This is a genomic window from Candidatus Lernaella stagnicola (assembly GCA_030765525.1).
GTDB classification, from domain to species: Bacteria; Lernaellota; Lernaellaia; order Lernaellales; family Lernaellaceae; genus Lernaella; species Lernaella stagnicola.
This window is the reverse complement of the sequence record JAVCCK010000015.1, coordinates 115,343-162,733: the sequence shown is the minus strand read 5'-3', so window position 1 is coordinate 162,733 and position 47,391 is coordinate 115,343. Positions and strand designations below refer to the sequence as shown.

Below are 47,391 nucleotides of genomic sequence, written 5' to 3'. Positions count from 1 at the left end.
TTTCCTGTCGCGAACCCCGTGGGTCGTCACTCTCAACGACGGGTGCCCCCAAAGGGGGGGTTTCCCCCCTTTGAGAAAGCTCCCGGGGTGAAAAAGGAATTCCACCGGGCCGCCCCCCCCCCCCCCCGTGGAAGTAGTGGAAAAGTAAAAAGGGACGGGGCCAATGAGAACGATTGGTTGTCTTTGCCTGACTGCGGGATTGCTTCTTATTGTCTCCTTTTGCCTGGATTTTGATGTGGGATTTGCTTTCGTTGAAACGCTGCAAGCGGAACTTGCGACGCTGGAGGCGGAAAACGCAGAATTGGCGACCGACTTAACCGGGGAGCCCTAGCTCACCCCGAAAGAAACCTAAAAATGGAACAACTATACACGGAAGCGGCAAGCACGATATCGACGTTTATTATAGCTTTGCTGTTTGCTTTGGTTGCATTTGTCGCATTGTACTTCTATTCAAATCGCAATAAAGCATCTAAGGCAAACGGGAAACCTGAAGGCAATATTGAGTACGTTTCATTGGTCCTCCCTAAAAATAAAATCATTATGGCGGTAGTGATCGTTGTGACGTTGTTTTTCGTTGCCGGTTTCTTACGCCTCTACTACGGAGGCGGCATCGGGCTGAAAGTGTTGCCAAAGCATAGTTTTGGTTTTACGGACACGGTTGTGAACCTGGACGACTTGCTTGGAATGCCGCGCATTGTTTTCGCCGCGACGCACCCTGCGGTTAAGCGCCAACTCGAAGAGATTGGCTTTTTGCAAACAGACGAGGAACTGAAGGAAGAAATCATGCGCGAGATGAATGAAACGATTCAACAGAACTTGCGAGATTTCGGCCTTTAGATTCAGATGATGCGTGTACCCTGGTGCCTGTGGGGCTGGAGGCCCCCTGTACTGCGTTATCCTAGCCCGTTACTCGCCTCATACGCAGCATTTTGAGGCGTCCATTTTTCGATGATTGCGAGGGCCACAAACGCAGGGCGGGCGGATACCGGCCCCGCGTGGCGTGCCGTCTTGAGTGCTTGAAGTTCCGAGACATAGGCCCGGCGCGTCTCGGAGGGTAGAAGATCGGCGGCGGTTTTTGTTCGGGCGTGGCTTGCGGCGCGCGAAAACCTCACGCCGCGCGAAGCAACGGCGACAGAAAAAAACATGGGAAAACGAGCCCGCTTGCTAACTTATTGCTAACTCAAAAGAAGAGGGCCTAGGCGACAAGTCGCCCGAGGAAGGGCCTCTTTTCGCGTCGCGTTGGTGACTCTATGGTGACTCAAAAGAAACGGGCCTAGGCGACGAATCGCCTAAGTCCTTGGAATCACAAGCTCCACAGGAGGGGTTCGAATAACGCCTCCGGCGGGACCGCTCTACCGTCGGATTTCTTGGTCAACCAGAAAACGCTGAATCCCTCGTTTTTTGATTTGTTTCTCTTTTGCCATCGCTTCACTTCGTGTCGGTAATTCCATAGACCAAACAAGACGCCAGGGGCCTGGGAATCGTTTGGTGGTTTGGGTGCCGGTGTAGTTTTGATCGTTGTGTCGCTTGAGGCGCTCTTCGAGGTCTGCCGTACTGCCACAATAAAAGCGCCCCGACGTTTCACTCTGCAGCACATAAACGAAAAACATAGAAAATCCAAATAAAAAGGCCCCGCCGTTTTCATGACGAGGCCTCCAAGATGAAGCTCCACAGGAGGGACTCGAACCCCCGACCAATCGGTTAACAGCCGACCGCTCTACCAACTGAGCTACTGTGGACCAAATTATCAAAACGCGACCAATCCCGCCACTGGCGGGACCGCTCTACCAACTGAGCTACTGTGGACCAAATTATCAAAACGCGACCAATCCCGCCACTGGCGGGACCGCTCTACCAACTGAGCTACTGTGGACCAAATTGTCAAACCGCGACCAATCCCGCCACTGGCGGGACCGCTCTACCAACTGAGCTACTGTGGACCAAATTATCAAACGGCAACCAATCCCGCCAGTGGCGGGACCGCTCTACCAACTGAGCTACTGTGGACCACAATCATAAAGAACAACGGCCGGTGTTCACCGGCGCGAGTTCGGGTTTTGCCAAAAAACGGTCTCCATGTCAAGCTGAATAAGAACTCAGTCGGCGCCTGCCTGCAAATTATCCGTGGCGATACCGAGACTCAATCCGCGCGCGCCGCCGTACGCATCCGGTTTGCCGGAGGAGTTTCCTCGTATCTGCTCATTTCATTCTAAACAATGAACGAATCCAAAAATCTGCCGGCGAAAGAACTAGCTCGTAAAGTTCGACGATCAACTATCCCCAGGGGCAACTTTTTCGAAAGCGGCATTTAGAATTCCCCCATCTCCCGGGCATTCCTTCGACCAACGGTAAATCCAGTTCGTTGGGCGTCTCGCATAGCTCCACACGCCCGACTTGCACGACGCCTCCGTCGTCACGACGCCGCTTGCGTGGCACTCAATCCCGCTCCTAGCGAAATCAATAGCCGACCGCCTTACACCACCGAAAGCCACGGCCTCGGACGTTACAACACCGTCTTCGATCTCGATGCCGGCACTATCGACCTGTGCCGCTCGGTCTCGCCCTGAAAGTTTTTCGCATGACCAAAGCCGCTTTCGAGCTTCACACCCAGGTGGCCCGGCGCCTTGGCACCTCCACCCTCATTCACTTCTTCGACGGCGAGCCGCACGACGCAACAGTTCTATAGCCTCTGCCCCCCAGCTCGTAGCTTTCTTAACGTTGCCGGTTAGTTTTTTGAAGCCGTAAACCGCAATCCGTCGAACCTATTTGGTTAACAATTACGACGACTCATCAGTATATCTTTTTTATTTTTATTATTCTTTTTACTTTTTTACTTGATACGCTATCCGTTTCATAATATCGATAGTATACATTATTATGTATTCTTCGTTCTGTTTTTCAATACGGTTTCATTTTTATTGTATAATGGTAATCGTTACCAATAACAAGTCGCCCAAACGTAAAAGGAGAGAGAAATGACTCCGAAAGACGCTTACGCGAAAATTTACGCCGACCCCAAACTACAGAAAGCATTCTCTGAAAATCCAATTGCTGTTCTTGCAGAACTAGGTGTCGAAAGCCCACTGATTGTCGTTAAAACTAACGTGCCGAAACCCGCCGGTGCATTACCAACTCCGGGATCACAGAATTGTGCTTGTGTCTCGATTGGATGCATAGTCTGTGGCGACGTCGGCGCCTAGCGACGTCGATAGACTCGATTCCAGTTCAGAGCGTACGCATACAATATATAAGATTTTTTGTTTCCTTCAATACACTCTTACGTGGGCTTTCATTCACTAGAGCCCACGCGACGCCTTGGGAGCCCAGTTACGCCCAGCGGCCGATAGGTCAAGGATGGTTATGTAAACAGAACCGTATTTTCCTATCGAACTGAATAGACCGGTGGCATAATTCGCAATAGCCGCTGGGCGTAGTTTTCATATGTCTTATCCAATTAGGGGATTGCATTAAACATGAGTTACCTTTCGTGCCACGATGGTGTCACCGTCCGGCAGGTTGGTGAGGTTTTTCTAGCATCGAAACCCGAAATTGGAGCATTCTCTGTTCTGAGAGAAGAAGAACTGCTTCCTTTCGCGATCTTCCAACAATGCAATAATAATTTTGATGAGCTTTCGTCTCATTATTTGCGCGCCGGGATGCCCGACAGTCACGAAATAGCGCAAGGATTCATGGACATGCTAGCCCAGGACGGATGGCTTCGCCGTTCCTATTCTTTAAACGATGGCAGTCCTCTGGAGACTGTGTACTTCACGATTACCAAGCGTTGTAACCTATTCTGCCCTTATTGCTATCTTGGCCGGAATCATAACGAGCAACAGTTCATGTCGTTAGCAGAGGCAGACAATTACTTGACGTTAATCCAGGCGGAAAATCCTAATAGCCACATAATAATTACCGGTGGTGAGCCGCTTATCCATCGCAATTTTTTATCAATAGTCACACTCATCGGCCAGAAAGACCTTCGATGTGCCGTATTGACCAATGGAACGTTGCTCACAAAGGAAATGGCCAGTCGCCTTAGCACATGTGAACATATTTCTTACATTCAAATCAGTTTGGACGGAATCACACAAGACGTACATAATCGAACGCGCGCGGGGTCGTTTGAGAGAACCATGCACGGCATCAATAATGCAATCGCTGCCGGGCTACCTTTCACGTTGGCTCCGACAATCCACAGTGGTAATTTGCATCAGCAAGTGGAAATCGCTCGCTTCGCTGTCAGGAACGGCGGATATTACACACCGAACAACTTTCGAGATTTTCCTCACGCAACACCGGCAGGATTGTCTCTGACTGGAGCGTCTCTCTATTCCACAATTCGCGATGTCAGCAACCACTTGAGAGAAGAGTTTGGCTTGGAGACGTTGATGCGAATTGAGAAGAATACCTCCTTGCGCCTAAACAACCCGGTACCAGACAGGGATAAATCAGTTTGCGGCATAGGTCACATGGTTATTGATATCAACTGGAATGGCGATGTCTATCCGTGCAACCTCCTCCGCGAAAGTAATTTTCTTTTAGGCAACCTGCGCGTGAATGCATTCTCCGATATTTGGGACAGGGTTAACGACCTCGGCATTCGAACTCGCGCTTTTGACATTCAAAAATGCAGTTCATGTGAAGTTATCTCTCAATGCGCCGGTGGTTGCCGAGCTGCTGCGTACTATGCTTACGGCTCGTTCAATCGAGAGGACGATCTATGTGACTCATTGCACGCATCACATGTCGACAAACAAATTAGATCAAGGCAGAGTAGCGATTGAATTCAACCTTACCGATAACTGATCGCGATCAAAAACCGGTTGAAAATGAAGGCCTGCCAGGATCCATGCAACAAGTCGTTCTAAGGGACATCGATATAGATTCGCAAAAAACAATTTCCTGTAATACTGCTCTTTACTTTTGTCCGTCGAGCTCATCCTTTGTCCATGGGCCCATTCTTCTCCGATACGTTATCACCGCTGCCGAACAAATTCTGGCCGACGGCGAAAGAATTGATACCGTATTAAACATCCGATATACGAAGCTTATGCATGAAAATATAAAAATCATTGTCGCCGACGAGACGCAGTCAGGCTTTTACTCTTCGACGGATTTTTCAGTCGTTGGAATGCTCAAGACCAATTATGGACGCCGTCTGGCATTCTATTGTGCTTCCTTGCCTGGCGACCGGATTGACCGCACTGCCGGCATCAACCGGATCGCTGTTGAACCACTGATTCCCTTACGATTGCGCGGTTCAAATGATGAATGCATGATTTTTTTGAATCCCAATGCCATGAAAAAGCACGCCAACTGCGATCTAGACGATAGAGCAATGTCCCTATATGTCTACTTTGATCTTGCTATGAACATTCTAATTAATTTCCAGAACGGCTTTCAAAAAACCAAAAGCTGGTTTCTTCTTGCAGGGGAAGTTAAAAACATTACAATATTCGTAGACTTAAGAGACATTTTAAGCAACGACGCCGTAATACAAGTACATAGGCTCAACGGTGTTAAGACAATATCCAGGAGCGGGCTAACGCGTATTACCTTCGCAGTAACCCTGGCTCACTCTGGAAGTGAGTTGTCGACTATGTTTGCAACTTTCTTTGGTACGCAATCGATCGACGTTATAACAAATCTAACGAAACAAAATACACAATGAAAACTATTGATATTTACGCGCCGCTGCCCGATCACTCCAAGCTGAATATTCAACAAGCGCGCGACATATGCGAGCAACTTAACCGAGAATTGATACCGTATCTATACTCAAGGCTCAAGGATATCTACGCGATGAAAGAAGTAGATACTAAGGCGTTTGTCCGGATTTATGAGCTCGAGTCCAGAATTTGTGAAATAAAACTATATCAGCGTTCATTAGCGGCCAAATTCGGTATGAATCACTTTTTTGTTCCCGCTCAGGAGAAGAAATTGGATATTACGGATATCGATTCCGATGGAGACTCGTATATTTCTTGCATTGGAAGTCTTTTTCATTGCCCGCTAAGTTCAGACCATATTCATGGACCGATCATTGCCTATCATGTCGCCGTTGCCGCAGAGACCCTGCTGAAAAGCGATGAACGTCTTGTAGAGATTGAACGAATTACTTGGCGAAAGGTGTGTAGAACCGAAGTGAGAATATTGGTCGTGGATGCCGGCAGGCGCTCCCTGGAGCAAGCAGAACGCTGTATAGTGCAGGGTGTGATTGTAACCAGTGGAAAAAGACGCTTTGAGTTTCAAGCGCTGGAGATTCCGGAGAACCCGGTTGTAGCTGAGGTGGCCGATTCAGAGCCAACGGCCAACGTGTTTGCAACCGGCAAATTTCGTATCGACCGTGAAAAAGATGTTTACGAAATGGATCTCGATACCTCATTCATAACTGACTTTATAACGAAAGAGCGAAAGACTGGCTCTTTCATGCTTTATTCGCTTCTTGACTTACTTTCGCGATTCGTTTCCAGTGTTTCACCTACTGACGAAACTGGACCATTACTCTTTTGCACGCTTGCAGAGTTTCCAATTCCGAAAAAACTTTCGAAAAAGGTTTCGCTAGATATCCGCATTCGCAGGAAAGACGCGATTCGGTCGCGTTCCGGATTCCTCTTAATTCCCGCCGACGTTCGGCTCCATCCCCACCAGAGTTCATACGGCGAGGGGTGGTTTGCCGAAGCGTGGGACCAGAAGAAAGCTACGAAACATCTACGAACTTAGTCGGACATCTGTCTCCATACTACTGTAGACCACAATCACAAAGGACAACGGCCGGTGGATAGGTGGGCCCTGCCCCGGTGTCCGGACACCAAGCCCGTTCAACCGACTTGAGGCCGCAAGCGCCGCCAATAGGGATAGGCCCACAGTAGGAAGACCGCCAGCCCCAGCACAATGAAGCTCCAGGAGAACAGATACACGTTCTCCAAGCTCGTCTGCTTGGCCCAGAAACCGGTGATGTAACTGCCCACGCCGATGCCCAGGTCGAAGCTGATAAAAAAGGTCGAGTTCGCGGCGCCGCGCTCGTTGGGCTTGGCCACGCTGTTGGCCATGGTTTGCAGAAGCGGCATGATGATACCGAAGCCGAAGCCGATCATGCCGCCCGCCATCGCGAACTGCCACGCGTTGCCCACGAAACTGAGCCAAAACAGCCCGGCCGCAAAAAGCGCCATCGCCCCGACAACCGGCCCGCGGATCTGACCGCGATCGAAGCCGCGTCCAAACAGCACGCGCGCCAAAATCAGGCAGACCGAAAAGACGACGAAAAACGGGCCGGACGAGCCCAGGTCTTTTTCGGCCGCATACAGACTGGCGAAAACCAGCGCGCCACCGTACGGGAAGGTGAGAAACAACATTGTGATCGACACGGGCAGCGCCTTTTTCAACAACAAGTCGGCGATGCGAAACGGCCGCGGTTTCTCCGGCGACGGCGCGCCCCGGGTCATCACACCGACGCCGAGCCCGACAAATGAAATCAGCGATAACGCCACAAACAAGACGGTCGATCCCCACTGCGCCATGATCGCCAGCCCGATCACCGGTCCGATCGCCGTGGCCAGCGGAAACGCCAAGGCAAAGATACCGATCCCCTCCCCCCGGCGCTGAACCGGAAGAATATCCACCACCATTGTCGAGGTCGCCGTGGTAACGGTCGCCCAGGTGCCGCCGTGCAACAGCCGCACACAAATCAGGCCGATCATGCCGCCGGCCAGCGCGTACGCACCATACAGAGCGGAAATTAGAACGAACGCCGTCATGAACACGGCGAAACGCGGTAGGGAGTCCAGCAAGTAACCGGCAAAGGGTCGCACCAACAATCCGGCGATCGAAAACACGGCGATCACCATGCCGATCTGGCTGTTGTCGAAGCCGAAAACATTGCGCATATACAGCGGCAATGTCGGCATCAAAGCGAAAAAGGACGAGGCGAGAAAGAGGTTGGAGAATGTCACCGCCAAAAAAAGCCGCGTGAAAAGGGGCGGTCGATCAGAGGCTGATGAATTTCGCGGGCGCATAAACCGTCCTACGTTTCGTTGGCAGTTACCGGAAACCGGCAATCCCGCCGCGTGTTGCGGCCTCGGAATCGCGGCCACCGAGCCGCACAAAGGTTAACCGGCCAACCCCGACAAAAAAAGGGGCAGCGGCGACCCGCTTCCATTTCTTCGCAAGCTGTTCGGATTAGGTCACGCAATGGTCAGGATTCGAGGAACCGACATGCCGGCCGTCAACCTGGTGATCACCCTATTTGAACACAAACTGCAGGCCCACGTTGACGTGGAACATCGCGTTACCGACTTGATTGATGCTCGCGCCGAATTCGGGGAAGACGTGAAACGGTCCGGCGACCTGGATGCGGCAACCCACGAACAGGTCGTTCTGAAGACCCCACCCCGGTGAGATCAAGAGCAGATCGTCGTCGTCACCATCGTCGTCGTCATCGTCATCTTCGAGTTTCATGCCGTAGAAATAGATCGCCTGCGGACGGTATGCAAAGACCGGTTCCCAGCGGCCGAAACGACGGCTTACCAACAAAGTCGTCATCAGGTTCGAATTGATCAGGCCAATGCTTACGCCCGGCATCAACGCCAGCGAGAGAGGTTTGTTCTCTTCGTCGAGCAGCCCGAATTTCAGGTCCGCGGTCGTCACCGTCGCGTACGGATTGTAGCCGCCGCCGGGCATGAAATTCGTTTCGATCTTGCCCCCGAGGTCAAGCCACGGGTTGAGGCCGGCGCGACCGCTCACCCCGGCGCCGTAAAAAGTGCTGTCCCCCACGAAGTGGCCGGATCCGATCACGCCGAGTTCGAATTCACCGCGTTCCAGCGTTTTGGCGGTCGTCAAATTGGAATAAGTCGTACACGACGCCAGCCCGAACAGGTTAAAGCCAAAGAATACGAAAACGGCAACCACATTTCGATAATCGAACATGACGTTTCCAAATCTTCATAAAAGAGTTGCGCTTTTTCTAAAAAAACCAAACGAATACAGAAATCTACAAAGCAGCCTCTCTCTTTGTCAAATCGATGAAATTCCGTCTCATGATGACCGCCCTGTTTTACCGAATCTTTACAAATAGGCCCTTTCGCGTGACAAAAGCTTTACGATGGTCGAGTAAATTGATTTGCAGTCGAATCGGGAACGGCAAGCTTTAGGAGATACACGCATGAAACGAACGGCATGGTTTTGGATGGCACTACTGTTGATTCCGGCGCTTTTGTTGGCCGGCGCCTGCGGCGACGACGATGACGACACCGCCGATGATGACGACAATAACGACAATGACGACGACACCGCCGGTGATGACGACAATAACGATAATGACGACGACGCCGCAGAATACGATTACCCCATTGTCGATACCAACCAGACAACGTGCTACGGCAATGCGAGCGCCATAGGTTGTCCATCGGCAAACGGCTCGTTCTTCGGCCAGGACGCGCAGGTCGACGGCCCTCAGCCCGCGTACGAGGATAACGGCGACGGCACCGTCACCGACCTGGTCACCGGCTTGATGTGGCAGCAGGACCCCGGCGACAAGATGTCGTTTGGTGAGGCCGCTGCGGGTGCGGAGAGTTTCTCACTCGCCGGTTACGACGATTGGCGCCTGCCGACGATCAAAGAACTGTATTCCCTGATTCTCTTCAGCGGCGTCGATCCCAGCGGGTACGAGGGAAGCGACACCTCCGGCCTGGTGCCCTTCATAGACGACGAGGCCTTCTCTTTCGCATACGGCGACACCGGCAGCGGGCAGCGGATCATCGACTCACAGTGGGTGACCAGCAGCACGTACGTCGCCACCGTGATGGGCGGCAACGAGTGCTTTTTCGGCGTCAACTTCGCCGACGGACGCATCAAGTGCTACCCCACCGCCAATTCGCCCAGCGGTTACTTCACGATTTACGTGCGTGATACCGGCGCGTATGGCGCCAACAGCTTCCATGACAACGGCAACGACACCGTGGCCGACGACGCGACCGGCCTCATATGGCAGCAAGACGACAGCCAACAGGGCATGGTGTGGGAAGACGCCCTCGCCTACTGCGAGGATCTCGAACTTGGCGATCGCGATGATTGGCGTTTGCCCAATGCCAAGGAACTGCAGAGCATCGTCGATTACGATCGCTCGCCGGATACTACCTCATCCGCGGCGACCGACCCGGTTTTCAATGTCTCAAGCATCACCAACGAGGCCGGGCAAACCGACTTTCCGTTCTTCTGGACCAGCACGACGCACGCGAATTTCACGACGGATCACGACGGTGCCAACGCCGTCTACGTCGCGTTCGGCAGAGCCCTCGGATACATGGATGGCAATTGGATTGACGTACACGGCGCGGGCGCCCAACGCAGCGATCCGAAAGAAGGCGATCCGGCCGACTACCCGGAGGGCCACGGTCCCCAGGGCGACGCGATACGCATCTTCAACTACGTCCGTTGCGTATGTGACGACCCGAACGCCGGTGTTGGTGACGACGATGATGACGATAACAACGACGATAACGACGACAACGACGATGACTCGACGCCGCCGGGTGAGCCGCCGCAAGAAGCCATCGACGCCTGCAACGACAAGGACGAAGGTGACGATTGCGAATTCGAGGCGCCGGAAGGCACGTTAACCGGCACGTGCGAAATCCGGGAGGAACTTCTGGTTTGCGTGCCCGAGGGCGCACCGCCTCCGCCCCTGCCCGCGTTCGAGAACTAGGTTGTTCAGTATTCCGGAGTTTCGCTGACCTCGAGGTCGAACCGACGCCAGCACATACTGTAGTAAGTGCCGTCGAACCAACTATCAGATAGTGAACTGATCAGCCAGCCACCGCGACTGTCGCCGTCCAGATACCGTGAGGCAAAGATCGCCGGATAACCGGGGTGGAAGGTTTCGGTCCAGCCGCCGGTCCAGGATTGCACGGTGATTTTCGTCCACGGCCCCCACGGTTGCGGCGCTTCGTAGAAGATCCACTCGTACACGGCGCGGGTGCTGTAAAGGTAGCGGTTCAGTTCCGGCAGAAAGATCACGGATCCCTGGCCGATGCCGCTGTAGTCGTGCGTGTACAGCGTGTCGTCTTCGATCACCGGCACTTTGTCTTCGATGTCGGCCGACCAAATCGGCGCGTCGCCATCGAAACCCGCGACAAACTCCCAATCTTCGCGGTTAAGAATGCTGTCGCTGGGCACGCGGGCCAAAAAGAGTTTGGTTTGGTCGAAATCCTCCGCGAAACGCCAGTTGTAATCCAAACCGTATACATACGTGTACTCGTCCACCGCGTGCTGCTGGCACTTGCCGTAATCGAGAAAAAAACCGGTCGTGAACACGTGGTCGGTGAACATCGGCTGCGAGCGATCCACGTACCACGTTTCGCCCAAATCCGGCGTGACGGAAATCGAACCGTGTGGCGCGTCGCCAAAAGGTTCTTCGGTCAGGAAATTAGCCAGGTTTTGGTAGAACATGTAGAGGTTGCCGTCGACACACACCAAACCGGTTGGCTTGCGGGAGTACTTCCAATGCTCCGGCCCCCATTTGGCGGCAACGTAGGCACCGTACGCTCCCGGAATAGCCTGTCCCTCCAAGTTCGGCGGCTCACCTTCGACCACGTTGAGAACCACTTCGCCGAATACGCGGCCGAATCCGAAGCCGTCGCCGTTGGCGGTGTAAAGCCGATCGTCAGGACCCCAGGCGTTGGCCCAGAGATCACCGGTGGATCCCGGGACCCAACGGTTGACTAGTTTGAATTCGGTGCCGTCGGCTGCGTCGACGTTCAAGATGGGATAAGAAGGCACGGGCGCCGTGTCGTCGTCGTCATTGTCGTTGTCGTCATTGTCGTTGTCGTCATTATCGTCGTTATTGTCATTATTGTCGTCATCGTCGTTGTCATCATCGTTGTTATCATCGTCGTCATCATCGGCACCGACGGAGGAATTGCCGTCGTCATCGCCGCCCGAACCGCAAGCGACAAAAGCCAAAAAAAGGCAGAGTGCGACCAAGACCTGTAGCGTTGAATAGGTTTTCATCTCAACTCCCAACCTAATGATTGTAGCTGCAAACTCGCCGAATTTCGAGTATGACATGTGAGCGAACGGACTGACCGACGGCGTACCCCCTCGAAATAAAGGAGCGCCCATGAATATTACGTACTCGTTCGATGTGAGCGATGTGTCCGCGCTGTCCAGACGAATCGCCGTCTCGTCGTCTCGATATCGTTGGGCGCGTCGCGCTGTGCTGCTGATTGGCGCCGCGGTCGTGTTTTCGGCCGCCTGGCCCGGCGAAGAATCCCAGGCACCATTTTGGGCCTATATGGTCGTGGGCGTGTTCGGGATTGCGATCTGGGCCGTGTTGCTTTGGCTACTAACACGGTTTTTGTCCCCCCTTCTGAATCGCTTTTTGTTTCGCAAAGCGGAAAACCCGATGTTCGGCCAACCGGTAACTCTCACCTTGGCCGGCGACTACTTTACGATCGAAAGCCCCCATTCGAGCGGAAAAACCAAATGGAGTTTGGTCCATCGATTCGACGTTACTTCGACGCATGCCTTTCTTTTCGTGGGCTCGTTTCAAGCGTACGTGATCCCGCGCGCGAAGGTCGTTTCGGGCGATTTCGACGCCTTTACGGCCGAAGCCACGCGCCTCTGGAAACTCTACACCAGCCGTAATTAGCCGCCGCTCGCGCGAGCGCCGCTCCGGCCCCGGCGTGCTAAACTAAAATTCGTCGAAAAACGCAACAACGATAGAAACAGAGTGTCTAAGTCGTTATGACCGATCACGAAGAACACGGCGCCTCCGCGAATACCGTGAGTCCCCCAAGCAGCCGCGCCATGCGCTTGGTATTTGTCGGTGGACCGCTGGTGGGTGTGGCGATTTTCGCCGCGCACATGCTTGCGCTTTTCCTTCTTCGTCCGTTGCTCGGCGACGGCATTGTAACCCCGCGGCTTAGCTGGCACGTGAAATTGCAGGTTGTCTGCGCCTTGCCGTTTTGCGTATTGTACGCGCCAATCATCGTAGCCCTTGTCGCGGTGATAGCCGAACGGAATAAGAAAAGCCTGAGTTCGCTACGCTGCGCCTTGGCCTCGCTTGGCGCTGGGTTCGTTTTCTTCCTCGCGGCCTACGCTCAAATGGGTAGCTGGGAAACGGTGCCGGGCGCGCTTAACCAATTTCCGTGGGTTTGGATCGGCGCGTTCGCGTTAGCCGCTGTGGCGATGTTTTTCACCGCGCGCCCCGACGAAACAACCACGTCTCTCTGGGCCTCGTTTCGCCAAAGCCTTACGGAACGACCGGTGTGGATTATCTCGATCGCCGCCGGATTGCTCGTGCTGGGCCTCGTCTTAGCCTGGAATCATCCGACACTCTTGACCCTCCTAATACTCCTCGGATTCTTCGCCGTGGTTATTTTCTGTCTGGCCTCGGTCGCCGTAGCAAATCTCAACGCCCGCATCAAAAGACGCTGGATCCCGACGTTGGCGACCTTGGCAATCTTCATCGCCGGCGCACTGGCCGTGTTTTTATCCGCCATGGTCGCGGGCGGGATCGGCAACGCCGATCTCTGGACCAACCTCGATGCGGCAATCGTGATGGCGCAAGACTTCGGTGGCCTCGCGTCGCTACCACCCTCGGCCCGCGCTTTGGACGGAACCGTTGTCGGCAGCATGTTTACACACCCGGTGTTTCTGCGGTTCATCGCGGACCCGGAGGATATTGACCGCTGGCTGGCATCCTCGCCGGGACTGGAAGAAAAACCGCCCGATCCGTTTCCGTCGCATTTGGACTACGGCGGACCGCTTTGGGCGCCCGAGGAATTCGGCACGCATTTCCGATTGTTTCACGCCGACGGAAACGGCAACGGTGGCTACGTGATCGTCAATGACGACACGCACACGGTATTCGTGGATGTTTCGTGGAGCTAGCGGATATATAATTTACGCTTATTAAACAATCAGATGTATATCACTTTACTCGATTTCGATCTCAAAACGCCGCATGCCGTAGCGGTAGTAGCGGTTTTCGTAGAGGTCCAGAAGCGAGGACACCAGCCAACCGCCGCGCCCGTCGGCATCCAAATAGCGTGACGGAATGACCGTGGCGTAGCCCCCCATCCAATCTTCCGATCCGGGCTGTTCGTGCCAAGGCTTGATGCCGCAGCGAGTCCACGGCCCCCACGGGAACTCGGCCTCGTGGAAAATCCAGGCCGAATCCGACCACGTCGAATACAAATATCGGTTCAACGCCGGAATGTAGACGATCGAGCCCTGGGACACGCCGGTCAAACCGGCATACTCGGTTTCATCCTGCAGCACCGGTGCCTTCTGCTCGATGTCGTAGGACCACGTCGGCTGCCCGCCGTCCAGGCCGGTGAAGAACTCCCATTGGTCGCGTTCGGGGATGCGGTCGGCGAGCACGCGCGCCAGGTACATCTTCGTCGAGCGATACCCTTCCGAGTAGCGCCAGTTGTAGTCGAGTCCGTACACATAAACGTACTCATCCATGGCGTATTGGTTGCAGCGGCCGTAGTCGAGGAACATCCCCGTGGTGAAAACGTGGTCGTGGAACATCGGGGCCGTATCGTCCCAGTCCCACGTGCGCCCGTAATCGTCGGACCACGAGATCGAAGCGGCCGGCGCATCGCCAAATTCGTTGTCGGAAAGGAAGTTCTTCAAGTTCTGATAAAACAGATACAGTCGACCATCGACGCAGGTGATGCCCGTCGGCTTATGCGAGACCTTCCAGCCCTGCGGCGGCCACAAGCGGCCCAGGTGTTGCCCCCAAGCCTGCTCGATCTGTTCCCCTTCCATGTCCGGCGGTTCGCCCCATAAGCGGCTGACCTTCATATCCGCCCAAACCCAACCGAAGCCGAAGCCGTCGCCATTAGCGGCGTAGAGGTTGCCGTCGTCGGCCCATGCCGTCGGCCACAGGTCGCCGCAGGAAGAGTTGAAAACAACCGGCGGCCCCATATAGGTCACGGCGTCTTCGGCGAGCACATTCAGGATAGGTACCGAGGGCGGCGGGCTGAAATCGTCGTCGTCATTGTCGTCGTTATCGTTGTTGTTATCGTCGTCGTCGTTGTCGTCATTATCGTCGTCGTTATCGTCATTGTCGTCGTCGTCGTCATCACCGGGCAAGCCGGTGTCGTCGTCATCGTCATCGTCGTCGCCGCTGCAAGCAACGGCGAGGCATAGAAAAACCAAACCCAATATGATCGGGAACAGCGCCCCAAACCGCATCAGCTCTTACCTTCCTCCCCGGCGGCTGCTCCTCCGGCCTATAAAAACGGCCCATAGAACATGACGGTAAACCCAGAGCCCGCGATGATCCCCACTTCGCTGCAGCCCGTCGCGTCGCAGTCAAAAACATGTGCCGTGTTGTGAACCGGCGAAGTGTAGTCCCAGTCGAACAAGATCAAATCGGGCGCCCAATCTCCAGTCAGGTCGAAATTCGTTTCGATATACTGTGTGCTATGGGAGCCGGCGTCATGGTTGAAAATTTCCGTGAGGGCTTCGCCCTGAAACACTTGCATGGTGAGGTCGTATTCCCATTCCGAACCGGTCCAAGTCGTGTACGTGGACAGAAGCGCTAAATCGAGCGCGCCGTCGTTGGCGAAATCGGTCAGCGATACCCGCATGTTTCCCGACGCGCCCAGGTCAATCGTCCGCACCGCCGCGCCAAGCGTGTTCGAATCGATATCAAAGAAGCTAAGCTCGCCGACGCGGCCGCTGCCTCCCGGATAACTGTCGTACAACGCGAGATCCGGGTTATCGTCGCCGGTGAAATCATAGCCGATTACTGCGTCGTTGCGTCCAAAGTAGTACGCCACGCCGCTGCTGTGACCGACCGGGGACGAGAAATCGAAAAGCTCCGCGTATCCACCGACGCCGGTGTAGCCGGTATACGCCGTTCCGGTCGAAGGCGAACTCAAGGTCGAGATGATGTCGTTCACTCCGTCCAGATTGAAATCCGCGACGGGACCGGCGCTAGTGTAAAGATCCGTCACTTCCGTCGTCGAGAACACCTCGTCGAGATCCGCCCCTCCCAGAATGATTACCTGGGAAGTCTTGATCAAGGTAATCGGGTCGGTATAGGTGCGGAACATAAATATTTCGTGGGTGCCGTCGCCGTCGAGGTCGCCAAGACGAAAACTTGAATAACCGGGGATACCAACATTGATCGGGTCGGATACTGCATTCCGCGCGCCGGTTTGCGTGTCATAGACACGAAATTGCTCGTAGGTGCTGCCTCCGTCCTCATATTCAACCCGCACCACCAACTCGTGAACGTCCGAAGCGGTCACGCTGGCCGCCGTCGGGAAAACGGACGTGCCCTCGGCGTTGTGCAGAAACGAAAGGAATTCTGTCGCTCCACCGCTAATCTCGACGGCCATTGCCCACTCGTTGGCGGGATCCAATACGCGATACACTTCCCCGGACTTGCCGCCTTTGCATCCGCCGCCTGCAATGTTGATCAACAATTCCGGAAAGCCGTCGTTGTCGATGTCGAGGGGCATGGCACGCGCGTCGCAGTCTTCAAATGGACCAAACTCCTGCGCGGGCTCAGAAAACTCACCATTCATGTAAATCTCATAGCTGCCGACGGGTAGTGCTTTGGGGGAGATGGTTCTCAGCGAGACGACCACATCCCAAATTCCGTTGTTGTCGAAATCAGCCATCGAAACGTCCGGGTATAGACCATCGCCGACGTAGGAAAGGATCGTTTCCTGAGTCCAGGTGCTTGGATCCAGCAACATGTAGTGCGTTTGCCTCTCGGAAGTGGAGGTGTACATACTCATGAAAATTTCATTCTCGCCATCGCCGTCATAATCAACCGGAGGAATACAATTGGCCGTCGGGTACGAAATCGGCGTGTCATCATCATCGTCATCGTCGTCCCCCGTCGTATCGTCATCGGCGGTTGTGTCATCGTCGCCTGCCGTGTCATCGTCGCCGCTATCATCGTCGCCGCTATCATCATCACCGCTGTCGTCATCGCTTGCATTAGCGTCGTCGTCATCATCGTCGTCGCCGCAGTCGCAGCCGGCAACTGTGATAACGAAAACCACCATCAACACAAGAAAAGCCAACAAAGCCAATCACTTCATCATCACACACCTCCCACCATCTTTGTTTTCAATCGTCAACCGCAATTCTCCCTGCTCTTTGGCGGTAAGGCAAGACTTAACACCTCGAAAGTGTCGATATTGGACTTTTTGCAAGCCGGTTATGCGGTTTGAGGGTTGGCTTTGTCTAGAGGTTCTGCCGAATCCGTTTTTCCCACGGATGAATCGGCCCTCGATATTTTGCCGCGTGGCGGCTGGTTCACTCGACGCGACACCCTTTGGCCGCAAGTAAAAAGCTCTGGTCTTCGGCGTCGAGCTCCCCGCTGCGATCCAAATCGGCGCCGTCGCACCAATCATTCTGCTCATCGCAGGCGGCTCCCTGGCCGTGGAGCGACCAGGCGTGATTGAACAGCGAACTGTCGGCGTCGTCGACAAGACCGCTGCCGTCCAGATCCACGACGCCGCAACCCAGCTTCGCCCACGCGCAGTCCAGCGTGTGCGGATCGGTCGTGCACAGATACGCCTCATGCCACAACATGATTTCCGAAAAACGCCGGTGGTGGTCGTTTTCAGTCGCCTGCCACTCGCCGTCGGTGCCGATACACTCGTACCCGTCGCCCGCGCGCCGCACCGGCACCATATCGCCCCACACGTCGAGATAGCGATCCTGAATCCAGGTGTTGCGGCTCCAAAGGAAGCCGTAGTCGGGATGCAGGATCGAGTCGTAAATCTGCTGATCGGTCATCAGCGGCCGTTCTTCGGTATCCGGCATGGTGAGATGTTCTTCGAGGAGGGCGATTCGCTCATCACCCAAGTCGAATCCGGCGAAATCCGCCAGCGGCGTATCCAAGTCGTACATGCGGCCGTACAGCGCCGCCATATACCGCAGGTTGCCCACATTGGAGAGAATGGCGTCCGCCTCCTCTCCCAATTCGGCGTGCGCTTTTTCCCAGGCGACGGCGTCGTCTTTGATTCCGTACACCAGGTCGACGAGAATGTACGTGATATCCATCAAGTTCTGCAGCGTCTGGCGCGCCTCGCGGTACAGCGGGTCGTCATTCGCATAACGCGCGTACTCACAAAGCGCCACGGCGCCCAGCACCATTTCTTCGAAATCGTCCACCGTGCTGCCCAGCAAACCGAACCACAAATCGGGGTAGAGGAGCCCCAAGAAGTGCGCCACGTCGTACCACGGCACCCCCAGTACCTCGAAGCCCAACAAGTCGCCCCACGTCGCGCCCAAATAGGCGTCGTCGATGCTCGTGCAGTTGGGCACCGGCGCGGTCAGCGGCCAGCCCAGCAAATCGAAGATGTGCTGGATGCCCTGCGAGACGAAATCGCCCGGCATGGGCAAGGCGGGCACCGGGTGCTGCAGCCCCTCGCTGCTGACGGCCTGCGCCATGTACACCATCGTGCAGGAACCGAGGCTGCCCAAATCCTGCCATTCGATTTCCCAGTGGCCGTCGGGGCGATTGTGTCCAGCCGGCGTGAGGGTTTCGTAGTCCGTGAATTCGTCGACGGTCATTTGAATCATGCCCGCCTCGGCAATCGCATCACCCGTGCGGTTACCGGCGTCGGCGGCTCGTTGCGCGGCCTGCCGCACGTCCGCGGGCAAGTCACGAGTTTGCAGCGCTTCGAACGCCGCGAGATACCCCATCGCGTAATCGGTGAAGTTGTCTCGCGAATTATGGTTGCCCCAATAGGCTCCTTCCCACTGATACCCTTCCGGCACGCGCTTCCACGACGAACAGCACTCACTCAGGCGCAGGTAGTTCGGCAATTGGTGTTGCGACCATGACACGGCAAAGCTGGCCAGGGACTGAATCGCCTTGTGGTTGAAGTAATATTCCTCGGGGTTTTCCCGGTACGTGAACACAACGTCCTCGTAGAACGTGTCGAGTATTTCCTGCTCCAGGTCCGACGGGTAGGTAACCGGCGGCGTGATCGCCTCGCCCAGGCGCGTGCGGTCGATGGTTCCGTCCACGCCGTTCATGACGCGCTTCCACGCCGGCAGCGCCTCGCGGCAGGTCAAGCCCGGATGGCCCGAAACGGCCTCGTTGAATGCCAAGCCCTCGAACATACGGATCAGCGATAGCTCCAAGAAACGCCCGCCGATGGCCTGGTATAGCTTCCACGTCGAAAACGCGGTCATGCCGATGGGGCTGTTGTTGTCGGGACCCGGCACCACCTCGTACTCGTCGCCGGTTTTCGCGTAGTACACCGTGTCGAAAGCATTGGCGAACACGGCGTCGCCAGCCAAGCCGAAGCGGTTGAGCGCCAGCGCCGCACGCTCGCTGCGTTCGCGATAAAGAAGTCGAAACGCATCGGCCTTGGCGTCTGGATTTATCTCGGGCGGCGGGTACGTGTCGTCGTTGTCGTCGTCGTTGTCATCGTCATCATCGTCGTTGTCGTCATCATCGTCGTCGTTGTCGTCGTCGTTATCGTCGTCGTCGTCATCATCAGTGACCGCAGAATCGTCGTCGTTGTCGTCGTCGTCGTCATCGTCGTCGCCGCAACCGAATGCGAAAGCCACCACGACAATCAACAAAAACAGGAAAAACAGATTGTGCGCCTTGGTCTTCATGAGCCACCCCTCTTTAAAAAACAAGATATTGTATCCGGCCGCCGCCACGGGTAACACCCCTTCGCCGCCGGTAATTAATTGCCCCGTGCGTCTTGCCGATCGGCAACCGTGGGTTATCTTTCCTGTGAATCGACATGAAAAAACAAACTGGAAAATGATGAGGTTACCGCATGATTTTCGGAAAAGCCCGCGTCCTCCGTTACATTGTCCTGTTTGCCGTAGCGTTCGGCTTTCTGCTGATTCGGACGTATTGGCAACAACCAATCGCTTTAGCGGAAGGTGACGCCGAGATGACGAAAACGGTTTATGACTTCCACGCCCAGACCCTCGACGGAAACGACGCCTCGCTTGCCGAGTACAAGGGCAAGGTTTTACTGATCGTCAACACCGCCAGCAAATGCGGGTTCACGCCGCAATACGAGGGCTTGGAGAAGCTGTACGAGACCTACAAAGACCGCGGATTCGCGGTGCTCGGATTTCCCTGCAACCAATTCCGAAACCAGGAGCCGGGATCGGCCGCCGAGATCAAGAAATTCTGCAAACTGAATTACGGCGTCACCTTCCCCATGTTCGGCAAAATCGACGTCAACGGCAAAAACACCCACCCGCTGTACGTTTTCTTGAAAAATGCGCAACCGGGCTTACTGGGTTCCGAAGGCATCAAGTGGAACTTCACGAAGTTTCTCGTCGACCGCAACGGCAACCCGGTGCAACGCTTCAGCCCGCGAACCGAACCAAGCGAACTGACCGACGATATCGAAAAATTGCTGAACCAACCGGCGAGTTGAGCTACCTCATCGGCCCTCGTACACGTCGCGGAGCAGCGCCGCCGCGCAACTGCGGAACGATGCCGGCAACGCCGGGAAAGTGACCGCTCCCCACGGCGCTTCGAAATCCACGCCTTGTTGTAAGACTGCGCCGCGTGTGGCGACCAATTTGCTGGAGGTAGAAAATGCCACGTGCATATCAGGCGGTGGTTGTGATCACTATCGCGTTAGCGGTCTTCGTAGCCGTTACGACACTTTCCGCGGCCGATCCGTGGACCGGAACCATCACGGGAGCGCATCCAGTGCAAAACGCAATGAGCAACTTCACCGGAAACGACACTTCGGCGCCGCTTATCGATAAAAAGTCGCCCGGCCGGATCGAAACGGCGACGTTCGGACTGGGCTGCTTCTGGTGTCCCGACGGAGTCTTTGGAACGCTGCCCGGTGTGATCCGCACGCGGGTCGGTTATGCGGGCGGCACGAAAGCGAACCCCACCTACCATAGTTTGGGGAATCACACCGAGACGATCCAGGTGGACTTCGACCCCCGACGGATCACGTATGCCGAATTGCTGGATGTGTTCTGGCGGAATCATTCACCGACGCAACGTCCGTGGTCGCGCCAGTATAGGTCGATTGTGCTGTACGAGAATGACGCGCAAAAACAGGCCACATTGGAAAGCCGCGAACGTTGGCAAAGCAAGTCGGGCAAAAAGCTTTACACGGTCATTGAACCACTCGATCGTTTCTATCGCGCCGAGGACTACCACCAGAAATACAACCTGCAGAAAGACGCGGCGTTGATGGCTGAATTGCGGGCAATGTTTCCCAACTTCGGCGCCTTTGTCGACTCCACCGCGGTCGCCCGTCTCAACGGCTACGTCAGCGGCGACGGAAAGCGCGAGGTCCTGTTGCGCGAGATCAATGACTATGGTTTGTCGGTCGGCGCCCGGCAGCGATTGCGCGCGGCGGTCAAGCGCTGACGAATCGCTAAGCAGCATGAATCAGGGATGTGGCGGGATTGGGAAACGGCCGCGACGCTTCTGAATTACTTCGGCGCGACTCGCAGAATCGGCACCAAATACACGACCACGAGGTACACGAAAAGCGCCACAACCGGTAGCAACATCGCTAACCCGCCTACCAGCAACGGCTTGCCGCGCCCCCGTACCAAAAAGGAAGGCAAATTCTGCGGCGCCGCATGCAACAGTTGCGCGCCCCACGCCACCATGTGCGCGCCGCGAAACAGCGCCATGAACACGAAGCCCAACGACACCGACCAGGAAACGACGTCGATCAGCACCGAGGCCGGCAGCAAAACAATCAAACCTTGCCAAAAGTTCAGGCCGATGTTTATCCGGGACTTGGGATTTTGCGCACGCGTTACTTCATAGACACGCCCGAAATAGGAAGCACCCATTACCCAGGCGACAATCAGCAGTTCCGCCAGCAGCCATTTCCATGGTGTCATTATCCACTTTCCTTCTCGGCGACGAGGCGTACCGCCGGCCAATGCATTGTCGGAGAACGCGTGATTATACCACCGGAACAACGAACCTGAAAAACGCCTTCGCTTCCGGCGGTCGGCACACCGCTACTCGCTCGTCATGAAGGGACGCGTATGCCCTTCGACAAATCACACGTGCTATCGCCTTTGCCGGGGGTTTCAATACTTCGCCGGACGAACCGCCCAATACTGAGCTATTTTATGTTGCAATAACTACTTTTTTCCTTGCCATGTGCTGACACGATGGCTATTTTTATTCCGGATGGTGGTTCGGTGATAACCGGACATGGTGGGACAGGCGGTTACGCGGCACACAAGTGGTTGGGTTAGCTGGCGTGACGGTAGGTGCTCAAACTTCCGGTCCAGGTGAGTGAAACCGTTGCCGACGCAAACCATGGATCCAATGTCGCTTAGAAAACCGAAATATAAAAATGAATAAAGAGAAAAGTTGAACGATGCCGCAATTCGCTTTCCCCTGTTAAGCGGGTTGTGGCATCGGCCTTTTTCAGGACCCGACCTTCCCCCCTTCCTTGATTTACAAAAAACGGAAAAGCCGTTAGCCTTTCGCGCACTATCTGCATACGGAGCCCCACGCATGACGCAAAAAACCTATGACGTGATTGTGGTGGGTGCCGGTCCGGCCGGCGCCATGTGCGCAATTACCTCTGCCCATCAAGGCCTTTCGGTACTGCTGATCGAAGCGGAAGCAGAATCCGCATATGGCCACACCTACGTGTTGGAGGTCGAGAAAGACGCTTTTTCGCAGTGCGGCGTGCCGGACCCCGCGGGCAAAGAAATCGCCTACGTGCCGCAGGGCGTCAGAGCCTTCTCCTGCTCCGGCTGGGAGGCGTTCTCCAATCCGAAACACGAGATGCACATCGTCCGCCTCCGCGAAACCGTGCGACGCCTGGTTCGCCAGGCCAAGGACGAGGGAACCGATGTGCGATTCGGTTGGCGCGTTCGCCACCCCTTGGTCGAAAACAGCCGGGTCATCGGCGTGGTTGCTGAAAGCCGTCGCGGCAGCGAGAAAACCTTTCGCGGCTCCGTTGTCGTCGACGCCACCGGAAACGCCGCAGCGCTCGCCCGCCGTCTGCCTGAATCGTGCGGCATCGATTTTACCGACCGGCCCGAGGACCGCATCATCGCCGAGTCTCGTTTGTACGACATCGACGTGGAGAAAGCCGCCCGCGCTGCCGAGCGCGGCGAGGTGGCACCGGAAGTCATCAGCCATGTGATTTCCAACCACGGGGCGTTCAGCACGCTCAGCCATACGGTTTCGCTGCGCTTCAAGAGCCTGTTTCTGCTCGCGGGGATCCAGGAAGAAAACTACCCGCCCAATCCCGCTCAGGCTTTGGACGAACTCAAGGAACGTTTTGATTTCGTGGGGCGCGAGATTTATCGCGGCGGCGGCCCGATCCGCATTCGTCGCGCGGGGCTGCGGTTGGTTTGCGATGGTTTCGCCGTCATCGGTGAAGCCGCCGGTATGGTGATCCCCATGCAGGCCAGCGGTGTCACTTCTTCGCTTCTGGCCGGCCACGGCCTCGGGTCGCACCTGGGAAAAGTCCTGGCGAATGGCGGTAAGGCGACGACGGCAACGCTGTGGTCGTGGGCCGCCTCCTACCAGCAAAATCGCGGCGCGGTGCTGGCGTCCTACGACGTCAACCGCCGCTTCCTGCAATCCTTGGACCCGATATCCGAAATCGAGCCTCTGTTTAAGTCCGGCGTGGTACAGGGAGAAGACGTTTACCGGTGCTTTGAGGCCAAGCCCTTTCGTGTCTCGCTGGGCACGATGCCCGACCGCATGCGCGGCATTCTGCAGAACCCGGGCCTGGCGCTAAAAGCGGCCCCCTCGATGAGCAAGATCCCGCTCGTGGAGTTCCACTGGCGCCGATACCCGAAGGTATGGGATGCGAACGCTTTTGCCTCGTGGAAAAAAACGGCGGAATTCTTGCTGCCGTAACACTGATTCTTGAAGACTCGCGTTACCAGGAAATCTCGACCCGCATGCCCGTGTGCCCGAAGGCGTACACCTCTTCCATGAGATCGTCATTGATTGTCAGGCAGCCTCGTGTCCAGTTTTTCACGTAGTACACGCCGCCCTTTTCGTAGAACGTCTCGCCGCCCCACACGCCGTGTCCGTGAATGCAAATGTCGCTACCGGCCTCGCGCGTGAACTTCACGCCCAATTGCCGCGCCCGCGCTCTCTTCCGGTGGGTTTGCGCGTTCGGATAGTCAAGGCAAAGCGAGCGGTGCGTCTTTTTCGACGGATGCTTGTGGACGACGCGAAACACGCCCTCCGGCGAGGTTTTGTCGCCCTGTTCAAGCTTATCGTTGAGGTAGTTTCGCCCAAATCCAACCGGATACTCGCCGACCACCTGGTCGCCGGCGACAAGCTGCAGCAAGTGCCGCCGCTTGCTGACAACCATCCGTCGCGGCGCGTTCTTGGCGATACCCAACTGCGTCATCCGGTCGCGCCAATGCGGTTGGTGGATGGGAATCTGCACCCACTGCGGCGCCTGCCGCTCGCCTTCCATCTTCACGCGCCCCGCAGACCGATCGATGGGCGGGTCTTTTTTCAAATGGTCGGTGACGACTTTGGCGCGCACGACCTGCGGAGTCGGTGTCGGTGTGGTGTCGTCCTCGGCCGGAGCCACTGACGTAAAGGCCGCGCCGACCAGCAACGCCAGCAACATGATGAGTCCGGCCGGGTTGGTTTTCATCTAAAAGAAACTCCGCGTTCGGTCTACGCCGTCTCTACAGCAAGGTATTCAGCGAGAGCCGCATCGATCCGCACCAGTTCGTCTTCGCTGAGCAGCAAATCGCCTGCCGCCGCGTTCTCCGCCGCTTGGTCCGGACGCCGGGCACCGCACAACACATGAGTCAAGCCGGGTTGCGCCGCCGTCCACGCGATAACAAGCTGACCGATGGTCGCGTCGTGGTTCTCCGCAATCGGCTGGAACCCGGCGAGCAAGCCCTGCATGCGCTGCAATCCTTCGGCGCTGAAACGCGGGTCTCCAAGGCGCAAATCCCCTTCTTCGAAGCGGCGGTCTGGGCCGATCTTGCCGGTCAACAGCCCCAGCACCATGGGCGAATACGCCAATACGGCCAGCCCGTTCTCACGAGCCATCGGCAGCAGGTCCCGCTCAATCTGCCGGTCGATCATGCTGAAGTTTTCTTGGATGTTGTCGAGTTGCCCGGCGGCAAGATACTCGCGCAAATGCGAGGGTTCCACGTTGCTGGCGCCGATCGCGCGGATCTTACCTTCGTCCTTCAGCTTCAGCAGTTCGGCCATCGTGTCTTGGATCGGTGTCGTCGCATCCGGCCAATGGGTTTGCATCAGGTCGATGTAATCGGTGCCCAAGCGACGCAAGCTCTGTTCCACTTCGCGCCGCACCGAGTCCGGATGCAAATAACGATATATACGCCGCGCATCGGGATCGGATTCGTCGGCCTGGCCGCGTTGGTTGCCGTAGAAAAAGAACTCGCCGCTGGTTCCCTCCCACACCAGGCCGCACTTGGTGGCCAACACGACGCGATCACGCCGCTGGCGGATTGCCTTGCCGACGATTTCCTCCGAGCGACCGTAGCCGTAGGCCGGCGCGGTGTCGATCAATGAAATGCCGGCGTCGATGGCGGCCTGAATCGCTGCGATACCGTCTTTTTCCTCGGTGCCGCCCCACATCCAACCGCCGATGGCCCACGCGCCTAAGCCGACGACCGATGCCTCGATTCCCGACCGTCCCAGTTCTCGAAACCGCATCGCGCGCCTTCCAAGTAGAGATAGAAAAAAAGCTTATCGCGCCCAGCCTACGGACAGGCCGGAAAAGAGTCAAGAAGCGGAGTTTTCGAAGGATGTCACAGCGGCAATTCACTGGCACATGAATTGCAGATTAGTAATGTGGTGTAATCTGCAACCAGATAACTACATTCAAATAACCCGACGCAGGAGTCCGGCGTGCCAACGAGCCGACGTACCCGCGCTTTAGAGAAGATACACGCCGTCGACAATGAACTGCTGGAAAACATTGTCGAAGAGGTGGAACACGCGAAAAGTACTCGCAGCAAGATCCGGGTCGTCCTCATTACCCTTCTAATTTCTTCTTTTATTCTATTTGTTTACATGGTCTGTACCGGACGCATTGAACTGATCTACGACGCCACCCCCACCCACATCACTCTGGTCAAAGCCGACACCGACGGACACGGCACCGTCCGCGTTTTTCTCGAAGTCCCCGTAGCGGGCCCCCTGATGAAGTACAGCTGTTTCGATGGCGTTAAAGCACGCCTGTTTGTAGCCGATTCCAAAGAACCGGTGATCGGTGAAGTGATTCCCATCTATATGAATAAAGACGATATTCGTTTCCTCGCTTTGTATCGGCACCTGCGGGTTGAGCCAGGTGAAGTCGATCTGCGAGTTGAGTTTTCCGGATGGCGAAAAACGAGTAACGAGGTGCCAATAAGTCGGTTGGCCCAGCGAATTAAATGACAATTTTTGTCAAATTTGCGCGTTTTGACAAAAATTGTCCGCCACTCACGAGGAGTTGGTTGGGAATTCTATGTCATAATAACTAACAGGATCGTCCTGTACGTCGGGTGAGGTGACCATGAAACGGAACGCCGGATTCAGCTTGGTGGAACTACTGATCGTGATCTCGATTATCAGCATTCTCACGACCATCGCCATTCCCAATTACGTGGGCCAACGTACCCTGGCCTACAACAGCACCGCAGAAAGCATGGCGAAGAACTTCCGGACGTGCCAGGGGGCGTATCGAGAGTTACACGAAGGATACGCGACCAACATCAACCAACTGCTCACCGTCGACAAGAACCTGCTTGATACGCCGGGGCTGACGTTTTTGTGGATCCTCGCGCAAAGCGACGACTACGTGTTCAACGTCCGGCACGAACGCGGTGATCGCTGGTATACCGAAGTACCCTGAGACGAGCCGCTGCGCGATTCAACCGCGCGGTCTTTACTTGTACAACACCACCCACGATTTCAAGGAGATGCTCGCGCCCGAAGACGGATACGCGTCGCCTAGGTAGAGCCCCCAGTATTCGATGGTGTTCTCCGCGCCCAGATCGACGAACTCGGTGATATCCGTGCGCACCATCGGCACTTCCTTGCCCGGGCACCAACCGCTACGGCCGTACCACCACGTGCCGTACTGGTTGGGCACTGTCCCCTCCACGACTTTGTCCATGCAGTCGCGACTGTTACCGGCTTCCGGAAACTCGCGGACGACCTCATCGCCGTTGATCGAGAAGTGATGTGTCGTGTTGCAGAACTCCGCGCAGTTGCCGGGTTCCGCGCCGCCGTGTCCCGTAATGACCGTAGCGAGTTCGACCCGCGTCACATCGCCGTCCACGTCGAGCACGACCGGTTCGAAATTGCTGTTGTAGTCCGGACCGAACGCGCCGCCCGAAAACAAGAAATGGGACTCGACGGGTCTCTCCGCCCTCGCCTGGCTCGAAAGCCGCAGATTCAACTCGACCTCATAGGGCTGCTGCGTGTAGAACTCGAAGCGGAACTCTCCCCCGGCGCTAAGCAACGGCAGGACGCCGCTGATGTCGTGTACCCAGCGACCTTCGCGGTGGTAGGTCGTGATCCACCGGCCGATTTCGATCGAGCAACGCTCTGTTTCGTCCACGTCGCACAAGTAAAGCTCGACGAGGTAATCCCAGTCGGGGCAGGTTTGGTACTCGCCCTCGCCGTCGCAACCAAGATAAAGGTCCAGTTCCAACGTGTCGAAAGCCGCCATGGCCGTCTCGTCCGGCAGCGTAACCGTCGCCGCACCGCGCAGTCCCGCCCAACCGGGATCGGAAAGGACCTCGCCGGTGAAGAGCGGTATCACCGTCGCATCGACGCTCTCCAGATAGGTTTCGCGCTCGGCTTCAAAGTTGTAGTAGACGGGTTCGTTCGCGGCCATTTTCAGGTTCGGCGCGAACCACCCGTGCGAGGCGTCGTACCGCGTGTAATCGGCGTAACTGCCGATGTAACGAATACGCTGGAGGCGGTCGATACCCGCGCCCCACCGCGGACTCGTGAAGATTTCACCCAACCAATGCGGCATCTCCCGAGCGGCGTCGGTGACGTAGTGAATGCGCCGCGGCCATTTGGCTTGCTCTTCCGGCGGCAGATCCTCGATATAAGCGTCGATCTGTTCGCGCAAATCCTTCAACGACTGACGGCGGTAGCTTTCATCGAAGGAAGTGGAGACAAAAAGCACCTGCGCGTTGTCCGGAAGCATGCTCAAAAAGGCTTCCGCGTCGCGCTCCCAGATGCCCACCGACCAGCCGAGGTTTTGCGCCGGTTTGTCCTGAATAATCAAATAGGATTCGCAGCCGGTAAAGTTCTCCGCGAAACTCCATTCGCCATCCAGCGTCTCGACGGTGAAATCCGCCGCCGACGCATAAAGCGAACTATCGGGTTCGGCGTCAAGAAACTCGCGCACCGGCAGGCCCAGGTCTTCACAACTAAAAACAAACGGCGGAGGCGACGTGTCGTCGTCGTTGTCATCGTCATCGTCGTCATCACCGACCGGTTCTTCTTCGTAGCAAACGTCGACTGCTTCGCAATTTTCGGCTTCGACAACACAGCCGACCAGTTCTTTGTCGGCCGTGGCGCAGTATTGCAGGCATTCATTCATATCCGACACGTCGATCTGCCCGGCAAGGCCGCAGCCGGAAACCCGCTTACAGAAGGTTTCGCAAGGCGTCGCTGCGTTGCCGCTGTCGTCGTCATCGTCGTCGTCGCAACCGGCGGTTAAAATGAGAGTCGCGCCAAGTGCGATCAAGCAGAGCAAACTCAGTATCCAAAACTGTTTCATGGCGTGGTTCCTTTCCAGGGTGCCTTCTTCTTGGACTTTTATACCCGGCTTCCAACTGCTTGAAAAGTTTCTTCTCAGTCGCAATTAGCGAAGTGCTCGACCAAGATATCGGCCACGCCGTCCCAGCCCTCGTCGCCGCACTTGGCTTCCCACAGGCGCCGACCGAGCGATACGGCCGCCGGCTCGTCGTCGTAGTGTGGCCCCTTCTCGCCGCTCTCCCGAATCGTCTGGAGTTGTGCCACCACGTTACGCAATCCGCTATACACCTTGAAATCGGCCAAACCCACGACCATCGCGTTGTCCTTGCCGGAAACCAGCGAGCGAAGATCATCTTTGAACGCCACAACCGGCCTGCCGCGCGCCCAGGCCATCGCCGCCTCGGCCACCGCACCCTCGTCGGGAACCCGGCCGTTGAGATTCACCACGACGGCGTCGCAACCCTGCAAAACCTGGTAAGCGTCCAGCGCGAAAATGGCCTGATCCCAACATGCGTGCGCCCGAGCGTTATCCAAACCGCGCCCCATCAGCATCGGCAGCAGCGGAGAGAATTCAAACCCATCGCGATGCGGCAGAAACGTTTCGAAACCAGCCTCTTCCAGGGCGTCGGCGATCTGCTGCATTTCCCGGCGCTCGGCATCGTTGAACAGCGGACCGGAACAATACACGCGGCAAGACTCGTCGGCCATGAGATGCTCCTGGTTAATGAAATGATTGACGGGATCATACACCAATCGACGGCCTTCGAAAAAGTTCTCCGCGCCTTGCTCCCGATTATACCGGCGAGGTGCTTGCCGAGTCCGTAGCCTTATGCGTATAAAGACAATAAGAACGTAGGAACTGAATCGGTATGGTCGCCTATCCAGGAAGATCGAAAGCGGTGCGACTGTTGCGACGGACTTGGTATCGGTTCGTCGTGACGGCGGTCTCCCTAGGGCTCGCGGCGGTGGCTGCGGCGCTGACGGTTTTGTACGCCGGTTTAACTTCTCACCACGAAGCCAAATTTGAAACCGACACGAAGTTGGTGGCCAACGCAATCGATCGCCACACCGTGTTCAACGAGATCCGCGGCGCCACGCGCGCCTTGGGCTTGGGCAACTTACGCATCAAAGCGGCCGCGCTCGGTCAATTGCCGGTTGATGACCCCCATCTCCTTAGCTCGCTGATCGGGATTCGCAATCACTACAGCCTTTCCATCGTCTATGTAATGAACGCCGCCGGCACGGTCGTTTCCTGCACGCCCTACGACGACGACCAAACCCTATCCGGCAACAATTATTCCTTTCGGCCCTATTTCCGGGAAGCGCTCAACGGAAAGGATGTTGTCTACCCCGGCTTCGGCGTGACCACGCATCTCCGGGGCCTATATTATTCCTCCCCGGTCTATCGGAATGATCGAGCCTCCAACGATCAGGAAGAGATCATCGGCGTCGTCGTGTCCAAAATGGGTTTGTATGATCTCGACAGCTTCCTCAAGCAATTCGAGGAGCCGGTCTCGTTGATCTCCCCAGACGGCATTGTTTTTTCGAGTAACCGTCAAGAATGGCTTTTTGGAGCGGCTTATCCACTCGATTCACTCACCGCGGAAATCATTAAATCGCACGGACAATTCGGCGCGGCGTTCCTCGACCGGAAGCCGCGCCCCCTGCCCTTCAACCTACACTTTCCCTTCACACGTCTCGACGGCCGACGACATGCCGCCGCCGAAGTCCCCCTTATGCTCAATGACGAAAGCGGCGCCTGGCGACTACTCCACCTACGCGATACCACCAAGTGGTATCCCTCGTGGGCGGTCTTGTTGGTCATTGCGGGCGTGATTCTACCGTTCGTGTTCGGTTCGTTGGCGGTGATCAACCGTAAGCGCGCGCGGCAAATGGAGACCGAACGGCGAAAGGTCGTCGAGCAATCCGCCGTGACATACAAATCGATTTTCGACTCGGCTTACGATGTCATCGTTGTGCTTGATATCGAAACCGGCGTCATTGTCGACGCCAATGAGAAGATGGCCGAGCAATTCGGGTACACTAATGCCGAAGCTCGCGACATGCGTTTCGGCGCGCTGAGCAAAAGCAATGCTCCGTACGGCTCCGAGGAAATCGAAGCCGCATTCCACCGTGCCGCCGCCGGAGAACCGCAACTCTTTCAGTGGCTCGCCCGGCGTGGAGACGGCGAGCAACGTTGGGTCGAAACCAGCTTGCGGCGCTGCAATATCGACGGAGTCGACCGCCTTCTGGCCGTGATGCGCGACATCACCGGCCGTAAGCAGGGCGAAGATGAATTGCGGACCGCAAAGGAAGCCGCTGAAAAGGCCGCCCACGCCAAAGCGGACTTTTTGGCCAACATGAGTCACGAGATTCGCACACCGCTTAACGGGGTGCTCGGCATGATCCGTCTGTTGATGGGAACGTCACTGACCGAGACGCAAGCCGAATTCGCGCGCTTGGCCGACGTGTCCGGCGAGTCGTTGCTCAAGGTCATTAATGACATTCTCGATTTCTCCCGGATTTCGGCCGGCAAGTTGATGCTTGAGTTCTCCGAGTTCGACCTTTTCACGACCGTGGACGACGTAGTGCAACTGTTGCTCTCCGAGGCGAAGGAAAAAGGCCTCGAATTGACCGTCGAATACCCCCCGGATCTGCCTCGATGGGTCGTCGGCGATGCCGGCCGCCTGCGGCAGGTTCTCATGAATTTAGTCGGCAACGCGGTCAAATTCACGCACGAAGGCGAAGTAACCATCACGGTCGATTGCGAGCGGCAAAACGACACGCAGGGAATGTTTCGCGTTGCAGTCGCCGATACCGGAATCGGTATCGCGAAAAGACACCTAAGCGATATCTTCGAGAAATTCGTTCGCGTCGAAGAAAAATCCGCTTTCAACTACAGCGGCACGGGGCTCGGCCTTTCCATCAGCAAACAGTTGCTCGAATTGATGGGCGGCACCCTACAAGCGGAAAGCGAATACGGCGTGGGATCTGTCTTCTCCTTCGAGCTTCCCCTGCCGTTTGCCGCCGAAGAAAAGGTCCCGCGCGAGGAACCTGTTACCCCGGATGACAGCGAGAAAACCCTGCCGGCGCGGGTACTGTTGGCCGAAGACGATCCGGTCAATCAGATCGTCGCCAGAAAAATTCTCGAAATCTACGGCTGCGATGTCACCGTCGTCGAAAATGGTCAGGAAGCGGTCGAGGCCTTGGAAAAAGACCGTTACGACATCGTTTTCATGGACGCCCGCATGCCCGTGATGGACGGCTTCGAAGCCACCGCCGAAATACGTCGACGCGACCGCGAAACCAACCGTCACACGCCGATTGTCGCAATGACCGCTCACGCGCTTGAGGGCGCCGAAGAGAAATGCCTGGCGGCCGGCATGGACGGCTACGTCAGCAAACCCATCTCGCACGACGCCGTGTGGAAGATGATTTCAACCTGGTATCAACCGAAGAAATCCTGAACTTCGTAATCGAGGCTTTTCTCTTGCGCCCAAGGGGATTATTCTAAGTCCATCCCTGAAGACTTCATGAGGTGAGACATGACCACGAAGGTATTGGTTACGGGAGCGGGCGGTTTTATCGGCCACAACTTGGTTTCATACCTTAAGAAAAAGGGTTACTGGGTGCGCGGCGTCGACATCAAAAAGCCGGAATTCGGCGAATCCGACGCTGATGAATTCAAGTTGCTCGATCTGCGCCAACTGGCGGCTTGCCTGATCGCCACCCGCGGCGTGGATGAGGTGGTCAACCTCGCCGCCGACATGGGCGGTATCGGTTACATCACCGGCAGCCACGCCGACATTTCGCGCAACAATACGCTGATCAACGTCTACATGCTCGAAGCCGCGCACGTAAATGACATCAAACGCTACCTGTTCTCGTCCTCCGCCTGCGTCTACCCGCAACACCTGCAAAACGACGCCGAGGTTGTCGCCCTGCGTGAAGACACCGCGTGGCCCGCCGATCCTGAACCCGGCTACGGGCTGGAAAAGCTCTATACCGAAAAACTCTGCGAGTACTATCGCAACGACTTCGACCTGCAAACACGTATCGTGCGTTTCCACAACGTATTCGGCCCGCTGGGCACCTACGACGGCGGCAAAGAGAAAGCGCCCGCGGCTCTGGCGCGCAAAATCGCTCTCACCCCCGATGGGGGCACCATCGACGTGTGGGGCGACGGCGAACAAACACGCTCGTTCATGTACATCGACGACTGCCTGCAGGGCGTCGACCGCCTGATTCATAGCGACTACACAGAACCGCTGAATCTAGGGCGCGAAGAGTTGGTGACCATCAACGGCATGATCGACATGATCGCCGACATCGCGGGCAAGACAATCCACACAACACATGACCTCTCCAAGCCCCAGGGCGTGCGCGGGCGTAACAGCGACAACACCCGCCTGCGGGAAGTGATGGGCTGGGAACCGACGATTTCCCTCCGCGAAGGTTTGGAACTCACGTACCCCTGGATCGTGGAGCAGCTCGTCGCCCGCGGCGACACCGTGTATTGATTCACTCCCAAGAAAAAAACGCCGCACCACAAAAGCGGTGATGCGGCGGGGGAGGCGTGTCGGCATTGTCGGCACGCCCGGGCTAGAAAAGGGTCACGTCGAGTCTGCTGCCTCGTTGTCTCCCAGTTCGCTTTGGTTGCTTGTCGCGGCGAAACGCAGTCGGGCTTCTTCACTCAAGTCGACCGAATCGGTCTGTTCGACGGTATCCTCGCGCAAATAGATCTGCGCTTTGTAACGGGCGATCGCTGTTCGCGATTGCATTGCGCGCAGCGCCGGATTGGCGCTGATGGCCGAACCGTCGATGACCATCGGTTTCTCCACCTGCGTTTGACGCAAAGGTTCTTAATTTTCAGTAATATGGATTGCGAAGTTCGTGCCATATGAAAAAATGCCCCAATATTGAGATGTTGTATAGATTTGGATGGTTTGGGGAACGCTACGTTTTTTCCGCTCGGTTAACGTTTCGTAACGTTGTGCCGACCTCAGTCGCCGGACAGGGAATCGATGAACGCTTCCACGTCATTCATCAAGCCCGCGCTATGCATGTAGATATTGGATTCGCAGGAGAACTCACTGGCTTGCGGAATGGCCTCAACCATGCGCTCGATATTCGCCACGCCGTGCAGTTTGTCGCTGGACGCATACGCCATGCCGACCGGGACCTCGATGGTCTCAAGGTCCTTCCAAACCGAGTACTTCAACGCTGAGATCGCCGAGAGTTGCAGGCGGCGCGGGTTTGCCGTTCGGAGCGTCTGATCGTAGCGCGCCATCTGCTCGGGCTCCTTTTTGACGTCCACCCGAAAAGTCCGCAGGTACCACAAAAGAATGTACTTGAAACCGTGGTACAAAAACGCCGGCAGGTAGACGACCTTCCCCAACACCGGCGGCGCTTTGAATTCGCTGTTCGGACCAATCAAAAACGCCCCCCGCACTTTCAACGCGCCGTGTTTGAGGGCTTCAAGAATAGCCGTCGCGCCGAAGGAACTGCCGGCGATGACCGTGCGCGCCGTTTCCACCGGGAGCCGCGCACAAATGTTCATCAAATCGCGCGCCAAGCGGTGCATATCGAAATCCGTCGAGCGCAATCGGCGTTGGCGAATCAGAGCCGAGGTCTTTTCGCGGGTTTCCACGTAGAACACGGGGCGTTTCTTGCTCATCGCGCGCAGAAAATCAGCCCAACCCGCCACTATCGAGACCCACCCGGCCACGAACACGAAGGGATCGTCGGACGCAGGTTCTTTCGGTTCCCAATGAAAAACGCGAAGTTCGACGCCGTCCTCGGCCTCGATGTACAGCTCTTGAAAGTTCGCGTGGGTCGCGGCAATGGGGTCGACGGTTGCTGTGCTCACCTTCCCTGCTCCTCCAGTTCTCATAATCGTCGCAAGATATTTCTTCTCGCGCGCTAAGGCAATGGGCGTCCCGGGTGCTTCTTTTTTTGAGCCGAGGCGGTGACAACCGTGCGTCGAAAAAGTCGCAACTCAACGAATCGATCAGGTGGATAGAGGCGGTTCCAGCTCAAGGGGCTCCTCTTCGTACAAACCGACCGGGTCGGCGAGCAGCCACGCCATGATGTCGGGAAGCCGCGCCTGCCAGGCTTCCTCGTTATGGAAATGTCCCGGCGCGACCACGTAGCGCAACTCGTGGTCGGCAACGCCAATGCCCTTGAGGTGTTCGTAAAAACGTCGCGTCGTTTCGACATAGTCGAGGAACACGTCATAGAACCAGAACTTCTCCAAGTCGCCGGTGTCCACGTAGAGTCTCAACCAGTGACCGGTGGGCTCGTCCCACAAGCGAAAGATTTCCTCGTCGGCCCACAACACGGTGGGCGACACGGCGCCGATGCGGCCGAATACGTCAGGCCGGATTTTGCCCAACGTCAAACTCATCAAGCCGCCCATGCTTGCGCCCATCACGGCGGTCCACCACGGCGCGGTTTCCGTCCGGTAGACTCGGTCGATGAAGGGTTTGAGGTCGTCCATCAAAAACTCGATGAACGGCGCGCCCCGCCCGTCGGTGTCTTTCGCGGTGTCCGGCCAAAGCGAGTATTCCTCCAGGCGATTCGGGGAGTGGTCGACGGCCACGATGATCCACGGCCGGATCACGCCGCGGCCGGCCAGGTCTTCCATGGCGGTGTTGGCACACCACGTATGGTAGAGGGCCGACTCCGGATGGTTGAAGACGTTTTGCCCGTCGAACATATAAAGCACGGGATAACGCGCGTCGTTCTGTTGGTCGTACGCGGTGGGCGTAAACACGCGCACGGTCCGCGTGATGCCCTCCGGGTGTGAATAGAAATCACGAATGATATGAATATGACCCATACGCCCTCCACTTCACGCCTATCGTAACCAGACTTTCCGCAAGCGCAAACGCCGGAGGAAAAGAAGAACCGGGGTAAGTACACGCGCGATTTGAAATTTTTCAGTTTTAATATCTATTCGTTTTGCTCTTTAGTGATATAATTATGTTTACGCTACTCAATTTCTTGTTTTGAGTGGTCGTTATGCATGTCCGGCGCCGATTCGATTCAGCGGCGCCTTTTGGGGGGATCGCGATGAACGGACACGAAAAAACAGATGAAACAGAAAGTTCGGACAACCAAAACGCCGTCAAGAATATCCTCGTCGTCGGCGATTGGTTTATTGACGAGCATTGGGTCACCGGAACCCATCGCTCCTCGACCGCCAGTCGAACCGGATCGGCGCATTACCGAGCCCTTCACAAACCCGAAAGTACCGTCCAATCCTTCTGCGGGGCGGGACGTACGGCGTCTCTTTTGTATCAAGTTGGTAAACAAGAAGATCCGCAATATACGATTCACGGAATCGGCATCTGGCACAAGAACGACACTGGGCTGCTAAGGGCCATGTTCGAACCGGAGAATCTCCAGGGTCGTAATCATTTTACATTATGTGATCCGAAACTAAACGACAAGAATTTACCTAACGTGCAGCTTTATAATCTTCAATCCATCCTTGAGAAAAAGCGCCAAGCAGAGGTTTGTACGACGCGAATTATCCGCGTCTATCACACAACGGAAGGCAAATATGCTCATCCGTACTATCGTATCGATTGGGAACTCCCCTCTCCTGCCGAATGGATAGGCCCTAGTGAGGGCCATCTTTTAGAAAACCTCGAATCCAATGCCGAACGTTTACCGGATGATGGCGAGGTCGATGTTGTGGTCGTAAAAGATCTTCTGCGCGGCGTAGTTTCGTCGGGGTTAATCAGGTTCCTGGTCGAGAAACACAGCAAGGCGCAATGGTTCATTTCAACCAAAGCCTGGAATCCACCATGGTTCGCCGAATTAAGAAACCTGAACCCCGAAGCCCTGCAGCTACTGCTCATCCCACAGGTGGCGGCCGAGCAAGCGGTACGCACCGGACTCCTTAGCCGGTGGCTTACACAGAGAGGTTGCCCCACGGAACGTGCAATTAATCTGATCGATGAAATACGAAACGTTGTCGGTGATGAACATAAGAATTTGAAAATAGTCGTGCTGCCTCGTGGTTTTAGTCTTCTGGCCTATGCTCCAACGCCAAAAGCCAAGAACCACGACGGCACGCGAATCAACTGCTATGTCCAGCCTGAAGCATCCGTTAGGTCAATCAAAGTTAATATGGGGATGGCCAGCGTATTATTGCCTTTTCTTGTCGTCGAAAACCTTCGCAACGAAGTGAAACCGGCCGACCTAAAATTGATCGTGGAAAAAGCGCTGAGCGATACACGTGATTTCGTCAAGCACGAGGGCGAACGGGTTCGCAACCCTGAAAGTTGGCGACCAATCTCCTTTGAGAAGAAACAAACAACGGATTCCGGTGCGGCAACAACTCAGAGACATGCAAGCGGCCGATTCGCTTTCCGCGATTTCGGTTGGGAGGATGAAACGGGGCATTGGGAGGATGCCCTTAGCGAGAAGGGGTACATTGAAGTCGAACTACCCGACCACCGGGTGATTCGTAAATTCCAGCTATGGAGAGGAATGACCGAAATCGACGACTACGTTTGCTGCGTAACCGAAAGACAAAAAATCATTTGTCGATTGATCGGCGCCATCGAGGAATTTAGGCACTCCGGCGAACGCCGTCATATTTGCGGAACGCTTGTCGCCGGCCCCGGTACCGGTAAAACCCACCTCGTGCGGAGCCTCGCCAAATCAATGGATCTACGTTTGCTGCCCTTTAACATCACACAAATGACCTCGCGTTGCGACATTCTGGATTGCTTCGACACCATCGTGACGACACAAGCACAAAATCGCGAACAGGCGATTCTCGTGTTCGTCGACGAAATCAACGCCCGGCTGGATAATGACAACGTATACAATGCTTTCCTGGGCCCCATTGAGGACGGTATCTATGTGCGAGGAGGAAAGGCTTTCCATATTGATCCTTGCATTTGGCTTTTCTCGGGAACCGAGGATCCCTCCACAACTGACCCTTCGAACAATAGCAAAGCATCCAAGGGTAGTGATTTCGTCTCGAGGCTAACCCTCGGTGTCCTTGATCTGGATTCCACGTCTGACTCTTCGGACCGAAAAAGCGTTGAGAAAGTTTACCAAGGCGTATCATTGCTATGCGCGATATTCCCGGACGTGCGATGGATCAGTGAAAAAGTACTCGCCGCGTTTGCCCTCATGCCGGACGCCGTCACGGTCCGGGATCTGCGAACCTTTGTATCACTCTTCCGGGATATCCAATACGGACGAGTCGAGTCCAAAAACATTCCCGAAGAACTGCTGAAATGCGAGAATGACACTAGCGAAAGAAACCATTTTCGCGGTTTTCCTTTTAATAAATGGGCGAAAGCCGACGACGACCCCAATATTCGAGTCGAGGTATCCGAACCTGATATTCGGCCATAATAATTGACGTATCGCGGCTTTTGAAATGCAAAGAGGCGTGGTCGAAACCACGCCTCCCACGTTTCTCAAGCGGGCCGAATCAGGCTTCAAGCGCCGCCGGCTTCTTGCCGCGCAAGTGATCGATCAAGGGCTGCGAGACCAGCGGCACGACCTCGTCGATCATGTGCGGCATCAGGTTGTCCATGATGCCGGGCATCATCTCGGGCATCTGCTCGCTCATGTGATCGGGCATCGGCACCTGGGCGGCGATGCGCTGGAGCATCGTGTCCATCACCTTGGGCAGCATCATCGGCAACAGCCGCGGGAAAAGTATCGGGAACATCGGCTTCATCAGTTGCAGCAGGCCGGGGACCTTGCCCGCCGCGCGCATCATCGGCCCCATCCCGTAGGGCATCGCCCCGATGAGCTCCGGCCACATGGTTTGCATGAGGTCGGCGAAGCCGCGCGGGGTCATCAGCGGAATCATCTTCTCGAACACGGCCCAGTAGGCGCGCACGCTGTCGTTCGGGTCCGGCACCTCGTGGCCGAGCGCCTCGGCGGCGAAGTGCGCCAGGTCAACGACCTCGATCGGAACGTCACGCTTGTCGGCCGAAACGCGTAACTGGAATTGGCAGCAGGGACACGCGGCCAGAACCTTCTGCGCGCCGACTTCCACCGCTTCGTCCAAGCGGGTTTTTCCGATGTCGTGGGCGACTTCCGGGTCCTTGATCAGCGTGAGCACGCTGCCGCAGCAGTGCGCTTCGTCGTGGTGGTGCGTCATCTCGACGAACTCGACGCCGGGGATGGCTTGAATCATCCGTCGCGGTTCTTCGTACACACCTGATACCCGCCCCATGTGACAACTATCGTGCCAGGTGACCTTCTGCTTCTCCTGACCGTTTTCCGGGAAGGTGAACTCGCCGCTATCGAGCTTTTCCGCGACGACTTCGCTGTAGTGACGGCTCGTAAGGCCATATTCGATGCCTCGCCTCGCGGCCCACTCCGGGTAAACCTTGCGCCACATCATGTCGCAGGCCGGGCACGACGTTATGACCGTATCCGCGCCGGCCGCTTTTACCGCTTCAATGTTGCGCTTCATGATCAGTTCGAAAGTGTCCCACAGGCCGGCCGCCAGCATCGGCGTGCCGCAACAATTCTCCTTCTTGCCCAGGAACGTGAATTCCACACCCGCGTCGTGCAGCAAGTGCGCAGAGGAAATGCCGATGTCATCCTCCACGAAACTGGCCGTGCAGCCTGCGAAGTAAACGATTTTCGACTTCTTCCCCATGTGCTGTTCGCGCAGTTCCTCGGGGAACCACGCGTCGCGATCGCGGCGGTAACCGGCCCAAATGTTCCCTTCCTTCCTCGAAGCCGCCTGCATCATGTAGAACGGCGGGAAGGTCAGGCCCTTGTCTTCGTTGATGATCTTACCGCGCAGTTTCATCCAGGAGGGTTCGATGGGCAGCGCCGCGCTGCAACGGAAATTACACAGTTCGCAGGTCGTACACGCCAGGAAGGTGTCGACCATGAACTGGCTCCATTCCTCCCGGCCTTCCATGTACTCGCGCAACCAGTACCACTTGCCGCGCGGACTCTGGCTCTCCCAGCCGCGGCCGTAAAACTGATCGCATTCCTCGACGCAATACCCGCATTGGCTGCAACTATACGCGTACCATGCCACGTCGGCCGGAATGCCCCGCACATCCTGCTGGGGACGCTCGCCGACCTTCGTGATGACCTGGTTGCCAAAGGGGCGAATCAACGGTTCCATCCAAAGCGCCATGCTCATGGCGACATTGAGCAACCCCGAACCGAACACCTTGCCCGGATTGAGCAAGCCCTTGGGATCCTCTTCCCGTTTGAATTTTTTCATCCGCGCGACGCGCTCGGCACCATACACCTCGTCGGCGCGATTCTTAAAGTAGAGGCCCGTCGAATACGGCCGCCCGCCGTGCTTTTGGGCGATTTTGATAACCGACAGCGAGAGTGGGAATACCAGGTTGAACGAGAAGCGGCGTTGGTCGGCCGGAATGAATCCAAGGATGACAACTTCCGGCTTGCCGTCTCTCCCTTCGCGGATCACCGCGCCCTCTTTGACGATCGGCTTGTGGATTTTATGCTCGATTTCGTCGAATACGTCCCCGAGCGATTCGAGCGGCACGACAACCTCGGTCGGGATCAGGCTCGGCCCGAGCCGCTTGACCACCATCAACAGAAAGCGATGCTCCCATTCGTGGTGCGCGATTCGATCCGAGAGAATCTCGCCTTCGCAGGGTCGCAGGATCTCCTCCATGTTGCCCGCGATAACCTCGTGGTCCTTCGCCCGGTAGGCGATGGTCGTCACGTAAGCGGCCGGCAGAATGACACGCTCCTCGGATGGGTGGCCCCAGTGCTCTTTGAGCGGCGCGCGCGATTTGAGCTCGGCCATACGCGGATTGATGAACGTCATCGACCAGATCGGCAGCTTGTATTCGATGATGCGCTGAATCATCGCCTGCAGATCGTGCGCGTTCGGGCAACCTACCGCCATGATCCGCAGTTCTTCTTTGGGCATCGTCCGGATCGTGAGTTGGGAAACGAAACCGGTTACGCCTTCGGCGTCGGAAAACAAGTCGAGGTCCTCGCCGGAGTAATCGCGCACCTCGCCCGTGGGCAATACGACCCGCACGGCCAGTACGTTTTCGCGAAACCACCCGGCTTCGTAAGAACCGAAACCCGCGCCGCCTTGACAGAACCAGCCGCCGACGGTCGAACCCGGCAGGCTCGAGGGATAGAGGCGCAGCATCATTCCCTGTTTTTCCAACGCGTGTTCCAGCTTCTCCCACACGATGCCCGCTTCCACCGTGGCCGTGTTCGCCGTCGAATCCAGCGACACCACTTTGTTGAGCCGGAAGAAATCAACCACCAGCCCGCCCTTGATCGGCAGCACGCCGCCGTAGCCGGAAGAGGCTTTTGCTCGCGGGGTCACGGGAATACCGTTCTCGTACGCCCATTTGATGACCTGTGCCAACTCTTCTTCGCTCTCCGGTTGGACGATGCCCTCGGGCGTCGTGTCCCCCACCAACGGGCTGACCAGACTCGGCATACCGCCGATGTCGTGACTGTAGAGTTTGCGCTCAAGCCGTTCGAAGTTGACGCGGTTACCGAATTTTACGCTTAGAAAAGCTCTCTCTCTTTTTCCAATCGCGCTCATTTTCTGACCCCTTTGAGGCGGCTACTTTTTCTAGCGTTTCTTCTATATCAATAAATCCCTACTAAGGCAACCGGTTTTGTAGGGTTAAATAACTTTTATTCCCGATTGTAAGGACCAGATCTCGTTTGCGCCTATTTTTGCATCTCGACCGGCAGTCGACCGGCCTTCTTTTCACTCAGTTTTTTCTTTTCTACGAGGCGTTTTTCTTTCGCGCCCCGCGATGGCTTAGTAGATTTCCGCTTCTTCTTGGGCGTATCGCGAATACGCAATTTCTCGGCGAGACGTTCGTAAGCGTTCTCGAGATTTTGCGCCTGCGATCGCCGTTCGGTCGCCGTCACCACGATTTGCGTTGGTTTATGCAGGAGCCGCACGCCGGTTTCGCGCTTGTTGCGGTGTTGTCCACCCGGCCCGGTTGCCTTGAAAAACTCAACCTCGCAGTCGGGTTCTAACGCTTCGCGGCTGTATCGATTGGATTCAGTTTCCATCGCCGTCATCGTCGAAAAAGCCGAAAACGCTCTCCCGCTTCTTCAGGCCTTCGTTGACCATGTCCTGCACCGCCATCTGCACTTTGGTGGCAAGCATGCGGATCGTTTCCAGATCGTTCACCGTCTCCGGACTGTAGGTCTCGTAGAAGTGCATCGGTTCGCCGTAGTAAATGTAATACTTGACGGGCAAAGGTATAGCTCCCAGCGGACCCAGCCAGGGGAAAAGCGGCGTAATCGGAAAATAGGGAAATTGAAACATGCGCGCCAGCGGCTTGATATCGCCCAGCATCGGGGCCTGCTCCTCACCGCCGATGATCGCCGTGGGAATGATCGGTGCGCGGTGCAGTAAGGAAAGCTCGACAAAACCCACGTTGAAGCGAACCAAGTGATAGCGTTGCGAATAAGGCTTGCCGATGCCCCTCGTTCCTTCCGGAAACACCGTGACGAGTTCGTCGTGGTCCAGCAGATCCGTGAAATTCCGCCGCGCGCCGACCACCTGCCCGCAGCGATACATCATCGTGTTCACAAAAGGAAGGAAACCCATGAAATTGTCGACCATCGCGCGCATCAGCCGTGGCTTTTTCATCTTCAGCAGCAAGTCGAACCAAATCATCCCGCCGTCGATCGGCACCACGCCCGAGTGATTCGGAACGATCAACCCGCGCCGCGCCGGCGGGATATTTTCGTGTCCGAAGCTTTCGACCCGTAACCAGTACTTATAGAGCAGCCGCGCCACGCAATACCCGAGTACCGCCGATTCCTTTTCGACTCCGAAATCATCGTACCCGAAGCCGTTGTCGCTGGTTTCCAGTGTTTGTAGACGCTCGAATTCATCGGCCGGAAGAATCCTTTCCGCCAACTGCATCGTCGCCCGCCGTTGCCACGGGGTCATAGTCGCCCTCCCTGAAGATCGCTTGGCAGGCTAACACTCCACCCGGCTCGTGGTCAATTTTTTCGACCTACGTTTTCCCGCACCACGCGACGTGTGGTATTATTTGCAGTGCATCTCGCCGCCGGCGAGACACGCAATACAGGAATACTGGTTTTATGCGAACAGATTCGTACGCCGCGCAGAGGACGGTGCGGCTCCGTCGTTTGCCGGTAAAGGGGGGAGACGGTAATGAAAAGGACTCTGCTTCTTGGTGCTCTGCTGTGTATGCTCGGCGCCGCGTCAGTGTTGGCGCAATCCTATGTTTGGGATTCTTTCGACGACGGTGACGCCACGACATGGGAAGACGGTGCGATTCTCGCGAATCCCTGTATGGACCCGGTGGTGGAAGAACTCATCGAAGACGATGGCGGTTTCGAACAAACGCTGCCCATTATTCCGGACGCCTACATCGTCTCCTGCCTCCTGCCGGACAATTACCCGTCGTTTCTGACCGACATCGCCGCGCGCGTCTCCAATGTCTTCGGCGAAGACACGCGAATGGCCGTATTCGTCGACGCCGATGGGGACGGCCCCGATGGATCGCCGGTTTGGAATTCGGTCAATTTCGAGCCACCTCACCGCGAGTGGTTCTCGCTGGACGTGACGCCCTACTCCGCTTTCGACCAGCCGATTGTCGAAGGCGCGTGGTGTATCGGCTTTCAGCAAACCTCGATTTTCCTCTTCGAACTGCACGACAACACCCACACCCAAAGCCACACCTGGTCCGGCAGCCCGAGCGCCGGTTGGTTGAATCTCGACGCCCTGCTCTCGCCGGGCAACGGCGCGTTTCGCGGGGTGGTCGAGTATTGCCCCGAGCAGTGCGGCTGCGTCATCAACGGCAATTGCATTCCCGATGGCGCGCCCAATCCGGCCAATGCCTGCCTCGAGTGCAATCCCGATCTGTCCGTCGATAGTTGGTCTGACGCCAACGGCACTTCGTGCGACGACGGCGTCTTCTGCAACGGCGAAGACTCCTGCCTCGGTGGCACCTGCAGCCAACACGCGGGCAATCCATGCCCTCAGGACGACGGCCTGTACTGCAACGGCGACGAAACCGCCGCCTGCGACGAGGGCCTCAACGAGTGCGGCCACACCGGCAATCCCTGCCCCATCGACGACGGCCTGTACTGCAACGGCGATGAAACCGACGCGTGCGATGAAGGCCTCGACCAGTGCGGCCACACCGGCAATCCCTGCCCCATCGACGACGGCCTGTACTGCAACGGTGAGGAAACCGCCGCATGTGACGAGGGCCTCGACGAATGCGGTCACGCCGGCAACCCCTGCCCCATTGACGACTCTCTGTTCTGCAACGGAGACGAAACCTCGGCGTGTTTCGAGACGACCAACTCGTGCGGGCATGCGGGCAACCCGTGCCCCTTTGACGACGGCGTTTTCTGCAACGGCGACGAAACCGCCGCCTGCGACGAAGGCTTTGACGAATGCGGCCACACCGGCAATCCGTGCCCGGTCGACGACGGGCTGTTCTGCAACGGCGACGAAACCTTCATTTGCCTGCCGGTGGCCGACGAATGCGCGCATGCCGGCGATCCCTGCCCGGTGGGCACGACGTGCATCGAAGACGAAGATATTTGCGAAGACCCCGGCGACGATGACGACGACGATGACGACGACGATGATGATGATGACGATGATGACGACGACGTTACGCCCGGCGATGACGACGATGATGATGATGTCACACCCGGCGACGATGACGTTACGCCCGGCGATGACGACGTGACACCCGGCGACGACGACGTGACACCCGGCGACGACGACGTGACACCCGGCGACGACGATGTCACGCCCGGCGATGACGACACCTCAACAGACGACGACACCTCAACAGACGACGATACCGGCACCGATGACGATACCGTCACCGACGACGATGACGACTTGGCCGACGACGACGACGACGGCGCACCGGCGCCGGGTGACGACGACACCACCGACGAGGAAGGCCCGGACGACTTCGGCGGTGGCGACGGCAGCGGCGGCGCCTGCGGCTGCTGACAAAAAGATCGCATAGTACACAAGGGCCATTGCCGACCGGTGATGGCCCTTTTTCGTCGCCTGGACTACACTCCGGCGAAACAACTTTCTGGAGACCGGGCCTTGCAAATCACGGCAACGCCGCACGGCGAACTTGAACTCAGCCTCCCCGGCTTGGCGTTCGCGATAACGGTGGCCGGCGGTTTCGAACTTCATCGGGCCGGTGATTCATTCCCCGGTGGCGAGACGGCGCCGCCCTTACATTTCGAACGTGCCGGCGATGGCGGATTCGTAACTGAAATCGAATTCCGCGGCGGCGCTCGCGCGCTCGTTACGCTGGCGATCGACGCGGCAGGCGACCACGGCGTGGACCTACTTCTCACGACGCAGATCATAGCGGGCGACGAGAGCCTCGGGCTCAATCAGTCGCTAAGCGTTTGCTTGCCGCCCGGCCGACAACCGCGTTACTACGTCCCGGGCATTTGGATCGACGGTAACCCGCATACCGCGAAGGGAGCGCCTTCGACCCGCCACGGCAACCAGTGGACTTTTCGTGACGACCGCCTCGCGTGGCCCGGGGCGATTGCCTTTTTGCCGGACGCGCGTCGTTTCATCGCCCTCCTGCGTCGACAGCCGGCCGGGCGCGACATTGCTCTGCCCTTGCGACGCGGCTACCGGCAGACCGGCCCCTACCTGCTCGCGCCCGATCAATGCGACATCGGCGCCATGGGGGTTAGCCCTCGCAGCCTTTGGGCGCACCAACCTTTTCGGGAAGCGCCGCGCAGTTACCAGGACAAGCGCACGCTTCTCGCGCCTCAGGTCGGTTACTATCGCGCCGCCACCGGATCTGAGTGGCAAATGAACTTTCGCCTCGTCTGGGGCGAGGCCGACGACGCCTATCGCGCCTTTGAAATCGCCGCGAAGACCGGCCTCGACATGTGGCCCGCGTCAAACGACTACGCGGGCGAGCGAAGCGTCGTCGAAATTCGCAAGGCGATTGTCACCCACGTGAAGAGCCACTACTTCCCGCGGCGCAGTTCGCGGTCGGTCGCCGGTTTCTATACCTTCGTCGAAACTTTCGGAGAGAAACCCGTCATCGGTATTTGCGAGCCCGCCTTCACCGGCTCCGCCTTCGCCCATGCAACGAATCTGATTTCCCGCGGCGAAGACGACGCCGAAGCCTCCGCGATGGGAGCGGCGGTGTTGGACTCCTGGCTGGAAACGGGCATGCGAAACGGCCTACTTTGCGATTTCTGGTGCGACAACCTTTTCGGCCTGCCGGTGCGCCGACCGTTTACCTTCGAACCGCCGCTCGTCTACCCGCACAATCCCAGTGCCGCCACCCGCCGCTTGGCCGAAGCGATCAGCCATCTGTTGGCGGCTGCGCAAGTCGATCCGCAACGCGAGAATTGGCGCCGCGCGGCGCTTCTGCTTGCCGACCAGCTCGTCAACCTGCAATTGCCCGAAGGCGGCTTCGCCCGCCGCTATCGCTTCCGCGACCACCATCCGTTGCAGGCCGACAACCTCGGCGCCACGCCCAACGTCGTCACCACGTTGCTGGACGCTTTTGACGCCACGGGCCTTGAGCATTACCGCGCCGCGGCCGTCCGCGCCGGCGAGTTTCTTTTGCGGGAGATGGTCGCGCCGCTTCGTTTTCACGGCTCCACGCTCGACGCCGATTGCGAAGACAAAGAGGCGGCCACCGCGACGCTTCACGCTCTGCGCCGCCTGCACGAAACCACCGGCGAAGACCAGTGGCTCGACGCGGCGTCAAAAGTCGCGTGGCTCGTCGTGTCGTGGATCAGCCTGGTCGATATCCCGTTTGCCGATGAAACTCTGCTCGGCAAATGGAAATTGCGAACGCGCGGCCTGACCTTGGTCAGCACTGAGAACAACCACCTCGACGTCTACCTGTTCACGACCCCCGCCGATCTGTATTGGCTCGGCGAAGCGCGCGACGACGACGCCCTGAAAAGCCTCGCGTGGACTACCTTGCTCGCCGCGATGCAGATCGTTCCGACCGCCGGTTACCCGCTGGGGCCGACCACCGTCGGCGGCATTACCGTCGCGCTGCCTGCGGGTCTCGTGCCGGAACTGATTCACCAAACGACATGGGTTTACATGAACAAGCCGCTGGTCAAACGCCACCGCCGGTGGATCAAGGGATCGATCGACCACAAAACCTCGATGTGGACCTCCGCCTCGATTTGGGCCGCGCTCGACGCCATGCGCGCCGTCGTGCCGCGGGAAGAATGGCGGAGTCGATTCAGGGACTGACGGCGTAGGGATCGATCAACGCTGGGCCGCGTACCGCCAACGCGCGGAAACCGTGCTTGCGGCGTGCCAACGTGTCGAAACCGAGCGTTCCGTTGACCAATCGCAGGTAGACGTAGCCGAAGACGGATAGTTCCCCCGTCCAGATCAACTCGCCCCCAACCGCGAAGGGCGGCGGCAGATTTTTCGGACCGGCGCCGGGCGTCCAGATCGTCCGCAGTTCACGCACGTTTGGCAGTCGCCAGTCTTGGTGGCCGCCTGCCTTCAACGATGCCGCAAAATCGCGCGCCTGGCCGACCGTGGTGTTGCGGTCTGGGCCGACGAACCATTCCAGCCCGGTAGCCGCATCGGCAATCGAACGGTACTCGGTTTTATGAAAACGGTCCCCGCCGGAGGTCTCGATACGCGCTGCGGTCATGGTGCACGCCGCGGCAAGCAAAAGTAG

39 protein-coding genes and 1 tRNA gene are annotated in these 47,391 nt (G+C 56.9%); 19 read left to right on the top strand and 21 right to left on the bottom strand.

Going from position 1 to position 47,391, the window contains the following annotated elements; genetic code table 11:
• The first annotated feature begins 163 nt into the window (after window positions 1-163).
• Together P9L99_07630 and P9L99_07625 are read left to right on the top strand one after the other, a co-directional pair.
• Window positions 164-331 (top strand): hypothetical protein, encoded by a 168-nt coding sequence (locus P9L99_07630; GenBank protein ID MDP8223211.1) that lies wholly within the window; start codon window positions 164-166, stop codon window positions 329-331.
• A gap of 23 nt (window positions 332-354) precedes the next feature.
• Window positions 355-837 (top strand): hypothetical protein, encoded by a 483-nt coding sequence (locus tag P9L99_07625; GenBank protein ID MDP8223210.1) that lies wholly within the window; start codon window positions 355-357, stop codon window positions 835-837.
• A gap of 515 nt (window positions 838-1,352) precedes the next feature.
• Here the strand turns inward: P9L99_07625 and P9L99_07620 are convergent.
• Together P9L99_07620 and P9L99_07615 are read right to left on the bottom strand one after the other, a co-directional pair.
• Window positions 1,353-1,610 carry a GIY-YIG nuclease family protein gene (locus tag P9L99_07620; protein ID MDP8223209.1) on the bottom strand — a complete coding sequence of 86 codons (258 nt, stop codon included), beginning with the start codon at window positions 1,608-1,610 and terminating at the stop codon, window positions 1,353-1,355.
• Between the two features lie 56 nt (window positions 1,611-1,666).
• A tRNA-Asn gene (locus P9L99_07615) sits at window positions 1,667-1,739 on the bottom strand.
• Window positions 1,740-2,975: 1,236 nt separating this feature from the next.
• Between P9L99_07615 and P9L99_07610 the strand changes: the two genes are divergently transcribed.
• The 4 genes from P9L99_07610 (at window position 2,976) to P9L99_07595 (ending at window position 6,726) form a co-directional block, all read left to right on the top strand.
• The gene (locus P9L99_07610) at window positions 2,976-3,200 is read left to right on the top strand and encodes a hypothetical protein (GenBank protein MDP8223208.1); all 225 of its coding nucleotides are present in this window, start codon (window positions 2,976-2,978) and stop codon (window positions 3,198-3,200) included.
• Window positions 3,201-3,473: 273 nt separating this feature from the next.
• The gene (locus P9L99_07605; protein ID MDP8223207.1) at window positions 3,474-4,787 is read left to right on the top strand and encodes a radical SAM protein; all 1,314 of its coding nucleotides are present in this window, start codon (window positions 3,474-3,476) and stop codon (window positions 4,785-4,787) included.
• A complete protein-coding gene (locus P9L99_07600; protein ID MDP8223206.1) occupies window positions 4,784-5,674 on the top strand; it encodes a hypothetical protein in 891 nt (296 codons plus the stop codon). The genes P9L99_07605 and P9L99_07600 overlap by 4 nt, the downstream gene beginning before the upstream one ends.
• On the top strand, window positions 5,671-6,726 hold the full coding sequence (locus P9L99_07595; protein MDP8223205.1) for a hypothetical protein: 1,056 nt from the start codon (window positions 5,671-5,673) through the stop codon (window positions 6,724-6,726). The genes P9L99_07600 and P9L99_07595 overlap by 4 nt, the downstream gene beginning before the upstream one ends.
• Window positions 6,727-6,824: 98 nt before the next feature.
• Here the strand turns inward: P9L99_07595 and P9L99_07590 are convergent, their stop codons facing one another.
• Window positions 6,825-7,955 carry an MFS transporter gene (locus P9L99_07590; GenBank protein ID MDP8223204.1) on the bottom strand — a complete coding sequence of 377 codons (1,131 nt, stop codon included), beginning with the start codon at window positions 7,953-7,955 and terminating at the stop codon, window positions 6,825-6,827.
• A gap of 289 nt (window positions 7,956-8,244) precedes the next feature.
• A complete protein-coding gene (locus P9L99_07585) occupies window positions 8,245-8,928 on the bottom strand; it encodes a hypothetical protein (GenBank protein ID MDP8223203.1) in 684 nt (227 codons plus the stop codon).
• A gap of 235 nt (window positions 8,929-9,163) precedes the next feature.
• Between P9L99_07585 and P9L99_07580 the strand changes: the two genes are divergently transcribed.
• Window positions 9,164-10,705, top strand: coding sequence for a DUF1566 domain-containing protein (locus P9L99_07580; protein ID MDP8223202.1), 1,542 nt, complete (start codon window positions 9,164-9,166; stop codon window positions 10,703-10,705).
• 5 nt (window positions 10,706-10,710) lie between these two features.
• On the opposite strand, the gene P9L99_07575 is transcribed toward P9L99_07580, so the two are convergent.
• Window positions 10,711-12,009 carry a hypothetical protein gene (locus tag P9L99_07575; GenBank protein ID MDP8223201.1) on the bottom strand — a complete coding sequence of 433 codons (1,299 nt, stop codon included), beginning with the start codon at window positions 12,007-12,009 and terminating at the stop codon, window positions 10,711-10,713.
• Window positions 12,010-12,118: 109 nt separating this feature from the next.
• Here P9L99_07575 and P9L99_07570 point away from each other — a divergent pair, with 109 nt between their 5' ends.
• On the top strand, window positions 12,119-12,649 hold the full coding sequence (locus P9L99_07570) for a YcxB family protein (protein ID MDP8223200.1): 531 nt from the start codon (window positions 12,119-12,121) through the stop codon (window positions 12,647-12,649).
• A 158-nt stretch (window positions 12,650-12,807) separates the two neighbouring features.
• Window positions 12,808-13,893 (top strand): hypothetical protein, encoded by a 1,086-nt coding sequence (locus P9L99_07565; protein ID MDP8223199.1) that lies wholly within the window; start codon window positions 12,808-12,810, stop codon window positions 13,891-13,893.
• Between the two features lie 45 nt (window positions 13,894-13,938).
• Here P9L99_07565 and P9L99_07560 read toward each other — a convergent pair whose 3' ends face one another.
• From P9L99_07560 to P9L99_07550, 3 genes are all read right to left on the bottom strand, one after another.
• Window positions 13,939-15,207 carry a DUF4185 domain-containing protein gene (locus P9L99_07560; GenBank protein MDP8223198.1) on the bottom strand — a complete coding sequence of 423 codons (1,269 nt, stop codon included), beginning with the start codon at window positions 15,205-15,207 and terminating at the stop codon, window positions 13,939-13,941.
• 38 nt (window positions 15,208-15,245) lie between these two features.
• Window positions 15,246-17,066, bottom strand: a complete 1,821-nt coding sequence (locus P9L99_07555) for a hypothetical protein (protein ID MDP8223197.1) — start codon at window positions 17,064-17,066, stop codon at window positions 15,246-15,248.
• Window positions 17,067-17,292: 226 nt separating this feature from the next.
• Entirely contained in the window at window positions 17,293-19,617 is a 2,325-nt protein-coding gene (locus P9L99_07550) for a hypothetical protein (GenBank protein MDP8223196.1), read from the bottom strand.
• Window positions 19,618-19,787: 170 nt separating this feature from the next.
• Here P9L99_07550 and P9L99_07545 point away from each other — a divergent pair, with 170 nt between their 5' ends.
• Window positions 19,788-20,405: a glutathione peroxidase gene (locus P9L99_07545; protein ID MDP8223195.1), complete on the top strand. Its 618-nt coding sequence runs from the start codon at window positions 19,788-19,790 to the stop codon at window positions 20,403-20,405.
• Between the two features lie 6 nt (window positions 20,406-20,411).
• Here the strand turns inward: P9L99_07545 and P9L99_07540 are convergent, their stop codons facing one another.
• The gene (locus tag P9L99_07540) at window positions 20,412-20,576 is read right to left on the bottom strand and encodes a hypothetical protein (GenBank protein ID MDP8223194.1); all 165 of its coding nucleotides are present in this window, start codon (window positions 20,574-20,576) and stop codon (window positions 20,412-20,414) included.
• Between P9L99_07540 and msrA the strand changes: the two genes are divergently transcribed.
• Window positions 20,570-21,367, top strand: a complete 798-nt coding sequence (gene msrA / locus P9L99_07535; GenBank protein MDP8223193.1) for a peptide-methionine (S)-S-oxide reductase MsrA — start codon at window positions 20,570-20,572, stop codon at window positions 21,365-21,367. The two genes, P9L99_07540 and msrA, sit on opposite strands and share 7 nt — an antisense overlap.
• Window positions 21,368-21,432: 65 nt before the next feature.
• Here the strand turns inward: msrA and P9L99_07530 are convergent, their stop codons facing one another.
• Window positions 21,433-21,855 (bottom strand): hypothetical protein, encoded by a 423-nt coding sequence (locus P9L99_07530; GenBank protein ID MDP8223192.1) that lies wholly within the window; start codon window positions 21,853-21,855, stop codon window positions 21,433-21,435.
• A gap of 631 nt (window positions 21,856-22,486) precedes the next feature.
• On the opposite strand from P9L99_07530, the gene P9L99_07525 reads away from it, so the two are divergent.
• Entirely contained in the window at window positions 22,487-23,851 is a 1,365-nt protein-coding gene (locus tag P9L99_07525; GenBank protein ID MDP8223191.1) for an NAD(P)/FAD-dependent oxidoreductase, read from the top strand.
• 22 nt (window positions 23,852-23,873) lie between these two features.
• Here the strand turns inward: P9L99_07525 and P9L99_07520 are convergent, their stop codons facing one another.
• Together P9L99_07520 and P9L99_07515 are read right to left on the bottom strand one after the other, a co-directional pair.
• Window positions 23,874-24,611, bottom strand: coding sequence for a L,D-transpeptidase (locus tag P9L99_07520; protein MDP8223190.1), 738 nt, complete (start codon window positions 24,609-24,611; stop codon window positions 23,874-23,876).
• A gap of 23 nt (window positions 24,612-24,634) precedes the next feature.
• On the bottom strand, window positions 24,635-25,651 hold the full coding sequence (locus P9L99_07515; protein MDP8223189.1) for an aldo/keto reductase: 1,017 nt from the start codon (window positions 25,649-25,651) through the stop codon (window positions 24,635-24,637).
• Between the two features lie 195 nt (window positions 25,652-25,846).
• Here P9L99_07515 and P9L99_07510 point away from each other — a divergent pair, with 195 nt between their 5' ends.
• Window positions 25,847-26,377 carry a hypothetical protein gene (locus tag P9L99_07510; protein MDP8223188.1) on the top strand — a complete coding sequence of 177 codons (531 nt, stop codon included), beginning with the start codon at window positions 25,847-25,849 and terminating at the stop codon, window positions 26,375-26,377.
• A 118-nt stretch (window positions 26,378-26,495) separates the two neighbouring features.
• Complete coding sequence (locus P9L99_07505) at window positions 26,496-26,834, top strand: prepilin-type N-terminal cleavage/methylation domain-containing protein (GenBank protein ID MDP8223187.1); 339 nt, start codon at window positions 26,496-26,498, stop codon at window positions 26,832-26,834.
• Between the two features lie 33 nt (window positions 26,835-26,867).
• On the opposite strand, the gene P9L99_07500 is transcribed toward P9L99_07505, so the two are convergent.
• Both P9L99_07500 and P9L99_07495 read right to left on the bottom strand, forming a co-directional pair.
• Complete coding sequence (locus P9L99_07500; GenBank protein ID MDP8223186.1) at window positions 26,868-28,724, bottom strand: peptide-N-glycosidase F-related protein; 1,857 nt, start codon at window positions 28,722-28,724, stop codon at window positions 26,868-26,870.
• A 74-nt stretch (window positions 28,725-28,798) separates the two neighbouring features.
• A complete protein-coding gene (locus tag P9L99_07495; GenBank protein MDP8223185.1) occupies window positions 28,799-29,410 on the bottom strand; it encodes a nucleoside 2-deoxyribosyltransferase in 612 nt (203 codons plus the stop codon).
• Window positions 29,411-29,601: 191 nt separating this feature from the next.
• Here P9L99_07495 and P9L99_07490 point away from each other — a divergent pair, with 191 nt between their 5' ends.
• Window positions 29,602-32,169: an ATP-binding protein gene (locus tag P9L99_07490; GenBank protein MDP8223184.1), complete on the top strand. Its 2,568-nt coding sequence runs from the start codon at window positions 29,602-29,604 to the stop codon at window positions 32,167-32,169.
• A 78-nt stretch (window positions 32,170-32,247) separates the two neighbouring features.
• Window positions 32,248-33,222: an NAD-dependent epimerase/dehydratase family protein gene (locus P9L99_07485; protein ID MDP8223183.1), complete on the top strand. Its 975-nt coding sequence runs from the start codon at window positions 32,248-32,250 to the stop codon at window positions 33,220-33,222.
• Window positions 33,223-33,315: 93 nt separating this feature from the next.
• Here P9L99_07485 and P9L99_07480 read toward each other — a convergent pair whose 3' ends face one another.
• The 3 genes from P9L99_07480 to P9L99_07470 form a co-directional block, all read right to left on the bottom strand.
• Window positions 33,316-33,531 carry a hypothetical protein gene (locus P9L99_07480; protein MDP8223182.1) on the bottom strand — a complete coding sequence of 72 codons (216 nt, stop codon included), beginning with the start codon at window positions 33,529-33,531 and terminating at the stop codon, window positions 33,316-33,318.
• A 173-nt stretch (window positions 33,532-33,704) separates the two neighbouring features.
• Window positions 33,705-34,571, bottom strand: coding sequence for an alpha/beta hydrolase (locus P9L99_07475; protein ID MDP8223181.1), 867 nt, complete (start codon window positions 34,569-34,571; stop codon window positions 33,705-33,707).
• Between the two features lie 141 nt (window positions 34,572-34,712).
• The gene (locus tag P9L99_07470) at window positions 34,713-35,543 is read right to left on the bottom strand and encodes an alpha/beta hydrolase-fold protein (protein MDP8223180.1); all 831 of its coding nucleotides are present in this window, start codon (window positions 35,541-35,543) and stop codon (window positions 34,713-34,715) included.
• Window positions 35,544-35,776: 233 nt separating this feature from the next.
• Here P9L99_07470 and P9L99_07465 point away from each other — a divergent pair, with 233 nt between their 5' ends.
• Window positions 35,777-38,086 carry an ATP-binding protein gene (locus tag P9L99_07465; GenBank protein MDP8223179.1) on the top strand — a complete coding sequence of 770 codons (2,310 nt, stop codon included), beginning with the start codon at window positions 35,777-35,779 and terminating at the stop codon, window positions 38,084-38,086.
• 79 nt (window positions 38,087-38,165) lie between these two features.
• On the opposite strand, the gene P9L99_07460 is transcribed toward P9L99_07465, so the two are convergent.
• From P9L99_07460 to P9L99_07450, 3 genes are all read right to left on the bottom strand, one after another.
• Entirely contained in the window at window positions 38,166-41,258 is a 3,093-nt protein-coding gene (locus P9L99_07460) for an FAD-binding and (Fe-S)-binding domain-containing protein (GenBank protein ID MDP8223178.1), read from the bottom strand.
• 131 nt (window positions 41,259-41,389) lie between these two features.
• Window positions 41,390-41,743 carry a peptide chain release factor-like protein gene (locus P9L99_07455; GenBank protein MDP8223177.1) on the bottom strand — a complete coding sequence of 118 codons (354 nt, stop codon included), beginning with the start codon at window positions 41,741-41,743 and terminating at the stop codon, window positions 41,390-41,392.
• Window positions 41,733-42,635 (bottom strand): lysophospholipid acyltransferase family protein, encoded by a 903-nt coding sequence (locus P9L99_07450; GenBank protein MDP8223176.1) that lies wholly within the window; start codon window positions 42,633-42,635, stop codon window positions 41,733-41,735. Before P9L99_07450 ends, P9L99_07455 begins: the two co-directional genes overlap by 11 nt.
• A gap of 228 nt (window positions 42,636-42,863) precedes the next feature.
• On the opposite strand from P9L99_07450, the gene P9L99_07445 reads away from it, so the two are divergent.
• Both P9L99_07445 and P9L99_07440 read left to right on the top strand, forming a co-directional pair.
• Window positions 42,864-44,693: a hypothetical protein gene (locus P9L99_07445; protein MDP8223175.1), complete on the top strand. Its 1,830-nt coding sequence runs from the start codon at window positions 42,864-42,866 to the stop codon at window positions 44,691-44,693.
• Between the two features lie 102 nt (window positions 44,694-44,795).
• A complete protein-coding gene (locus tag P9L99_07440; GenBank protein MDP8223174.1) occupies window positions 44,796-46,949 on the top strand; it encodes a hypothetical protein in 2,154 nt (717 codons plus the stop codon).
• Here the strand turns inward: P9L99_07440 and P9L99_07435 are convergent.
• Window positions 46,939-47,364: a DUF1566 domain-containing protein gene (locus P9L99_07435; protein MDP8223173.1), complete on the bottom strand. Its 426-nt coding sequence runs from the start codon at window positions 47,362-47,364 to the stop codon at window positions 46,939-46,941. The two genes, P9L99_07440 and P9L99_07435, sit on opposite strands and share 11 nt — an antisense overlap.
• Window positions 47,365-47,391: the final 27 nt, after the last annotated feature.

Bases quoted from the DNA above. Each gene is read 5' to 3' on its own strand.
- P9L99_07630 (MDP8223211.1), top strand. From the start codon at position 164: ATGAGAACGATTGGTTGTCTTTGCCTGACTGCGGGATTGCTTCTTATT.
- P9L99_07625 (MDP8223210.1), top strand. From the start codon at position 355: ATGGAACAACTATACACGGAAGCGGCAAGCACGATATCGACGTTTATT.
- P9L99_07620 (MDP8223209.1), bottom strand. From the start codon at position 1,610: ATGTTTTTCGTTTATGTGCTGCAGAGTGAAACGTCGGGGCGCTTTTAT.
- P9L99_07610 (MDP8223208.1), top strand. From the start codon at position 2,976: ATGACTCCGAAAGACGCTTACGCGAAAATTTACGCCGACCCCAAACTA.
- P9L99_07605 (MDP8223207.1), top strand. From the start codon at position 3,474: ATGAGTTACCTTTCGTGCCACGATGGTGTCACCGTCCGGCAGGTTGGT.
- P9L99_07595 (MDP8223205.1), top strand. From the start codon at position 5,671: ATGAAAACTATTGATATTTACGCGCCGCTGCCCGATCACTCCAAGCTG.
- P9L99_07585 (MDP8223203.1), bottom strand. From the start codon at position 8,928: ATGTTCGATTATCGAAATGTGGTTGCCGTTTTCGTATTCTTTGGCTTT.
- P9L99_07580 (MDP8223202.1), top strand. From the start codon at position 9,164: ATGAAACGAACGGCATGGTTTTGGATGGCACTACTGTTGATTCCGGCG.
- P9L99_07575 (MDP8223201.1), bottom strand. From the start codon at position 12,009: ATGAAAACCTATTCAACGCTACAGGTCTTGGTCGCACTCTGCCTTTTT.
- P9L99_07570 (MDP8223200.1), top strand. From the start codon at position 12,119: ATGAATATTACGTACTCGTTCGATGTGAGCGATGTGTCCGCGCTGTCC.
- P9L99_07565 (MDP8223199.1), top strand. From the start codon at position 12,808: ATGCGCTTGGTATTTGTCGGTGGACCGCTGGTGGGTGTGGCGATTTTC.
- P9L99_07560 (MDP8223198.1), bottom strand. From the start codon at position 15,207: ATGCGGTTTGGGGCGCTGTTCCCGATCATATTGGGTTTGGTTTTTCTA.
- P9L99_07550 (MDP8223196.1), bottom strand. From the start codon at position 19,617: ATGAAGACCAAGGCGCACAATCTGTTTTTCCTGTTTTTGTTGATTGTC.
- P9L99_07545 (MDP8223195.1), top strand. From the start codon at position 19,788: ATGATTTTCGGAAAAGCCCGCGTCCTCCGTTACATTGTCCTGTTTGCC.
- msrA (MDP8223193.1), top strand. From the start codon at position 20,570: ATGCCACGTGCATATCAGGCGGTGGTTGTGATCACTATCGCGTTAGCG.
- P9L99_07530 (MDP8223192.1), bottom strand. From the start codon at position 21,855: ATGACACCATGGAAATGGCTGCTGGCGGAACTGCTGATTGTCGCCTGG.
- P9L99_07525 (MDP8223191.1), top strand. From the start codon at position 22,487: ATGACGCAAAAAACCTATGACGTGATTGTGGTGGGTGCCGGTCCGGCC.
- P9L99_07520 (MDP8223190.1), bottom strand. From the start codon at position 24,611: ATGAAAACCAACCCGGCCGGACTCATCATGTTGCTGGCGTTGCTGGTC.
- P9L99_07515 (MDP8223189.1), bottom strand. From the start codon at position 25,651: ATGCGGTTTCGAGAACTGGGACGGTCGGGAATCGAGGCATCGGTCGTC.
- P9L99_07505 (MDP8223187.1), top strand. From the start codon at position 26,496: ATGAAACGGAACGCCGGATTCAGCTTGGTGGAACTACTGATCGTGATC.
- P9L99_07500 (MDP8223186.1), bottom strand. From the start codon at position 28,724: ATGAAACAGTTTTGGATACTGAGTTTGCTCTGCTTGATCGCACTTGGC.
- P9L99_07495 (MDP8223185.1), bottom strand. From the start codon at position 29,410: ATGGCCGACGAGTCTTGCCGCGTGTATTGTTCCGGTCCGCTGTTCAAC.
- P9L99_07485 (MDP8223183.1), top strand. From the start codon at position 32,248: ATGACCACGAAGGTATTGGTTACGGGAGCGGGCGGTTTTATCGGCCAC.
- P9L99_07480 (MDP8223182.1), bottom strand. From the start codon at position 33,531: ATGGTCATCGACGGTTCGGCCATCAGCGCCAATCCGGCGCTGCGCGCA.
- P9L99_07470 (MDP8223180.1), bottom strand. From the start codon at position 35,543: ATGGGTCATATTCATATCATTCGTGATTTCTATTCACACCCGGAGGGC.
- P9L99_07465 (MDP8223179.1), top strand. From the start codon at position 35,777: ATGAACGGACACGAAAAAACAGATGAAACAGAAAGTTCGGACAACCAA.
- P9L99_07460 (MDP8223178.1), bottom strand. From the start codon at position 41,258: ATGAGCGCGATTGGAAAAAGAGAGAGAGCTTTTCTAAGCGTAAAATTC.
- P9L99_07455 (MDP8223177.1), bottom strand. From the start codon at position 41,743: ATGGAAACTGAATCCAATCGATACAGCCGCGAAGCGTTAGAACCCGAC.
- P9L99_07450 (MDP8223176.1), bottom strand. From the start codon at position 42,635: ATGACCCCGTGGCAACGGCGGGCGACGATGCAGTTGGCGGAAAGGATT.
- P9L99_07445 (MDP8223175.1), top strand. From the start codon at position 42,864: ATGAAAAGGACTCTGCTTCTTGGTGCTCTGCTGTGTATGCTCGGCGCC.
- P9L99_07435 (MDP8223173.1), bottom strand. From the start codon at position 47,364: ATGACCGCAGCGCGTATCGAGACCTCCGGCGGGGACCGTTTTCATAAA.